Origin of the sequence: Microbulbifer elongatus (genome assembly GCF_021165935.1) — a bacterium.
Taxonomy (GTDB): domain Bacteria; phylum Pseudomonadota; class Gammaproteobacteria; order Pseudomonadales; family Cellvibrionaceae; genus Microbulbifer; species Microbulbifer elongatus.
In genome coordinates, this window is record NZ_CP088953.1 from 1091533 (window position 1) to 1149203 (window position 57671).

The following is a 57671-nucleotide window of genomic DNA, read 5'->3' on the forward strand; positions in this document are numbered from 1 at the left end:
GGACCCATTTCGTGACAGGAAAGCCCGCCGCGGAGGTAAATCGCGTTGTGGACCGGAACAAGGCGCGTGCAATTCTGGTGGGCCGCGGTGTGCGCCGGGGTGCCAAAGGTTTTGTACTGGGCAATACCGCCGAGCGTATACTGGGACGCACCAATACCGATGTAGTGGTAGTGCCCTGACCGTACACACAGAAATGTGTATTTTCGATATCGCGACAGAGAACAATAAGCGAGAGACCTATGATGAACCGGAAAGCAATCCACAGGGGGGCTGCGGTACTGGTGGCGGTATTGTGCTACGCCGGCGGCGCCTCGGCGGAGCAACAAGCTCCCACCTACGATGCGCAACTGGCGGCGGAGCTGGGCGCTGACAATTACGGTATGCACAAATATGTGCTGGCGCTGCTGAAAGCCGGCCCCAACAGGGGGCAGGACAAGCAGACCGCGGCGGAATTACAGCGCGCGCACCTGGCGAATATTCAACGCCTGGCGGAACAGGGAGTGCTTGTGCTGGCGGGTCCGTTTCTGGACGGCGGTGCGCTGCGCGGTATCTATGTCTTCGATGTGGACACTGTGGAGGAAGCGCGCAAACTGACGGAAACCGACCCGGCGATTCAGGCGGGCAGTCTGGTGATGGAACTGCATCCCTGGTACGGTTCTGCGGCACTGAAAACCATAAACGATGTGCACGGCAAGCTGGCCAAACAGTCGCCGTAAGTCTCGCCTCAATATTTCCTTCTCACCAGTCCCGAGTCCAAGCCGTGAACGAACAGCAGTACCTGTGTGACCATTACCGCTTCAACGCCGAGCAGCGACTTAAAGCGTTCAACTTTTTCGTGGTCCTCTCCATGTTTGCCGATGGCGGTGTATTCACCGCCGTAGAAAAAGGCTTCCACCCACTGATCCTGGTACTGCTGGGTGGTTTTGTGGTGATTGTATCCGCAGTGTTCTGGGTAATGGATCTGCGCAGCCGCCAGCTGCTGAATCTGGCGGTACCCGGTCTGCGTGCCATGGAGCAGCAGCTGTCGGAACCAGCGCGGGTGTTTACCCGGGATCTCAACGCCCAGGGTGGGTTTGTCCGATACACCTTTGCCATTCGTGCACTGATTCTCGGCCAGTTCCTGTGTGGGACAGCAATAGTGATATTTGGGCTGATGTCCTGCTTCAAGATTGTGTAAGTGGCCGCGAGGCTGGCTATCTATACTGATTTTCCGCAACGGAGAATGAGCGTCAGGAGCCTTCCATGCTGGACCACCTCGGCCTGATCGTGCACGACTACGATCGCAGCAAAGCGTTTTACCAGGCGTCACTGGCCCCCCTGGGTTATGAACTGGTGACGGAGATGGGGGACTGGGCCGGGTTTGGCTGGGGGGGTAAGCCGCAATTGCGGATTAAAGGTGGTTCCAGCACAACGCCCGCGTTGCATATCGCTTTCAGTGCCGAAGACCGGGACACGGTGCGGGCATTTTACGCCGCCGCCCAGGAAGCCGGCGCGAAAGACGTTGATGCGGGGGGCAGTGGCGCCCCCGGTGTGCGTCCGGAATACCACGATCACTACTTCAGCGCTCTTGTACTGGACCCCGATGGACACCGTGTCGAAGTGGTGTGCCATATCCCAGCGGATGCATTCTGACCGGCAGACCGCTGCTCCCCCCATGCCGGGCTCACGCCCTGAGCTGAGAGGCCGTGGGCGCCTCCGCGCTCATTGCTGCGCTTCGACCTCCTGGTCCAGGCGCGCCAGCAGCTGTTCTGCCCAACGAATCCAGGTTTTCTCCGTTTCGATTCCCAGCAGCAGGGGCTGATGGGATATCCACAGCTTTTGTTGCTGTTCCGCCGGGCGCCGGTAGAAGCGGGCATTCTGGGCCTGGTAGGTGGCGAGTTTGTCCCTGTGCTGACGCAGATGCGTGGCGAGTTCGGCGCGCATCTGTTCCGTGGAAAGATGGTGACCGGCAAATACCTGGATCAGGAAAGGGTCGCGAATCTTCTGCGCCGCGGCAGGCGTGGCGACCCAGGACGCCAGCGCGTCCCGACCGGCCCCGGTGAGGCTGTAGACTTTCTTGTCCGGGCGACCATCCTGCGGCTCCTCCACGCAGTTCAGCAAACCTTCCCCGTGCAACTTGTGCAGTTCCCGGTACATCTGCTGATGGCTGGCGCTCCAGAAGTGATTGACGCTGCGCTCGAAGCGGCGTTTCAGGTCATAGCCACTGCCGGGCTCGATATCCAGCAGGCTGAGCACGGCGAATCTCAGGGACATTGGGGCTCTCGATCGGTGGGTGGAGGGGTGAGTATGCACAAAGTTGCATAGGTGGCTAGTGTAAGGTGCCTGAATCCGCGGGGATAGCCGCGCGGAGGCGGGGGCATGGCTAGAATCATCAACCAGGATGCGCATTTCTTGATATTGATATATATAGGATGCACATATTGGTTAATAACCAAATTGTAATATGCAGGGACTGGAAATTGCGCTTTTTGTGGATATAATCGCACCCGCCACCAAAAGTGGCTGAATAATAGACAAAAGCAGTAACCCTGTGGCCAAAAGCCACTGAATGTCAGGTCCAGTTCCATTATGTCGCCCCAGTCTCTGTCTCAGGCTACCGAAGCCATTCCCGTCTCTCCGCCCGTGATGGCGCTGGAGGACGAGACGCCAGTCGAGACCGCCCAGTGCACCAATGCCCGGTTGAATCAGCGGAATAACCGCCGCACCCGCTGGAGTGAGTGGCTGCTGGATGTATTCGCCATGAACAGCTTTTCTTGGGCGGTCGCGATTCCCATCGAGCTGGTGCTTGCGGGGATGAGCTGGCGTGAACACCTGAAGGTGCGATTGCTGGCCGTGGTGTTCAACACACTGATCGCGCGTCCGTTCAGCCTCTACCGCAACTGGGTAGTGGCGCGCTTTGGACGCGGTGGCACCTTGCACAATTACGGGGTGGATACCTTCGTTTTCCTCAGCTTTCAGCTGCCCCTGTATACCGCCAATATGCTGCTTGGCGGTGCCTCAGTGGGGGAGATCGCTACCGCCTGTATTACCTTCGCGTTGATCGCCGGTGTTCTCGGCCGCCCTTACGGGATGTACCTGGACTGTCTGCGTCGCCTGTGGAGTCGCGGGCGTCACCACCGCGCTGGCGGCGAAAGCCACGGCGCGACGGCTGATCTAGAGCGCGCCTGAGTGGCTGTAATGCCGTGTAGTTGACTTGCCGTTGCTCCTGCCTTCAAATGCGCCCAGCAAAACTACGTCACAAATCGAAATATTGGCGTAGAATAGTCTTAAGCGGCATCTGAGTTGGTGTACAGCCATGACCGTACCGGGCAGGATGCCTAGGTTGCCGCCAAAAAGCGTCTGAACCGGTGTGAACACCACACTCAGACTGCAAGCGTGCCGCATTGCCCGATGCGGCGAGAACGCCGCCCCTGAACCGATCCGCGTGCTGAAAAAGCACGGGTGGATACCGCGGCAGGGGACTGGGCCGGGTTGCTGGATAGACCCGAATCTTTCAGTGGTTACAAGGATGATAATGACCATGACCTACTGCCATTCGGCGAGTAGCACCTGTGTGGGTGCCAGCTTGCGTGTAAGTCGTTGGCTACCTGCCCAGGGTGGGGCAAAGTGTAGCCATGCTGCTGTGGCCCTTGTCGCCGCGTTGACGCCTGCCACCGCCCTCGCTTTTCCCGGACAGGCGCTATTGCTTGAAACCCGCTTCCCTCTCCTCTGGATGTTGCTCACCGCAGTCGCACTGATTGCTGCGGTGCTGGTGAATCTGCGCCTGCGTGCCCGCCTGCAATCCGCCCGGGATGCCGCCGGTGCGCGGGTGTCTGATCTGCAGGCGGAGAACGCAAAGCTGTTCCGGCAGGTGCAAACCCGGGTGCACGAGCTGATGGAGCGCGACAAGCTGCTGGAAGAAGCCAAAGTGGCCGCGGCACAGGCGGATGAGGAGTACCGGGACTTTCTCTCCCTCACCGGGCACCGCATGCGCAAGCCGCTGGAAACACTGGTCAGCACCATGAGCCTGCTTTCTCGCGGTGGCGATGACGAGACCCGCCACCTGGCGGAGGCCGCTCTCGGGCAGTGCCGCACCCTGCGCAGCAATATCGAGGAAATCCAGCGCGCCGGTCAGGGGAGTGCTCAGGAGGGCGAATCCGTGCCCGCACCGCCGGCGGTGGAAGAGTCCCAGCGCGAGCTGCACATCCTGCTGGTGGAAAATGACAGTCATCCGAGCCTGCGCCCACGGCTGGAGGCCAGCGGCCACTCGGTGCGCCGGGAAACCAACGGTATCGATGGCGCCGAGGCGGCGCTCAAGGCGAAGTACGACCTGGTGCTGATTGACGTGCGCCTGCCTTTGATTGATGGCGTGGAAACAGCGCGCAAGATGCGGGGTGAATTTGCCAACGAGAGCCTGCTGATCTTCGGCATGCTCGACACTGTCAGCAAAGGGGATCGCGAACGCTTTGCCGGGCGCGGCCTGTCCGGTGTGCTGCCATCCAATCCGTCGGATACCCAGTTGAGCCAGCTGTTGAACTGGGTGGATCAGAAGACCCAGCCCCAATCGACGGCAAGCAAGCCGGCACGGTCCAGCAAGGTGCTGAATGGAAGTACTCTGGAGCGCCAGCGGGATACCTTGGGCCACCTCGCTTTTGCCGAACTGCTGGGAGATCGGCTCGCCAATCTGCCCAAAAAAATTACCGCCTTCACCAGTGCTCTCACCGGTCGCCACTGGCTTGATGCTCAGCACCAGGCCCAGGCGATTGCCGCGGAGGCCGAGAGTGTCGGCCTGGAAGTGGTCGCAGCCCGCTTGAAAGCACTGTCGGCGCGGTTGTCCATCGACAGCGAACGGGATTACTGTCGCCATCAGCGCACGGAGATTCTCGGCCTGATGCGCTCCTCCATCCAGCAGCTGAAAGCCTGGCGAGAGAAGAATGTGCACACCGAGTGGGCGCTGTACTGATGCGGAAGTTGGCGAATGTGCGATAAACAACGGGAAAGCCACGACAGCTCGCGCGACAGTGTGCTTATCGGCGCTGCGGTTAGCGCTTACACTTAAGCGCTGAATATTCGATTGGAAGCCGAACCATGTCCGAGCAGTACCCCGCCGAACAGCAGACTGAACGCGAGCGCGCTGGGCGCGATATCGCGACACTGGTGTACCTGATTCAGGCCATCAGTATTTTTACCGCGGTGCCATTTTTTGTTGGCGTGATTATCAATTACGTGAAAATGGGGGATGTGCGCGGAACCGTGGCCGAATCCCATTTTCGCTGGCAGATCCGCACCTTCTGGTACAGCCTGCTATGGTTTGTTATCGGTTGGGCAACCGTATGGATTCTGGTGGGCTTTCTGGTGTGGGGCATCAGTTGGGTGTGGGTGTGCTACCGCGTGATTCGTGGTTGGCTGGCCCTGTCGGAAAATCGCCCGGCCTACACGTGATGGAATACTGAAGTACGCTGTACCGATAAACGGTGAGAGAAACCGTTGAGCGGCCAATCGGCCGCTCTTTTTTTGCCTGTCGCGGGCCCAGCCGCCGGGGGTTCAGATGCCACCCATCAATGCCAGCACAAACAGATCCGCAGGCAGTAACTGGCCATTGACCTCCAGGTTGCCCCGCTCCAGCTGCAGTTGCATGGTCAGCTGGCCATCCTGTTCCAGCATGAATCCGTATTGCTTCAGGGCACTGGCCTGCATGATCAGCGGTGATTGCATCAGTGCCTGTTCTGCAGCAGAAATATTCGCGCTGCCATTCAGGTTGTCCAGCCAGAACAGTTTGTCGCTCACCGGCACCGTGCGTGTGCGCGGCATACCCTTCCAGTCCACATCCAGTTGCAGTTGCATCGGGCCGTTAGCGGTCTGAATGTCCAGTTGTTGCTGCGCCTGCAGCGGGCGCTGGAACACCACTGGCCAGCTGCGCTGGTGAGACGGTGTCAACATCAGGTTATACAAAAAGTGGTGCAGGTCGTCGTAACTGATGGAGGGCAGATTGAGCTGTTGGGTCAGGCTGCGCGCGGGGGTGGATGACTGGATCTCCGGCAGCTTCACCTCGGTCTGAACCTTGAGGGTGCGCGGCGCGATCAGCTCGCTGGTATATGCCAGTTCCACGTCCCGCAATTCCAGCGGGCCGTTGTCGTTATTGGTGCGCACCAGCGGCAGGGTGGCGTGCAGGGTTCCGGCGCCGGAGGGCGCGAGGGCAAAGTCACCCTGAGCGGACTGCAGGTACAGTGCTTCGCGGTGGCCGTCCATGCGCACAAACTCGCCCAGCGCAAAGCGGCTGTCCTGCTGCTTGCCCTGGTAGTCCGTCACAAAGCGCACCTGGCCGCCTTTGAACTGAATTTGCTGATCCGCAACGCTGCGGTCGATGGGCTCCAGATGCAGGGTATTGATCACCCGATTGTTGGCGGCAACCAGCGTTTCCAGTACCACGGGGCTGTCCTCCACGCTGGCACCAATGGCGCCGTAGTAGGCCTCCAGCTGGTGGCGCAGAACCGGCTCCAGCTGTTTCCCGGTAAGACGGGTTTCCGCGTACAGGGCGCCCACTCTAGGGCCGCTGCGGGTAAACAAAACCGGGCCGTGCTGGATTTCACTGAAGGTTTCAGTGGCGCCGTCTTTCCCTTTTAGCAGGGTCAGCGCCTCAGCGCCGAACCAGCCGCGCTGGTAACCGTTCAGGTCAATATTCGGCTGCTGGGTGAGTTGCTGTTGCAGAGCCTCCTCGACCTTGGGGCCAATCAGGCCCGGTGCGATGAGCGCAGCCAGCAACAGCACGGCGGTGGTGGTGATCAGGAGTAAACGTAAGGCTTTCATGTGGTCAAAAATCGGGCGTCGCAAACGAGGGGCCCGATAGTATCAGATCGCGATGAATCTGGTGACCTTGTGCGCAATACCGCTGCGGCTCAGTCGCCCTCGATGACGCCGGGCTCGCCGGCAATGGCGCGGGCGACTTTAGAGCCGCTGTCGCGGCCCAGTGCCCGGGAGATAAAGTTGCCAGCCTTGGCCAGACGGGCGAGGTCTACGCCGGTGTGAATGCCCAGTCCGTCCAGCATGTAGAGCACATCTTCGCTGGCCACATTGCCGGAGGCGCCGCGGGCGTAAGGGCAGCCGCCGAGCCCGGCCACCGCGGAATCCACCACGGTCACACCGGCCTGCAGGGCCGCGTAGATATTTGCCAGAGCCTGGCCGTAGGTATCGTGAAAGTGTACCGCCAGCTTCGCCATTGGTACCTGCCGCGCCACGGTTTCGATCATGTAACGTGCCTTCTCCGGCGTGCCGACACCAATGGTGTCACCGAGGCTGATTTCGTAGCAGCCCATATCCAGTAGCGCTCTACTCACCTCTGCTACCTTCTCGGCATTGATCTCTCCCTCACAGGGACAGCCGAGCACACAGGACACATACCCCCGCACCGGGATGCCGTCGATGCGTGCCTGCTCCGCCAGGGGGCGGAAGCGTTCGAGGCTTTCTTCGATGGAACAGTTGATGTTCTTGCGGGTGAAACTCTCCGACGCCGCACCAAACACCGCCACCTCGTCCGCTCTGGCGTCCCGCGCCCGCTCGTAGCCCACCATATTGGGGGTGAGGGCGCTGTAGGTGATACCGGGCGCGCGGCGGATACTGGCGAGCACCTCTTCGCTGGAGGCCATCTGCGGTACCCATTTGGGGCTGACGAAGCTGCCCGCTTCGATCACGCTGAGGCCGCTGTCGCTGAGCAGGTCGATCAGCTGTACCCGGGTCCCCACTGAGATGGGTTGCTTCTCATTCTGCAGGCCATCCCGAGGGCCAACTTCGACGATTTTTACACGGTCTGGAAGTGCCATTGATTTAACTCCCATCAGTCTTCGGTGGTTGCAGCGCTGAAGTCGATCAGCAGGCTGCCGCCGTCCACCAGTTCTCCAGCGGCGCAGAAGAATTGATTGACGGTGCCGTCCGCCGGCGCGCGCAGTGTGTGCTCCATCTTCATCGCTTCCATGACCAGCAGGGGCTGATCCTTGCTGACGCTTGCACCGGGCTCGGCCAGAAGGGTGACGATAGTGCCGTTCATGGGGGCTTCCAGCCCGTGGGCGGTATCGGCGCTTTCGCCGGTGTCCGGTGGCAGGATTTTGAAGTCCACCTGTTCGCCACTGACAAACACCGTGCCCTCGTCGTCGTGGGCCACGCTGGAATAATTCACCCGGCGCCCGTCGAGCACCGCGACATTCTGTCCGTGCAGGGCGGCAATCATTCCGCTCTGGTTGTCCACCGCTGCACTGCATTGCCAGTGCAGTGCATCTTCGCTTCCGGAGAAGCGGATTTCGATCTCGCGCCCGTGTACTTCGACTTTTTTGCTGCGCCACAGGGTGAGCCCGTTGCGCCAGTTGTTGCCGCTGTGCCAGGGCGAAAAGGGATCCGCTTTGGGGGCTGAGCGATGCAGTGCGCGGGCTTCACTGTGAAACAGAAAGGCGGCGATGGCGGCACACTGCTGGGAACGCAGTTGCTGTTCCTGCTGCAGGATTTCCTGCTCGTGATCTTCGATAAAGTGCGTATTCACCCGGCCATTGACGAAGGCGGTGTGATTGATGACCCGGCGCAGAAATTCGATATTGTGGCGCAGTCCGGCAATCTGATATTGCTGCAGGGCGCGGTCCATTTTCGCCAGGGCCTCGCGGCGGTTGCGACCGTGCACGATCAGTTTGGAAATCATCGGGTCGTAGTGCACGCTGATTTCGTCGCCGGTCTGCACGCCGGTGTCCACGCGCACGGATTTGTCTTCCGCGGGCGGTTGGTGCCGCAGTAACTTACCGGTAGCCGGCAGGAAGTCGTTGTCCGGATCTTCCGCGTAGATACGCACTTCAAAAGCGTGCCCGATAATACTGAGTTCTTCCTGGGCCAGTGGCAGGGAGTCACCAGCGGCCACCGACAGCTGCCAGGCGACCAGGTCCTGTCCGGTAATCATTTCCGTGACCGGGTGCTCTACCTGCAGGCGGGTGTTCATTTCCATAAAGTAAAAGGCGCCGCCGGCATCCAGCAGGAACTCGACGGTGCCGGCGCCCACGTAACCGATGGCATGGGCGGCGCGCAGGGCAGCCTCTCCCATCTGTTTGCGGGTTTCGGGGGAGAGGCCGGGCGCTGGGGCTTCTTCCACCACTTTCTGGTGGCGTCGCTGGACGGAGCAGTCGCGCTCGAACAGGTAGACACCTTTGCCCTGTTTGTCGCAGAACACCTGAATTTCCACGTGGCGTGGGTTCACCACGTAGCGTTCGATCAGCATGATGTCGTCATTGAAGGCGTTCTGGGCTTCGCGCTTGGCGGCATCCAGTGCTGCATGGAATTCGTCGGGGTTGTCGACCCGGCGCATGCCTTTACCGCCGCCGCCGGCGGCGGCCTTGAGCAGTACGGGGTAGCCGATGCGATTGGCGTGGCCTTCGAGAATGCCGGGGTCCTGGTTCTGGCCGTGGTAGCCTGGGACCAGGGGTACATTGGCTTCTTCCATGATCCGTTTGGCGGCGGATTTGGAGCCCATGGCGTCGATGGCGGCGGCGGGTGGGCCGACAAAGACGATGCCGGCTTCTTCGCAGGCGCGGCAGAAGTGGGCATTCTCGGAGAGGAAGCCGTAGCCCGGATGAATGGCGTCGGCGCCGGTGCGTTTGGCGGCGGCGAGGACTTTGTCGATGTCCAGGTAGGATTCTTTGGCCGGTGCGGGGCCGAGGTGTACGGCTTCGTCGGCCTGCTGGACGTGCAGGGCGTTGGCATCTGCGTCGGAATAAACCGCGACGGTGGCGACGCCGAGGCGACGCGCGGTGCGGATAATACGACAGGCAATTTCGCCGCGATTGGCGATCAGCAGTTTGCGAATCATGGCTGGCTCTGTTTTTCCCTGGTTTCTAGGGTGCTCTGATCTATTACGGTGGCGGCCGGTCACCGGGTGTGGGTTTTCAGGACCGGGCTAGGCGCCCCCCTGCGAATACATCCCTGTACGCTTCGTCGGCAACGTCCCTGTTGCCGACGATCCTGAAAACCCACACCCGGCGCCCGGCCTTCGATTTGGGCTTTTGTACTTCGTTAGTTCTGGATTCCGGATGCTTTTGTCATGCCGGACTCGATCCGGTACCGGAATGACGAAATTGCAGTGTCACTTTGAGCATCGTCATCCCGGACTTGATCCGGGATCCAGACTGCGAGGCTTAATCCTCGCTCGAATTCATCCAACTGGGCGCACGCTTCTCCAGAAACGCACTCAACCCTTCCTGTCCTTCCGGCGACACACGGACGGCAGCAATCAACGCACTGGTCTGCCCCTGCAGCTCGTCATTGACGACTCGGTTGGACATGGACATGGCCAGTTGTTTGGCCATGGTCACAGCGTTGGGGCCGTTGTCGGTAATGCTGTTCACCAGTTTCTGTACCGTCAGGTCCAGTTCGGCTTCCTGCACGACTTCGGAAACCAAGCCGATTTCTTTCGCGCGTTCTGCGGAGAAGCGCTCGGCAGTCACAAAGTAGCGACGCGCCTGGCGGGTGCCGATGGCGTTGATGACGTAGGGGCTGATGGTTGCCGGTAGCAGGCCGATTTTGACTTCGCTCAGGCAGAAGCTGGCGCGCTCGGCGGCGACGGCGATGTCGCAGCAGCTGACCAGACCAACGGCGCCGCCAAACGCAGCGCCCTGCACGCGGGCGATGGTGGGAGCGGGGAAGTTGTCGAGTTTGTGCAGCATGGCAGCGAGGGTGGCGGCGTCGGTGCGGTTTTGTTCTTCAGTGTAATCCGCCATACGCTTCATCCAGTTCAGGTCGGCGCCGGCGGAGAAGTTTTTGCCGTTGGAGGCGAGAATCAGTGCACGCACTCCGCCACTGCGGGCGAGGTTGTCGAAGGTTTCGCCCAGCTGGCGAATCAGGTCGTCGTCAACGGCGTTGTGGATTTCCGGGCGGTTGAGGGTAACCGTGGCAACGCCTTCGTTGTCGATTTCGCACAGCATTTTTTCGGTCATGGTGTTCTCGCTCAAAATAGTTCCTTGGTTCTGGGCTTCGGAGCAGGTCCTGTGGCGGTCCTGCTAGCGTGGCTACTTTGCGGGACACGCTGTGAATACATCCCTGTACGCTCTGCACCGGCATCCATGCCGGTGAAGGTCCCGCAAAGTAGCCACGCTACCAGAACCTTCGCTTGGAGTGATCTACTCCGTTGCGGCAATTACATTCTGAAGACCCCGAACTTCGTCTCCTCAGGCTCCTTGTACGTCGCTGCGGCGAGGCACAAGCCCAATACCTGGCGGGTATCTTTTGGATCAATGACACCGTCATCCCACAGTCGCGCGGAGGCGTAATAGGGGTGTCCCTGGTGCTCGTAGTCGTCAATAATCGGCTGCTTGAACTTGGCGATGTCTTCCTCGCTCCAGTTCTCGCCTTTCGCTGCCATCTGATCTTTCTTTACCTGCGCCAATACACCTGCCGCCTGTTCGCCGCCCATCACCGAAATGCGCGCGTTGGGCCACATAAACAGGAAGTTGGGATCGTAGGCGCGGCCGCACATGCCGTAGTTGCCGGCACCGAAAGAACCGCCAATCAGAATCGTGATCTTGGGTACCTTCGCGGTAGCCACCGCGGTCACCATCTTGGCGCCGTGCTTGGCAATGCCGCCGGCTTCGTACTGCTTGCCCACCATAAAACCGGTGATGTTCTGCAGGAATACCAGCGGAATATTGCGCTGGGCACACAACTCAATAAAGTGCGCACCTTTCTGGGCGCTCTCGGCAAACAGGATGCCGTTGTTGGCCACAATGCCCACCGGGTAACCGTGAATCCGCGCAAAGCCGGTCACCAGAGTAGTACCGTACATCGCCTTGAATTCATCAAACTCCGAACCGTCCACAACCCGCGCGATAATCTCGCGCACATCAAACGGCTGACGGGAATCTTTCGGCACAATGCCGTAGATTTCTTCCGGTGGATAAATCGGCTCGATCGGCTTCTGTACATCCAGCCCCGGATTTTTCACCCGGTTCAGACGCGCTACGGAATTGCGCGCAATTTCCAGCGCATGGGTATCGTTATTGGCAAAGTGGTCGGATACCCCGGAAGTCTTACAGTGCACCTCCGCACCACCCAGCTCCTCCGCAGAAACTTCTTCCCCGGTCGCTGCTTTTACCAGCGGTGGCCCGGCGAGGAAAATCGTCGCCTGCTCCTTCACCATAATGGACTCATCCGCCATCGCCGGCACATAAGCACCGCCCGCGGTACAGCTACCCATCACCACCGCAATCTGCGGAATATTCTTCGCAGACAGGTTCGCCTGATTAAAGAAGATACGCCCGAAATGCTCGCGATCCGGGAACACATCGTCCTGGCGCGGCAGGTTGGCACCACCGGAATCCACCAGGTAAATACAGGGAAGGTTATTCTGCTCTGCAATCGCCTGCGCACGCAGGTGCTTCTTCACGGTCAGCGGATAATAGGTGCCACCTTTCACCGTCGCATCGTTGGCGACGATCACACAGGGCTGACCGGCAACAGTACCGATACCGGTCAGAATTCCCGCCGCCGGCACGTCTTCACCATAAACGTCGTAAGCGGCCAGCTGCGAAAACTCCAGAAACGGGCTGCCCGGATCCAGCAGTGCGTCGATACGCTCGCGGGGCAGTAATTTACCGCGCGATACATGCTTCTCCCGCGCCCGCTCACTACCGCCTTTGGCAATGGTTTCCAGCTTTTCCCGCAGGTCATCCACGATGCTCTGCATCTGCTCACGGTTTTCTGCAAACGCCGGATCGCGGGAATTAATCTTGGTCTGAATCTGATTCATAAAAAATACGAGGCCAATTCGTAGTCAGAATCTCGATGCGAAGGTGCTACCGCTAGTAGGGGTTCGCTGGACCTTCTGCGACAGGGATGTCGCGGAAGAGCCCCCATGGATGGGTTCACGGCGTGTTCAGCGAACCCCTACGAGCGGTAGCACCGCCACTGAAATATAAAAAGAACTTAGCGAGTCTCGTTAAACAACTCGCGCCCAATCAGCATGCGGCGGATCTCGGAAGTTCCCGCGCCAATCTCATACAGCTTGGCATCACGCAGCAGACGGCCGGTCGCGTACTCATTGATGTAGCCATTGCCACCCAGGGTCTGAATGGCCTGCAGCGCCATCTGCGTCGCACGCTCCGCAGTAAACAGGATTACCGCCGCAGAATCCTTGCGCGAATCCTCACCGCGGTCACAAGCCTTGGCTACCGAATACAGATACGCACGGCTCGCATTCAGATCCGCATACATATCCGCAACCTTGCCCTGCATCAGCTGGAACTCACCGATCGCCTTGCCAAACTGCTTGCGCTCGTGAATGTACGGAACCACGATATCCATACATGCCTGCATAATCCCCACCGGGCCACCCGACAGAATCGTACGCTCGTAATCCAGACCGCTCATCAGCACACGCACACCGCCGTTCAGCTGACCCAGAATATTTTCCTCCGGCACCTCACAGTCCTCAAACACCAGCTCACAAGTGTTCGAACCGCGCATCCCCAGCTTGTCCAGCTTCTGCGCCTGCGAGAAACCTTTGAAACCGCGCTCCACAATAAACGCCGTAATACCCCCGGAACTGATACCCGGCTCCGTACGCGCATAGATCACATAAGTGTCCGCATCCGGACCATTGGTGATCCACATCTTGTTGCCGTTCAGAACAAAACGGTCACCCTTCTTCTCCGCCTTCAACTGCAGGCTCACCACATCGGAGCCCGAGTTTGGCTCACTCATCGCCAGCGCACCGATATGCTCACCGGAACACAGCTTTGGCAGATACTTCGCCTTCTGCTCCGGCGTACCGTTCTTGCGAATCTGGTTTACACACAGGTTGGAGTGGGCGCCGTAGGACAGGCCGACGGACGCGGACGCGCGGGAAATCTCCTCCATCGCCACCGCATGGGCCAGATAGCCCATATTGGAACCGCCGTATTCCTCTTCCACCGTCATACCCAGCAGGCCCAGTTCACCGAATTTCTTCCACATATCGGCGGGGAACAGATTGTCTTCATCGATCTGCGCCGCGCGCGGGGCCAGTTCTGCCTGACAGAACTTGTAGACCATATCCCGCAGCATATCGATGTCTTCACCGAGGTCGAAATTCAGGGTTGGGTAAGGGGTGTTCATGGGCTGCTCCGCAGTGAATCAGTCAGAGTATTGTTTGAGTAAGTGTCAGTTGTTGTGTTCTTTCAGCGCCGCCTGGGTGCGGGCTGCCGCCTCGTCCAGCTGCGCGAGCATCTTCTCGATATCCCGCTGCTGCTCGCGCAGCTGCTGGCGCTTGGCGTCGATGCGGTCGAGGAGGCGATTGAGCTGCTCCACATTGCCGTGGGTCGGGTCGTACATGTCGATGATTTCCCGGCTCTCATCCAGCGAGAAGCCCAGGCGCTTGCCGCGCAGAATCAGCTTCAGCCGCACCCGATCCTCTGGCGTGTACACCCGCGTCTGGCCGCGCCGCTCCGGGCTGATCAGCCCCTTGTCTTCATAGAAACGGATGGTGCGGGTGGTAATCCCGAACTCCTGGGCCAGCTCGGAGATGCTGTAGCTATTGGCGGTAGTAGTGCTCATATCGGGTGATTCCTCAGATCTGCCCGAAGTCTAGTTGACGTTTACGTTAACGTAAATGTCAATCTGGGCCAAATTGTGACTGAAGCTCTCTCATTGGTTTCATTCGTGCGGGGTCCCCGCCGGCGGAAGCGGCGGAAATTTTATGTAAGGTTTTGGCGCCTCTGGGTACAGTAACTGGCACTACCCGCCTCAGGCGGCCCCAAAGATATGGAAAGAAGAACCACAAATTGGACGCGCGCGAACAACTATTCCAGCAACTGATCGAGGATTGCGGCGGCGGCATTGCCCGCCTCGCGGGCAGTTACGTGCGCAATCAGGCCGAGCGAGAAGACCTGGTGCAGGAGATCTGGCTGGCCATCTGGCGGGCGCTACCCGGGTTCCGGGGGGATTCGAGTCTGCGCACCTTCGTCTATCGCATCGCCCACAACCGCAGCGTCACCCAATTGGCCCGTCGCCGCGACGGTGAGGATAGTGACGTGCTGGAAACGGTCGCCGATGAGCGCCCGGGGCCCGAGGCGCAATTGGAGCGGAGCCGCGATGCGGAGCGACTGATGCACGCGGTGTCTCAGCTGCCACTGGGGATGAGACAGGTGCTCACACTGCGCTTTGAAGGTTTGAGCTACAGCGACATCTCTGAGGTGCTGGGGATCAGTGAATCTAATGTGGCGGTGCGGCTCAACCGCGCTCGCGATCGCCTGAATACAAAATTGAGTGAAACGGTGTGAATCAATCCATGAGTGAGCAAGAGAGTGGTAAGCCGGCAATTGATCAAGGCGCCGACGATGGCTTACAGGAACTGGCCAATCTTTGGCAGCAGGCCCCGGTTGCGGTACCCGTGCCCGAGGCCATTCGCGTGCAGGTCCGCCGGCAGGAGCGGCGCATGCGTTTGTATGCCTGGCTCGAATGGATTGCGTCGATCGTGATTGGGGTTGGTGGGGTTTACCTGATGCTCAATAGTGAAGTCGGCGACGCTCCCTGGCGGGCGCTGCTGGTAGTGTTGCTTTTGGCGTGGGCAATGGCCTTCTCTGTTTCCAATCGCCGCGGTATATGGGAGCCACTGGAAGAATCGGTGCGCGGCTATCTGGATTTGGCGCGACTGCGCCTTGTACGCAAGCGCCGTATGTTGCGCTTTGCCTGGCTGTTTTTTATTGCCGAGCTGGGGATATTCGCGGTTTGGCAGTGGTTGTCGGGCTTTGGTTGGCTGGAGCCCATTTTTGTGGGTGATGGACACTTTGCCCTCAACTGGATTGCCGTGTTTGCGCTGGCCATGGGCGCCTGGAGTCTCTGGTACTCGCGTCGCATAAAAAGCAGTGAGCAGCAGATTGCGGAATGGCAGCAGGAAAATATCGCAGCGACTGAAAATAAATTGTAAGTAAACCGGTGCTAGCAGTACTACAAAAGGTATCGATCGATCAGCGAATAACGAACTTCAATCATTAAAGAGATATTAATCATGTTGTCGAACCTTGAACAAAAATTTTCCGGTTTTCTCGAGCTTCTTGCGCAGATGGATCCGCTCCAGACTGTTGGATTCGTCATCTTCTTTTTCGCAATCTGGTTTTTACCCAGCCTTCTCGCGATCTTTTTCAATCGTGGGCATCTGGGGAAGATCTTTCTCGCGAATATCCCGGCGGGACTGTCCTGGATTGCCTGGGTGGCACTGCTTGCATGGGCGGCAACCGGCAAGATGAACGGGAAGCTCGCGGCGAAGTATGGAAAAGGAGCTTCCAGGGAGGTCGCAACAGCCGAGGGGTAAATTAGAAGAGCTGCGCGCCACAGATCGCCGTCAGGTGGCGCGATTCGCATTTGTGTGCCATATCTTTTGATTACCCCGGTGCAAAAGGAGGTCAAAGGTGAAAAAGTCTGGCAGCCAGTCCCACAAGCACAATGCCAACTGCGGGCACACTGCGATCAAACACGGCGATCATGTCGATTATCTGCAGGACGGTCACCTGCACCACCCGGATGGGGGCAGCAACAGTGAGCATGTATTGGAGGTGAATGCCACCAACCCAGATGCGTGCAAGCCGATGAACCCCGCTTGCGATCCCGATCACACCCATGGCCCTAACTGCGGGCATGAAATGGTGCCCCATGGGGATCATTTCGATTACCTGGTAGATGGTCGTCTGCACCATGTGCACGGAGATCACTGTGACGACCACGGCCCTGTGGAAGTCGTGAAAGGGCATTGACTGAATTCTGGCGGAGGCATCTCCGCCAGAAGGTCGGCCTGGAGAAAAAACCCGATTACTGGTTGCTGGGCAGCATTTCAGTGGCCAGATAATCGCGATAGTAGGCACTCGCCAGCAACTGCTTGGCCTCCTCGATATCCGGTGCGAAGTAGCGGTCCTTGTCGTAGAAGGGCACGCGCTCGCGCAGGGCGGTCTTGGCGCTTTCCAGCTTTTCGGTAGTCTTCAGCGGCGCGCGGAAGTCGAGGCCCTGACAGGCCGCCAGCAGCTCCACTGCAAGGATACCGCAGGTGTTGTCCGCCATATCCCGCAGACGGCGGCCGGCGAAGGTGGCCATGGACACATGGTCTTCCTGGTTGGCGGAGGTCGGCAGTGAGTCCACGCTCGCCGGATGGGCGAAGGTCTTGTTCTCACTCGCCAGTGCCGCGGAAGTGACCTGTGCGATCATAAAGCCGGAGTTCACCCCGCCGTTGTCCACCAGAAACGGCGGCAGGCCGGACAGGTTCGAGTCGATCAGCAGCGCCATGCGGCGCTCGGACAGGGAGCCGATTTCCGCGATCGCCAACGCCAGATTGTCTGCCACCATCGCCACCGGTTCCGCGTGGAAATTACCACCGGAAATAATGTCGGAGTTTTCCGGGTTTTCACCATCAGTAAACACGAGCGGGTTATCGGAAACACCGTTGGCTTCCGCCAGTAAGACCTCAGACGCAAAGCGAATCTGCTGCAGGCAGGCGCCCATTACCTGGGGCTGACAGCGAAGGCTGTAAGGGTCCTGCACTTTCTCGCAATCCTCATGAGACGCGCCAATTTCACTGTTGTCCCCCAGCAGGTCGCGATAGCTCGCGGCCACATCGCGCTGTGCCTGCTGGCCGCGGGCCATATGGATGCGATCGTCGAAGGGCCGGCGTGAACCCTTGGCAGCTTCCAGGGTCAGCGCACCGGTGACCACAGCGCCGGCGAACAGGTCTTCCGCGGAAAAGAGTCCCTGCAGGGCAAAGGCGGTGGACGCCTGGGTGCCGTTCAGCAGTGCCAGGCCTTCTTTTGGTGCCAGCACCAGTGGGCGCATTTCTGCAAAACGCAGACCTTCCGATGCGGCCTTGCGCTCGCCGTTGATATAGCACTCGCCTTCACCCAGCAGCACCACGCTCATATGCGCCAGCGGTGCCAGATCGCCGGAGGCGCCCACGGAGCCTTTTTCCGGAATGGCCGGGTAGACGCCGGCGTTGACCAGCTTGATCAGCGCCTGGATGACTTCCAGGCGGATTCCGGAAAAGCCGCGGGCCAGAGAGTTGATCTTCAGCACCATCAACAGGCGCACGGTGTCTTCACTCATAAAGTCGCCGGTGCCGGCAGCGTGAGACAGCACGATGGCGCGCTGCAGGGTTTCCAGATCTTGCTTTTCGATACGGGTATTGGCCAAGAGGCCGAACCCGGTATTGATGCCGTAGACGGTGCGACCCTGATCCAGTACGTCGGCGACGGTTTTCGCGGAGGCTTCGATGGCCCCATGGGCGTCTTTGTTCAGGGTCAGTTTTACCGGCTCGCGGGCGACGCGGCGCAGTTGTTCCAGGCTCAGCTGCCCGGGGGTGATTTCCAGTTGGTACATATGATTTTCACCAATGAATAGGTTTATCCCGTCATACCGGCGAAGGCCGGTATCCAGCGAATTGGCAGCGGAGTTTTCTGGAGCTCCGATGCTGGATGCCGGATGCTTTTGTCATGCCGGACTAGATCCGGTACCGGCATGACGACTTAAAAATTTGATCAGTCCTTCAGCATCGGCAGGTCCAGACCCTGCTCTTTCGCGCAGTTTTTCGCAATGTCATAACCCGCATCCGCATGGCGCATAACGCCGGTGGCCGGGTCGTTCCACAGCACGCGCTCGATGCGTTTTTTCGCCGCATCGGTGCCGTCACACACGATGACTACACCACTGTGCTGGCTGAAGCCCATACCCACGCCGCCGCCGTGGTGCAGGCTTACCCAGGTGGCGCCTGAGGCAGTATTCAGCAGCGCGTTCAGCAGCGGCCAGTCGGAGACGGCATCACTGCCGTCCATCATGGATTCGGTTTCGCGGTTGGGGCTCGCGACGGAGCCGGAGTCGAGGTGGTCGCGACCGATGACTACCGGGGCCTCCAGCTCGCCGTTGGCGACCATTTCGTTAAATGCCAGCGCCAGGCGCGCGCGGTCTTTCAGGCCGACCCAGCAGATACGTGCGGGCAGTCCCTGGAACTGGATACGCTCGCGGGCCATATCCAGCCAGTTGTGCAGTTGCGGATTGTCCGGGATCAGCTCTTTTACCTTGGCGTCGGTTTTGTAAATGTCTTCCGGATTCCCGGACAGCGCCGCCCAGCGGAAGGGGCCGACGCCTTCGCAGAAAAGCGGGCGGATGTAGGCAGGCACGAAGCCGGGGAAATCGAAGGCGTTTTCCACCCCTTCTTCAAATGCCATCTGGCGGATGTTGTTGCCGTAATCCAGGGTGGCGGCGCCGCGCTCTTGCAGGGTAAGCATGGCCTGTACCTGCACGGCCATGGATTTTTTCGCTTCCTTGACCACCAGCGCTTCGTCGCGTTTACGCATCTCTGCTGCCTGGTCCATTGTCCAGCTCCGGGGCAGATAGCCGTTCAGCGGGTCGTGGGCGGAAGTCTGGTCGGTAACGCAGTCCGGCAGGATATTGCGCTCGACAATTTCCGGGAAAATATCCGCAGCGTTGCCCAGTAGGCCGACGGAAATCGCTTCGTCTTTTTCCATGGCGTCGTTGATCATTGCCAGGGCTTCGTCGAGGCTGGTGGCTTTTTTGTCCAGGTAGCCGGTGCGCAGGCGGAAGTCGATGCGGGTTTCATCGCACTCGACGGCGATCATGCAGAAGCCGGCCATGGTGGCGGCCAGGGGCTGAGCACCGCCCATGCCACCGAGGCCGCCGGTGAGTACCCATTTGCCTTTCGCTTGACCGTCGAAATGTTTGCGGGCGACTGCGGCAAAGGTTTCATAGGTTCCCTGGACGATGCCCTGGGAGCCGATGTAGATCCAGGAGCCGGCGGTCATCTGGCCGTACATTGCCAGGCCTTTTTTATCCAGCTCGTTAAAGTGTTCCCAGTTGGCCCAGTGGGGGACGAGGTTGGAGTTGGCGATAAGTACACGGGGGGCGTCGGCGTGGGTTTTGAAAACGCCGACGGGTTTGCCGGATTGCACCAGCAGGGTTTCGTCGTCTTCCAGGCGTTTGAGTACTTCAACGATTTTGTCGTAGCACTCCCAGTCCCGCGCGGCGCGGCCGATGCCGCCGTACACGACCAGGTCTTCCGGCCGTTCGGCCACGTCCGGATGCAGGTTGTTCATCAGCATGCGCAGGGGGGCTTCGGTGAGCCAGCTTTTTGCATTCAGCTTGGTGCCGGTGGGTGCGGCAATTTTGCGGCTGGGATCGTGACGTTTGTCGGTCATGGTTGCCTCGTCTATTTCCAAATTCTGTGGGTAGTTTTGAATCGGAATTCGGTGGACTTTTGGTCCGGAGTTTTAAATTTAATTCTGTGGCGGCGGGGCACCGGGCAAGGGTTTTCAGGACCGCTGCGAGTACATCCATGTACGCTGCGTCGCAAACGTCCCTGTTTGCGACGCTCCTGAAAACCCTTGCCCGGCACCCCGCCTTCAATTCGTGCTTCTTTCCTTCGAGTCTCGTCATCCCGGACTTGATCCGGGATCCAGTGCCTCCGAGCTGGCAGCGAATCTGGATGCCGGATACTTTTGTCATGCCGGACTCGCTCCGGTACCGGCATGACGAGCTACTAAAATCTGAGTTGTGCTCCCAATCGGTATCGATTTCCCGGATGCACCAGCCGCGCAAAACTCACCGTGCCCGCACTACTTTTCGTACGCCGCCAGATCTGCAGACACGCCGTTCCCGGTTCGATTTCCAACGCTCTGCCAATCGCCTCATCGGCACCAATTGCTTCTACCGTGGTATCCACCTCTGTCAGCGGCGCCACGCGGGTCAGGTATTCATTGGGTGTAGCCGCGTGGAAGTCCTGCTGCAGGTATTCCGGCACCAGTGTGGGGTTGGTATAGCGTTCTTCGAACTGGATCGGTAGGTCGTTGTCCAGGTGGACGATGATGGAGTGGTAGACAGCACTGCCCTCGGTGAGGCCGAGAGCGACCGCGACTTCGGTGTTGGCTTCGGTCTGCTCCAGCTTGAGGATGCGGTTGCTATAACTGTGACCGCGGGCGGCCACTTCGTCGGCGATATTGCGCACTTCCAGCAGGGAGCCGGCGGGCACCGGTTCGGCGACGAAGGTGCCGAGGCCCTGGGAGCGGATCAGCACCCCTTCGTCGGTGAGCTCGCTGAGCGCGCGGCGGGCGGTCATACGGCTGACGTTGAAGTCCTGGGCCAGCTGGTTTTCCGAGGGCACACGGAAGTGCGCGGGCCATTCACCGGATTCGATCTGGGCGCGGATATGCGCCTTGATGGCGGCGTAGCGGGGCTGGCTTCCGGTGTCTGTGGATAACTGACTGCTCATACTTGTGTGGTCTTTGCCTGCTCGGGTAGAGTGTCCGCCTGGTTGTACATTCTTGTATATACAAGTTTGTTGGTGGGGCAACTATGGATTTGATGTGGGAGGCTGTCAATAGGTGGGTGGTTGTTCGCCTGAAACCCCGCCCCCAGTGCCTGACCGCCACCGCAGGAGGCCAAGGTGCCCGGCCGCCACGAAACGAAATTCGAGCCCAGGTGAGAATCCGCGCCAAACTCCCCCAACAGGGCTATCGTTACAAATAACGCCAATTCAGTGAGCGACTATGACCGAACGCTGTGATCTGCTGATTACCAATGTCCACGCGGCCACCATGGATCCGTCCCTGCCCGGCGCCTATGGCGCGGTGGAGGATGCCGCGGTGGCGGTGACGGGCAACAAGATTGTCTGGATCGGGCCGCGCCGGGAGCTGCCCGACTGCACCGCCGATCAGGTGATCGATGGGGAAGGGCAGTGGCTGACCCCCGGGCTGATCGACTGCCACACCCACCTGGTATATGGCGGCCACCGCGCCGGCGAATTTGCCCGTCGCCTGGGTGGGGAAAGCTATGAAGAAGTGGCCCGCGCCGGCGGCGGTATCCTCTCCACCGTGCGCGCTACCCGCGCCGCCAGCGCCGACGATCTTTACCGCAAGGCCGAACCGCGCCTGAAAGCCTTGATGAATGAGGGCGTCACAACCATCGAAATCAAATCCGGCTACGGTCTCGATCTCGACACCGAGCTCAAGCAGTTGCGGGTCGCCCGCCGCCTCGCCCAGCACTACCCGGTGAACATCCTCACCACCTGCCTCGCCGCCCACGCCCTGCCGCCGGAATACGACGGCCGCGCCGATGACTATATCGACCTGGTGTGCAACGAAATCCTGCCCGCCGTGGCCAAAGAGCAATTGGCGGATGCCGTGGATATGTTCTGCGAAACCATCGCCTTCTCCGTCGAACAGTGCGAGAAGGTCATCAAGGCAGCACAGGCACTCGATCTACCGGTAAAAGTCCACGCAGAGCAGCTCGCCGCCACCGGCGCCACCAGAATGGCCGCGCGCGCCGGCGCTCTCTCGGTAGAGCATATCGAATACATCACCGCCGAAGATGTCGCCGCCATGGCCGAAAGCGGCACCGCCGCGGTGTTGTTGCCCGGTGCCTTCTACACACTGAAAGAAACCCGTGTGCCGCCCATCGAATCCCTGCGTGCTGCCGGTGTGCCCATGGCAATTTCTACCGATCTCAACCCCGGCAGCTGTCCCATCGCCTCTCTGAGACTGATGATGAATATGAGTTGTAACCTGTTTGGTCTCACCCCGGCGGAAGCGCTCGCTGGGGTGACCCGGTCCGCCGCACGGGCACTGGGTATCTGTTGTTCCCGCGGCGTGCTGCGCGCGGGTCTGCGCGCGGATATGGCCCTGTGGCCTATGGAAACCCCGGACCAGCTTGCCTACGAAGTGGGCGCGCTGAAACCGGCAGAGATTTTTGTTGGGGGGCATCATGTTACAGCTGGCTGATATGCGCCTGTGGAGCGGGCGGGTCGACAGTGAAGATGGCAAGGCCGGCAAGCGCTGGCACCAGGATATAGTGCCGCTGCACCTGGACAGCCCACCGGGGTTCGCGATTCTCGGTTTCGCTTCCGACGAAGGCGTGCGCCGCAACAAAGGTCGTATTGGTGCCGCCAAGGGGCCGCGCATTCTGCGCCTGGCGCTGGCGAACCTGCCAAAAACGTTTGGCGCTCCACTGTACGACGCGGGCAATGTGCGGGTGGAAAAAGACGACCTGGAATCCGGCCAGGCCATGCTCGGCGCCCGGATCACCGAGCTGATGAGTGCCGGACATTTCCCCATGGTACTCGGCGGTGGTCATGAGATCGCCTACGGCAGTTATCAGGGCGTCGCCCGCTGGATGCGCGAACAGCACCGGGACAAAACCCTCGGCATCATCAACTTTGATGCCCACCTGGATATCCGTCTGCCCGCCCCTCAGGGCTCCTCCGGAACGCCGTTTTACCAGATTGCCGAGCAGTGCGACCTGAATGGGCGACCCTTCAATTACCTGTGTGTGGGGGCCGCGGCCACAGCCAATACCCCCGCCCTGTACCACCGCGCAGAAGAGTTGGGAGCACAGGTGATTTCCGACCGGGAAATCGTGCCCTGGCGCATCGAGCTGGTACAGAAACAGATTGCCGACTTTATCGACCGGGTGGATTTTGTCTATCTCACCATCGACCTGGATGTACTCCCGGCGGCGGTAATGCCAGCGGTATCGGCCCCTGCGGGACGCGGCGTGGCGTTCGAACTGTTCGAGCCGCTGCTCGATACCGTGCTGGAATCAAAAAAGGTGTGCCTGGCGGATATGGCCGAGTTCAATCCCTATTTCGATATTGAGGATCACGCGGCGCGTACGGCGGCACGATTGGTGTTTCAGATTGCCAATGGCATCAAGGGCTAGTAGCCGGAGGTTCTGAAAGTACTGAGCCGATGGGCGGGGCTGCATCTCATGGTTGTTCGTAGGCTGTGATTGATAGTTTGTCGCATTTTTCAACTCGCGAGTGGGTGATAAATCTAATTTTTGCGGCAAAAAAAGTTTTTGCTTCTGTTTGAAATGGTGACGCGCTAGTCATTGTGGTAGTTTCCCGAGAGACAGTCGGATAGAAACGCTGCCCTGCAATTGGTACGGGGGTGCCAATTTTGGGGCGGTGAATATCCGTTTGTCCTGCAACCAAGTAACAATAAATTTGGGGAACCTTATGACTAAGCACCAGTTTACAGGGCGGCGACCCGTTGCCCTGGCCATCGCCATTGCCGCTGGCTCGGTTGTGCCCGCGTTAAGCCACGGCGTGGAAATTGAAGAGATCATCGTGACCGCACAGAAGCGCGAGCAGAATGCGCTGGAAGTGCCGGTTACCGTGGACACTTTTTCTGCCTCCGATATGGACAACACCAATGCGCTGAAACTCAGCGACATGGCGGATTTCGTTCCCGGGTTTGAGGTGGGCTCCGGGATCACCCAGTCCGCTCTCAGTATCCGGGGAGTGCGCAGCTCCAATATCAGTGCCGGTGGCGATCCCTCTGTGGCCGTGTTTTACGACGGGGCCTATGTGCCATCGCCAGCGACTTCCATGTCCTTTGCTGACATGCAGCGCGTGGAGGTTTTGAAGGGCCCCCAGGGAACTCTGTTTGGCCGTAACGCTGCCGCCGGTTCCGTTAATCTGGTGCCCAACCAGCCGCAGGCGGATTTTGAAGCGTTCGTTTCCGCTCGCACCGGCAATTACGGCCTCGCGCACCTTGAAGGCATGGTAAATGCACCGGTAACCGACGCGCTGTTCGTGCGCGCCAATCTGATGAGCTTTCAGCGCGATGGCTTTGTCGAGAATGTGTACCCCGGTGCTGAAGATGCCGGTTCTGAGGATATCGTCACCGGCCGCGTTGCCGCCCTGTGGCAGATCAGTGACAGCACCTCGGCGCAACTGTCCTACGACTGGGATGAAGTGGACAATGCCGCGCGTCAGGCGATTGGTGTGAGCGAATTTGCCTACAGCCAGAACCCTTTTGACTACAAGGTTGAAAACGATCTGGTGGACGGTGGCGAGACCCGTTCCATGTCTGCGGTCAACGCCAAGTTGAACCACACCTTCGACGACAACTGGAGTCTGAAATGGGTGTCCAGCTATCGCCAGTGGGAAACCACAAACCGCGAGGAAGAAGATGGCACCGCGGATATCACCCGCTACCTGGACACCAATAATATTTTCGATTCCGATATCGCCTACCACGAGCTGCAGGTGAACTTTGTCGGTGACCGTCTGAATGCGGTGATGGGCGCCAACTATTCCAAAGAGGATATTTATCAGCGCACCAATGTGACCGCTTCTGCGGCGTCCGTTACCCGTCTGGTGACCGGTGACATCGTGAACACCCAGCAGCTGCGCGACCAGATCGCTTACGGTGCTGCTCTGCAAGCGGGTGGTATGCCCGGCGACGGGGCAGCCGGTGACGCTGCCGCGGCCTATGCGCTGGCCGCTCTGGATTCCGTGGAACACCTGTGGGATGAGACAGACTGGGCGACCTTTACCAGCCTGATTGGCATGGGTGGCGCGCCGCAGGCGGATGTCTATTACGATGCCATCGCTGCCGACCTGGGCACCGGTATGCTGTTTGGCCCGGAGCAGTTTGGCGGTCTCTACTGGACCGAGGCGGTGGAAAATACCGGTGACTTCACCAACTACGGCGTATACGTGGATCTGGACTACGCACTCACCGATCAATTCAGTGTGCTCGCCGGCCTGCGGTACAGCACCGACGAAAAAACCTTCACCTGGGAAACACCGGGAACCAGTTTCCGCGCGCTACGCGACGGGGTGAGCGAAGTCATTTTCTCGACCGACGATGCCAACAACGTGGGTGCGGGGGTACGCCGAGCCTCTGACGACCGGAGTGCCACCACCGGACGTCTCGTTGGCCAGTACCAGTTCAGTGACGACGCCATGGCATTTCTGTCGTATTCCACCGGCTACAAATCCGGCGGCTTCGACTCGCTCAACCTTCTTACCGCGGAGAATCCCATCGCGCCGGAGGAGGTGGAAAATATCGAACTGGGGGTAAAAGGCAATCTGCTGGACGGCCTGCAGGTGCAGCTCAGCTACTTCGATATGACCGTCGACAACCGCCAGCGCAGTGTCGAGAGCAAGCCGCCGCAGTCCGCCAATGCTCTGCCTCAGGTGATCAATGGGGACCAGCAGTTTAACGGGGTGGAAGTGACCGTGGATTGGCTGGCAACCGAAGCGCTGCGCTTTGGCCTGGTGACCACGGTCCGTGATGAGGACTCCCAGTGGGAGGATTATTACGACGCCGTTGGTGAGCTGCAGTCCGAGCGTATCAAAGCTTCCGTGGATACCGCCTACACGGCGACCATGGACTGGGCACCGGTGATTCCTGTAGGCGAACTGAACCTGCACCTCAACTATATCTACGCTGAGAACAGCGATGCCCTTGAGCCTGGCTTCCTGGATAGTTTCACTGCCATCGAGGGCGTGGGTGAGGACGACAAACGCCTGAACGGTCGACTGGTGTGGATGAATGGCGGCGGCCAGTACGAACTGGCCCTGTGGGGACGCAACCTGCTGGACAACCAGCGTACTGATGTCCCCAGCGGTCGTTCCATGGCGGCGTTTGGTACCCCCTACACCTCCGTCTCCGAGCCGCGCACCTACGGTGCGGAAGTGCGTTACAACTTCTGACCCCCGCTGGTTCGAACGAAAAATGCCGCCCATCGCTGGGCGGCGTTTTTTTAGAAGATCAGAGGTTTCCCCTAGCGCTCCGGCACTGTCGGATCGCGTTTGGTGGGTTCCGGCGGCACTTCTCGCGGCGGTCGTCGGGCCTCCAGATAGCGTTCGATATAGGGCTTGTGGGTGTAGATCACATCATCCGGCAGGCGGTGAAGATCGAAGAACCGGTATCCGTAGATTTCCCCGTCGCGGATGGTCACCTGCTTGTCTTTGAGGCGTCCGCGAATGGCAATATTAATGATCCCCGAGCGCGGTACCTTGTTGACTTCCAGCACCTCAAAGTCATCGATCCGGATGTCGAGCTCCTCGCGCAGCTCCCGTCGCGCCGACTCCTCGAAAGATTCATTGCGCTCCACCCAGCCTCCCGGCAGCGCCCATTTGTCCTGATAGGTGTGGCGTACCAGCAGCAGCTGATTATTGCGCTCCACAAAATACACCATGCCCACGACAAATTTGTCCGTGAGCGCATAGGAGATATTCCAGCGGATCTTGGGGGGCAGTTTCCGGTAGAGCTCGTACTTCAGACCGGGAAAAGCCACAAAAGCTCCCACTACCAGTGCGCCCAGTAACAGGAGTATCAGGAAGGCTTTCAGTAACAATGCTCGCATGTCCGGTACGGCTTACTCGCGGTCGACTTCTCGGGTGAATGGGTAAAGTGTATCCGACCAGAGCCGGGGCTTTCGAGCAGTTGTTGCCCGGCGGGGAAAATTTCCGGGCTATAGTGCTGTCTCAATTGCACTTTCTGGCGGCCTCACAGTCAGACACTGACAAGCCCAGACGGTTTCAACCGCTCATACAATAAGGAACACTCATGCCGCAGCCCTTTTCGTTATTCCGTGCCGCCAGGGGGTTACTCGCGCTGGCTGGCCTGCTTTCCGGCACCTTGGTGCAGGCAGATTCGGGCGCCGATACGGGCTCCGACCGGCTGGAAGCGGTGGTGGTCGAGGCGGTTCAGCCGCTGGTGGAAAAGTACCGGATTCCCGGAATGGCGCTGGCGCTTACCATTGATGGCGAACCCCATTTTTTTACCCTTGGGGAAACCGCTCTGGAGGATGGTGTGCCAGTGACCGAGCACACGCTGTTCGAGGTGGGGTCCATCAGCAAGACGTTTACCGCGACACTTGCCGCCTACGCAGAGGTCAAGGGTGCGCTGGACTTCCATAAACCGGTCAGCGCCTATTTGCCGCCACTGCGCGGCAGCGCCATGGATCGCGTATCGGTACTCAATCTCGCCACCCATACCGCCGGGTACTTTCCCCTGCAGGTGCCTGAGGAGATCGCGGACGACACGCAGTTGCTGGCGTATTTCCGCAACTGGCAGCCGCAGTATACTCCGGGAACCAAGCGTACCTACTCAAACCCCGGTAGTGGTCTTCTCGGGCTGGTGGCTGCGCGCAGTCTGAACCAGCCGTTCGCCAAGGTAATGGAAGAGCAGATTTTTCGAGGCCTGGGACTTTCCGACACTTACGTACGGGTGCCGGAGAAGAAAATGCACGACTATGCCGAGGGCCACAACAGTCAGCACAAGCCGGTGCGTGTCAATATCGGACTGTTGGGAAACGAGGCCTACGGGGTGCGTTCCACGGCGGCGGATCTGACCCGCTTCCTGGCCGCGCAAATGGAGCTGGTGAAGGTCAGTGACGATTTGCAGAAAGCGCTGGCAAAAACCCGCACCGGATATTTTGAAACGGACTATTACGTGCAGGACATGGTGTGGGAGCAGTACGCACTGCCGCTGTCACAGGCGCGGTTGTTGGCAGGAAATTCTCGCGACATGATCACCCGGGATCAGCCGGTGGGAGCGGTGGGACCACTGTCTCCACAACGGGATGTATTGATCAACAAGACCGGATCGACCGGCGGCTTCTCTGCCTATGTGGCATTTATTCCACAACAGCGTTTCGGGTTTGTGCTGCTGGCCAACAAATATTTCCCAAATAAAGAACGGGTCGAATTGCTGTACAAGATACTCCAGGCACTGCTGCCAGACGCTACCGCGAATTCCAATACCTCTGATACTTCCGAGAGTTGAGCTATGAAAACCGTAATTACCCTATCATGCCTGATTTTCTCCCCGCTGCTGGTGAGCGCCTGCAGCAACCAGCAGATCTACGAGGGTATTCAGCAGAACCGGCTGCAAAACTGTGAAAAATATCCCGACGCACAGTATGCGGAATGTCTCGCTCGCTATCAGAAAGACTACAGGGAGTACGAACGGGAGCGGCAGGCAGTGCTGAAAGGTGCCGAATAGGCGGCAAGTGATCAGGAGTGTCCTTTCATCGCGGTCACTCAGCCCCACCCCTTTCCTGCCAGCTTCAGGTCGTGTCTTCTTCGCCAGGGCCTGACCTTCACGCGACCTTTTCATTTTCGGGAGTTCTCTCACCCCTCCGCAAGCGGGAGCTCCGGAAGTGAAGGTGCGCAGCCTGTTGTGTCACAGTATTCACCCCTCTCCCTCCCTCTACCGTCTGCCATCGCCCCCTTGGCGGAACTTTCAACCCGACTGTCATACCCTGAGCAATTTCTAGTTGTTAAGCTAAATGATAACAACTATCATTCGCGACAAATAAAGTTCTCTCCAGGGAGAACGCAAGGAAACAAAGTTTCAACCCAGGAGAGGTTTCTGACAGATGTTGACGAAAAGTACACTTTCGGCGCTGATCGCGCTCAATCTTGTCGCTGTTCCGGCGATCGCCCAACAATCCAGTGCCCAGGCTGCCGGTGATACTGAAGAGGTGGTGGTGACCGCAACCCTGAATGCTCGAGACAGCGCTACTTCCCCCGCCTTCACCAGTGTGATTACCGCCGAAGAAATTACCCGCACCTCGGTGAACAGTCTTGCGGATCTACTGCGCGATACCGTGGGTGTGAACAACCGTTCCGACTCTCTCGGCCGCGATGAAATTCAGATCCGCGGTATGGGTGGGCGCTACACCCTGGTGCTGGTGGATGGCAAGCGGGTCTCATCCGCCGGGGCGTTGTGGCGTGGCGGCGACTTTGACTACAACTCTGTACCGCTGGGTAGTATCCAGCGAGTGGAAATCGTGCGTGGCCCAATGGCGGCTCTCTACGGCTCCGATGCCATCGGCGGCGTGGTGAATATTATTACCAAGGCGCCGTCTCAGGATTGGCACGGCACCCTCAATGCCGAATACCGCGGCATTGAGGGAGGGGAAGAGGGTGCCCAGCAGCGTTTGAATGCATCCGTGTCTGGCGCGCTGGGTGATCGCGTCACTCAATCGCTGAGTGGGGAAATTTATCAGCGCGATGCCTGGTATCGGGATGCGGAAACCGACGTGCCCGGGCTGGAAGAAAAAGAGTCTGCGAGCCTGGTGAGTACCACGCGTATCAAGCTCGACGATCGCCAGAGCCTGGATGTGGATCTTAGCTACAACAGTGACGACCGCCCTTATGGAATCTACAGCGGCGGCCCGTCTTACCGCGAACAGAATATCGACCGCTTTACCTACGGCCTGACCCACAGCGGCAGCTGGGACTGGGGTAAAACCGTGGTGTTCCTGAAGCAGGAAGACAGCGAGATTGAGGACTTCAACAGCCGCTACGATGCGCCGCAGGACCGTACCCTGAAAGAGGAAAACACCTACGTCAAGGTGTACGGCAGCACCGAGCTGGGCAGCAATGCGCTCACCGCCGGTATCGAGTACCGCGATCAGTCTTTGAAGGATGCCATCTCCTACACCGAAACCGGCTCCGAATCGGTTGCCACCACCTCCCTGTTTGCCCAGGACGAAATTGCCATCACCGAGCGTTTGAGTCTGACCCTGGGCGGTCGCGTCGACGATCATGATCTGTTCGGCAATCACTTCTCGCCGAAAGTGTTCGTGACCTACGCCCTGAATGAGTCTGTAGTGTTGAAGGGCGGCGTGAGTGAGGCCTTCAAGGCGCCGGATGCCTATCAGTCCAGTGAGCAGTATCAGATCATCAGCTGCGGCGGCTCCTGCTATATACCGGGCAATCCGGACCTGGACCCGGAAACCAGTACCAATATCGAGGCCGGTATCGAGGTGCGTGAACAAGCCTGGCGCCTGAGCGCAGTTATCTTTGATAACGATGTGGAAGACCAGATCCAGGCCAGCTTCAGTGAAGCGACCAACTCCCGCGTGTGGATAAACCTGTCCGACTCCCATACCCGCGGAATCGAAATCGATGGTCGCGTAGCCCTGAGCGATGCGGTTGCGCTTTCTGGCAACCTCACGCATATGTTTACCGCAGAGTACAGCAGTGGTGGCGATCCCATTGATGTAGAGCATCAGCCGGAAACCATGGCCAACCTGTCACTCAACTGGCAGCTCACCGATGCCCTCAACGGCAACCTTTCCGCCAACTATCTGGGCGATCAGGTGGACTGGTCCGGCAATCCGCTTCCGGCCTATACCCGCACCGACATCACCGGTGCCTATGACCTTACAGATGCGGTGGACCTGCGCTTCGGTATCAAGAATGTCACCGATGTCGATCTGGAGGAAGAAAATAGCGGATTTTACTCTCGCGAGTTGGGTCGCAACTACTTCCTGAGCGCCAATTATTCCTTCTAGAGAAAGCGAACCCAAGCCCAGGCCCGTTCGCGGGCCACCCTCTTCACAGGGAGGTGCGCCGGGGCCATTGCGCAGGGAAGCGCAGTAGAATGGCTCTGGCAATTTTTCTTTGCAGTCCGATCGAGCGTTTGCCTCGGGTTTTTGCCTCCCGAGTCGACGAGTGGATGCGTTCGCCCAAAATTTGGGTTGACCGCCGGTTTTTACTACTGGGACCCACCATGCATCGCACACCTGAATTTCTGTTTATGTCCTCTCACTGCGGCATACGCGCACATGGGATCTACGAGCGTCTTTGCCTGCCGGTACGCGCGGCGTCGGAAACCGGCAAGCCAGGCGGTGCTCGGCTGCGTGCGGAAAGTGAGTCTTGTACCCGCTCCACTGCCAATGAACAAGCCTTCCATACACGCTTGCGGGAAGCGTTCCAGCGCGCGCGGAGTGCGGGCATTGCCAACCCAATCGCCATTGGCGCTATTCCATTTGACCAGACCCGTCCGGCGCAACTGTCGATCCCGCGCAGTTACGAAATGTTCTCTCGTGCACTGGAGGTCGAGCAGAGTTGCGGCCTCGAAAGTATCCAGTCAGGCGCTAAAAAAACGGGTGCTGAAAAAAGCGCTCGTCATGTGCTCCACAGCAATAGTGTACCGGACGAGGCTCGCTTCAAGCAGGCAGTGTGCCAGGCCATTGCCAACTTCAAGCTGAGTGACATTCGCAAGGCTGTTCTGTCGCGTGTGCTGGATCTGGAGCTGGACGGCCCCCTGGATCGGGATGCATTTTTTCAGCACTTGCTGATGCAAAATCCAACGGGCTATCACTTCCGCCTACCTCTTGACGATGGCTCGCAATTGATTGGTGCTAGCCCCGAGCTGTTGCTGCGCCGACAGGGGAGCGAAGTGTTCTCCAATCCACTGGCAGGCTCTGCCCGCCGTCAGGTGGATCCGGAACAGGATAGGAAGGTTAGCGAAAAGCTCAGTCGGTCCAGCAAGGATGCCTACGAACACAGCCTGGTGATCGAGGATATTCGCGCACAGCTGCAACCGCTGTGTGCGGAGCTCGCTGTGCCGGGCGCGCCGCAGCTGATGCACACACGCGCCATGTGGCACCTCTCCACGCCAATCCGCGGCATCCTCCGCGACCCAGGCCTTACCGCACTGCAGGTGGCCTGTCGACTGCATCCGACACCGGCCCTGTGCGGATTCCCGAGCCGCGAAGCACATAAGCTGATTCAGCTGGTGGAACCGTTTGAGCGCGGTCTGTTCGGCGGTATCGTTGGTTGGTGTGATGCCGAGGGCAATGGCGAGTGGGCGGTGGCCATCCGCTGTGGCATTTTTACCGACTCCCACGCGCAACTGTTTGCCGGTGCCGGAATTGTCGAAGACTCGGACCCGGATAGTGAGTGGCGGGAAACCCAGGCAAAACTGCAGACCATGTTGAGTGCACTGGGTGTCGATCCGGAACAGCCCTGCAAAGCGAAAATTGATGCCCAGTCGGTCGGACAATCGGCCCGCGCAAAAAGCGAAGACGGCGCCCAGCAGACTGGCCACAAAGTCAGCCATGCGGCACGCAAGCATTCCGTAGATAAAGCAGGTGTGCGGGCATGAGCGATGGCGGCAACTCAACTGCGATTGATTTCGTTCCCTGGCCAGCCGTATTGGCTGACAACTACCGAGCGCGCGGTTTCTGGATCGATCGGCCGCTGACGGACCTCCTCGTGTGTGCAGGTGCTCCCGATGCAACAGCAATAATCTGTGGTGTGCGGAGATTCTCGTATGCAGAGCTCGATACACTTTCCTCGCGGTTAGCCTGTGTACTCGCCAGGCGCGGTCTGCGACGTGGACACACCGCGCTCGTGCAGTTACCCAATGTGGCCGAATTTTATGTGGTGTTTTTTGCGCTGCTGAAACTCGGCGTTGCACCGGTTAACGCTCTTTACAGTCATCAGCGACTCGAGATGACCGCTTATGCTGAACAGCTCCGTCCCGCTCTGTTAATCGGTTGTAGTCGTCACAAACTCTTTTCCAGCAGCGAGTTTTTCCGTCAGTTAAAGGCCCAGTGCCCCGATGTTCAGTTGCTGGTGCTCGGTGAAACCGAATTCGCCGAAGATCTGGCAAAACTGCTGGCACATCCGGCCCAGGCCTCCCATGAGTATCAAAGCGACTCTTTATCCCTCGCGGCATCTTCGCCTGCTTCGATAGCCCAGCAGGTCGCTTTCTTTCAGTTGTCCGGTGGCAGCACCGGCACACCGAAGCTGATCCCGCGCACCCATAATGATTACTACTATAGTGTGCGACGTAGCGCTGAGGTTTGTCGGCTATCGCAGCAAACGCGCTACCTTTGCGCGCTGCCGGCCGCGCACAATTTTCCACTCAGCTCCCCGGGCGCTCTCGGTGTCTTTCACGCGGGTGGCACCGTTGTACTGGCGGATTCTCCGGAGCCCCGACACTGCTTCGACCTGATCGCCCGCCACAAGGTCACCATGGCCGCATTGGTTCCCTCTGCTGTTGCGCTCTGGTTGGAAGCTCATCACCGGCTCAGTGATGAGCGGCCCCTGAAAAGCCTCAAGCTGCTGCAGGTTGGCGGTGCCAATTTTGCCGAATCCCTTGCCCGCCGCGTTCCCGCCGAACTTGGCTGTCAATTGCAACAGGTATTCGGCATGGCGGAAGGCCTGGTGAACTACACCCGTCTCGACGACAGCGCAGAAAAAATCTTCACCACCCAGGGATGCCCCATGAGCGATGCGGACGAGGTGCGCGTACTGGATGAGCAGGGGCGCCCGGTACCGGAAGGTGAGACCGGCCTGCTGTATACCCGGGGCCCATACACCTTCCGCGGCTACTACCGCGCGCCCGAGCAGAATGCCCGCGTGTTCGATCATGATGGATTTTACTGTTCCGGGGATCTGGTACAGCGGGATGCCGCTGGCTACCTCAAGGTGGTGGGACGGGTGAAAGACCAGATCAATCGCGGCGGTGAAAAGATTGCCGCAGAAGAAGTGGAAAACCTGCTGCTCACCCACAGCGATGTCCAGCAGGTGGCGCTGGTCGCCATCCCCGATGCGGGTCTGGGAGAAAAGAGCTGCGCCTGTGTTGTTACCGGAAATGCCAAGCTCAAACCGCCGCAGTTGCGTCGCTATCTGCGGGAGTTGGGGCTCGCCGAATTTAAGTTACCGGACCGCTTTCAGTTTCTTCGTTCCCTGCCGCTCACCGCTGTGGGCAAGACCGACAAGGTCGCGCTGCGGGCCATGATGACATCCAAAACGTTACAGAAAACTCGACAGGAAAGCGCATGACTATCCCGACGATCCAAACTTACGAAATGCCCACGGAATTGCCGCAGAACCGCGTGGCGTGGCAGCCGGATCCTGCACGTGCGGTATTGCTGATTCACGACATGCAGGATTACTTCCTGCGCTACTACGGCAAGGAAAACACACTGCTGGATACTCTGCTCGCCAATTTGATCGCCCTGAGAAACTGGGCGCGGCAGAACGGTGTCCCCGTGGTGTACACCGCCCAGCCTACCGAGCAGTCAGATGCGGAGCGCGCCCTGCTGAATGATATGTGGGGTCCGGGCCTGACCACGGCCGACCCGGCCCAGGCCGCCATCGTTGCCCCCCTGGCGCCGGAAAAACATGACACGGTGCTGGTCAAGTGGCGCTACAGCGCGTTTCAGCGTTCGCACCTGCAAACCCTGATGCAGGAGTGGGGACGGGATCAGCTGATCATCGGCGGTGTTTACGCCCATATCGGCTGTATGACCACGGCACTGGACGCGTTTATGCGGGATATCCAGCCATTTATGGTGGCCGATGCCCTGGCAGATTTTTCCCGCGGGGAACATCAGCAGGCGCTGGATTTTGTTGCCGGTCGCTGTGGTGCAGTGATTTCTACACGGGAACTGATACAGGAGAAAAATAGCGTGCAGAAGATTAGCTTTAACTGGTTGTCCGCACAAATCCTTCCGCTACTTGAGGAGGACGCCGGTGAACCGGAACGCGATGAAAACCTGATCGATTATGGGCTCGACTCGGTTCAGGTGATGCAGTTGATTGGCCAGTGGCAGCAGCTGGGGATCGAACTCACCTTCGAAGATCTCGCCCGCGAGCCAACACTGCAGGGGTGGTGGAAGCTGATTGAGCAGAAGCAGGCAGCCTGAAGAATTACACGGGAACTGACGATGGATTGGGACTTTCACGAAAAAGCCGTGTGGGTGACGGGGGCAGGTAGTGGCATCGGTTGTGCGGTGGCCCATCGTTGCCAGCAGCTGGGTGCGCGGGTCATCGGCCTTGATGTTGAAGTGAAAAACGTCGACGGCGAATTCCCGTTGCGCCAGTTGAACATTGCCGATCCATACCAGGTTGGGGCAACGGTGCGCGAACTGTTGCGCGAAAATCTCGGCCCGGACATCCTGGTCAATGCCGCCGGCGCGCTGCGCCTAGGCAGCGTGGATGCCAGTGATTTTCATCCTCTGTCTATCGACGACTGGCACAAGTGCCTCGATGTCAATGTCAGTGGTGTCTTCTATCTGTTGCGCCATCTTACCGCGCACTTCAAGCAACGTCGGCGCGGCGCGATCGTAAATGTCGCATCCAATGCCGCCCGTGTACCGCGCAAAAATATGGCGGCCTACTGTGCCTCGAAAGCGGCCTTGCAAAGCCTGAGCCACTGCACCGCTCTGGAACTTGCCGAGTATGGCGTGCGTTGCAATCTGGTAAGTCCCGGTTCCACCGATACACCCATGTTGCGGGGGATGCTTGCGGATCATACGGGGGATGCCAGTGCGGGCTATCAGCGCACCATTGAAGGCCTGCCCGGTGACTACAAGCTTGGCATTCCCCTGAAAAAAATTGCCAGCGTCGATGAAATTGCCAACACCGTGCTGTTCCTCGCCTCCGATGCGGCCAGTCATATCACCATGCAAAACATCGTGGTGGACGGCGGTGCAACACTGGCGGCCTGAAACAGAAACGAACATAGAAAGCTGAACAGAATGGAATCCACCGCAATGCGTAAAAAATTCGTTTGCCTGATTCTGAGCGGTGCGGCCCTGGTCGCCTGCGGGAAATCGCAACAGGAGCCGGCAGCCGGGGAGCGGTCAGCGCCGCCCGCGCCAGAGGTGGCGGTTGTCAGCATCACCGAACAGCCACTGGTGCTGGAGCAAACACTGCCCGCGCGCGTAGCACCGCTGCGTATCGCTGAAGTGCGCCCGCAGGTGAGTGGCATTATCGAAAAGCGGCATTTCAATGAGGGCAGTCAGGTCAGTGCCGGCGACCTGCTGTACACGATAAATTCTGATGACTATGAGGTGCAGGTGGTGCGCACCCAGGCGGATTTGGCCGGTGCCCGGGCGCGTCTGAAAAACCTGCAGAGTGAAGCGGAGCGCTACGGTGACCTGGTCAAAACCCGCGGTGTCAGTCGCCAGCAGAACGAACGGGCGCAGGCGGAGTACCAGCAGGGCCGGGCGGATGTGCAGGCCGCCGAAGCCGCGTTGCAGCAGGCGCGGCTCAACCTGTCCCGCACTCAGATTCGCGCGCCCATTGCCGGGCATATCAGCCGTACCTGGCTCACCGAGGGCGCGCTGGTTTCTGCGGACCAGAGTCAGCCTCTCGCCAGTATTCAGCAGCTGGATCCCATTTATATCGACATAGTGCAGCCGGCACAGCAGTGGCTGGAAACCCGGCAGAAACGGGTAAGCGGTGCGCTGCAATCGGCTGGCGACGAAGTCACGGTTGCGATTGCGGGGGCAGAATATACTCACCGCGGGAATTTGCGCGCGGAAGACGCGAGCGTGTCATCGGAAACCGGAGTCGTCACCCTGCGCGCCGAATTCCCCAATCCCGACGGCCTGCTGCTTCCCGGTATGTTTGTGCAGGCAAAGATTCAAGCGGGTATTGCACCGGGCGTCGCACTGGTACCGCAACAGGCGGTGCACTTCAATGGCCGTGGCGAAGCGCAGGTTTGGATTGTGGGCGATGACCAGAGTGTGGCGTTGCGCCCGGTGCAACTGCTGGCCAGTCGCGGCGATCACTGGGCGCTGGAGTCCGGCGTCAGCGCCGGAGAGCAGTTGCTGGTGGAGGGAAGCTTCAAGGTCTATCCGGGGCTTGCGGTAAATCCGGTACCCTGGAACCCGGAATCCACCGGGGAAGAGCTCGCCAGTGCGGCTAGCCCGGTGGAGTCGCGCAAGTGAATCCTATCCGGGAAAAACAATCCGCATCGACCGGTGTAGAAGCTCCGCGTTCCCCCGCACATTTTTTCCTCGTGCGCCCGGTGCTTGCTTGGGTACTGATGGTCATCGTCATGCTGGGCGGGTTGCTCGCGCTAAAAAAGCTGCCTGTGGCCCAGTATCCCGATGTGTCACCGCCGACGGTGAGCGTTTCCGCGATCTATCCGGGGGCATCCGCCGAGGTGGTGGAAGGCAGTGTGACTCAGGTGCTGGAACAGGCCCTGAAAGGCATCGACGACCTGTTGTATTTTGAGGCCAGTAGTAGTTCCAACGGCGAAGCCCGTATGCGCCTGACCTTTGCCCAGGGCACGGACCCGGATGTGGCGCAGATGCAGGTGCAAAACCGCGTGAATCAGGTCAGTTTCCGACTGCCGCGGCCGGTGCAGCAGGCGGGATTGAATGTGTCCACCCAGCAGGGCAGCTTCCTGATGGTGGCGGTTTTTTTTGATGAAACCGGTGTGCGCGACGATGCCGATCTGTCCGACTGGATCGCCACCCACGTGCTTGATGCGGTGAGTCGTGTACCCGGTGTTGGCGGTATCGAGGCGTTCGGCGCGCCCTACGCCATGCGCATCTGGCTGAAGCCGGAGCAACTGGCCGCATACGGACTGATGCCCGCGGATATTTCCCGCGCGATTGAAGCGCAAAATGCGGAGGTGCCGGTGGGGGAACTGGGAGCGCGACCTGCTAATAGTGGCCAGCAGCTCAATGTATCGGTTACCGCACTTTCCCGTTTGCGCACGGTGCAGGAATTTAACGACATCGTATTGAAGACCTCCCGCGAGGGCGCGCTGGTGCGGCTCGCGGATGTGGCGCGAGTGGAAATCGGCAGTGAGGACTACACCACCACATCACGCTTCAACGGTAAGCCCGCGTCCGGTCTTGCGGTCAATCTTGCCCCCGGTGCCAATGCGGTGGTTACCGCGGATGCGGTGCGCGCACGCATTGCACAATTGCAGACGGGTTTCCCACCCGGAGTGCAGGTGTTTTACCCGGAGGATGCATCGCGCTTCGTCAAGCGTTCCATCGGCGAGGTGGTGAAAACTCTGGGGGAAGCGGTGCTGCTGGTAGTGCTGGTGATGTTTGCCTTTCTGCGCAACTGGCGCGCCACCCTGATTCCCGCCATTACCATTCCGGTGGTGGTGCTGGGCACCTTCGGCATCCTCGCCCTGTGTGGTTTTTCCATTAACACGCTGACCCTGTTCGGACTGGTGCTGGCGATTGGGCTGCTGGTGGATGATGCCATTGTGGTGGTGGAAAACGTCGCGCGCATCATGGCCGAGCGCAACCTGGATGCCGCCACCGCCACGCGGGAATCCATGGATGAAATTACCCCGGCGCTGGTCGGCATCACCCTGGTGCTGGGCGCCGTGTTTTTACCCATGGCCTTTTTCCCCGGCTCCGTGGGCGTTATTTACCGGCAGTTTTCCGTCACCCTGGTAAGCGCCATGGCGCTGTCCGCGCTGGTGGCCATCGCCCTTACCCCGGTGCTGTGTGCGCGTCTACTGAAACACAATCCGCAAAAAGTGCACGCCGCGAAAAAGCCTTCGAAACACGGGTTTTCTGCGCTGTTGAATAAAGTGCTGGCACGCCCCGGTCGCTTCGCGGTGATTTATGCACTGTTACTGGGTGCGGTTTTCTGGGGTTACCAGCGGTTGCCCGGCTCCTTCGTGCCCGAGGACGATCAGGGAACGGTAATGGTGCGTTATGGCCTGCCTCCTGGTGCCACCTATACCCGCACCGCGGCCCTGGTGGAAAGCATCGAGAATTATTTTCTTACCGAAGAAAAAGCGAATGTCGCCGGCATCTATACCGTGTCCGGATTCAGCTTTGGCGGTGCCGGACAGAATGCCGGTATTGCTTTTATACCACTGGTGGACTGGGACCAGCGCGAAGGGGCGGAGAATACTGCCCAAGCCATCGCCGCCCGTGCAACCGGCGCCTTGCGACAGCTGCGCGACGCGCGGGTATTCGCCACGGTGCTCCCCCCCATTGATGGCCTCGGTGACAGCAGCGGCTTCGAGTTCTGGTTGCAGGACGCCGATGCCGAGGGACACGAAGCCCTGGCCAGTCGCGCCCGGGCCCTGGTGCAACAGCTGGAAGGCAGCGCACCGCTGTTGTTTGCCGACAGCGGCGGTGCCGAGACCAGCCCGGTGCTGCGCATCGACATCGACCGTCACCGCGCGGCGGTACTTGGGCTGGATCTGGATGATGTGAATTCCACACTCGGCACCGCCTGGGGCAGTGCCTACGTCAATGATTTCGTGCACCGCGGGCGCGTGAAAAAAGTCATTCTGCAGGCGGATGCCAATGCCCGCGCTGCGCCGGAAGATCTGCACCAGTGGTATGTGCGCAACCGCAGTGGCGAGATGACCCCGTTCAGCGCCTTTGCCAGCAGCCGCTGGGATGCAGGGCCTGCGGAAATCACCCGCTTTAACGGTATGCCGGCGATGATGATCACTGGCGCCGCCGCACCCGGTGCCAGCTCCGGTGAAGTACTGGCGGAGGTGGAACAGGAAGCACTGGGGCTCGGCGAGACGCATTACGCCTGGAGTGGCCTGTCGTATCAGGAGAAGATTTCCAGCGGCCAGGCACCGCTGCTGTACGGTGTATCGATCCTGTTTATTTTTCTGTGCCTGGCGGCGCTGTACGAGCGCTGGTCGATCCCGCTCTCGGTATTGCTGGTTATTCCCGTGGGGCTTTCCGGCGCGGTGCTTGCCGCAAACCTGTTGGGGTTGCCTCACGATATTTATTTCCAGGTGGGGGTTCTGACCACCATTGGTCTCACCGCGAAAAATGCCATTCTGGTTGTGGAATTCGCCGAGCAGGCGCGGGCTCAGGGCGACTCGCTGTTAAACGCGGTTCGCCGCGCGGCACAGCAGCGTCTGCGGCCGATCCTGATGACCTCTCTCGCATTTGGTGTCGGTGTATTGCCGCTGGCACTGGCCACCGGCCCCGGGGCCGCGGGCCAGCGCGCCATTGGCACCAGTGTGCTTGGTGGCGTGGTGTCCGCGACACTGCTGATTCTCTTTCTGGTGCCCCTCTGCCATCTGCTGGTGGCGCGCGTCAATCAACGGCTGGCGCAATTTCTTGAGAGCCGGTTGCGTAAAAGTGTGCAACCGGATGAAGCAGTGCCCCCTCACAGCGCCGAGGTAAATTCCCAATGCTGATACTACTGACCGCCAGTCTTATCGCTGGCGCCACGTTGCTGTATCTGTGCCACCGCCATCAGGGCTGGCTGATGCAGCCGCTGTCTGGAAGCTGGCGGTGGCTCGGCTGGTTCCTGGTCGCTGGCACTCTGGCACTCGCCTGCTGGGTGTACCCGATTAACACCGCGATTCTTGCCTGGATGGTGGGCCTGATGTTGTTGTGGGGCACGCTGCCGTTTGTGCCGCTGGTTCGACAGCGGGAGGAAGGAGGTGCGCGTGAGCGCTGAAGAAACTGTCCTCGCTGGCACGGAAAAACCTGAGCGAAACGCAAAGGCCAAATCCATACCCACACGAAAAGCCAAACCCGCAGCCAGGCCCGGCAAGCTGCAGCCGGACTGGTGGAGTAAAAGTTTCGCCGGTGCTGTTCTCGGTCTGACCCTGGCACTGGCCCTGTCCGGCCTGTTTGCCTGGTATGGCCCCGGCGGCATCGACGCACCGGACAAGCGCCAGTTTGTGATGTGGAGTATCGCTCCCCTGTGGGTGATTGCGTTCAGTCTTGTATTTCTGATCCCCACCGGGCGGCGCGCACTGCTGATGATGGGGGCGCTGAATCTGGTGGCATTCGGGTTGTTGTTTGCAACCACATACATACATAGTGGAGGTCTGCAGTGAAAGTGCGCAGCGATATTTTAAAGGTCTACCGCAGCCTGCATACCTGGGTGGGGATCACCACTGGACTGCTGCTGTTTATCGGATTTTTCGCCGGTGCCATCACGATGTTCAAGCAGCCACTGGACCGCTGGATCAGCCCGCCGGACCAGCGCCTGCCCTGGGTGGAGGTTGCGCAGCTCGGCAGCCTGGTGGCGCAGACCCTGCAGCAACACGAATCCGCACGGCGGGAGTTCAAACTCTATCCCGTCCAACGGGAAGATCTGACGGCGCCGATGCAGTGGAGTGCTTCCGGCGGCGGGCGCGGACTCAAGCTATCCGACACCCAAACGCTGGCCAGCCTGGATGAGCAGGGGCAGCTGATTACCGACACCCAGACGCCTTCCAAGTTTGGCCGGCTGGTGGATATGCTGCACCGCACCGGCGGAATCCCCGGAGATTTCGATGGTGAATATATTGGTATCTGGATTCTCGGGATTGCCGGTGTGCTGTATTTCCTCGCTCTGGTATCCGGCCTGATCCTGTTGCTGCCGACCCTGGTGAAAGATTTTTTTGCGGTGCGCCGGGGTAAAAACAAAAAACGCTTCTGGCTGGATGCTCACAATGTGGTGGGCATCACCAGCCTGCCATTTCATGTCGTGATCAGCCTGACGGTTATCGTATTTGCGTTTCACGATCAGTTCTACGATGCGTTACGGGACGTGGTATACCCGCAATCCAACACCGTGCGCGCAGCGTCAACCACAGCCTATACGACGGACAGTTTGCTGCCGCCGTCGGCACTGATTGCCCGGGCCAAAGCGGAAGCGCCGGATTTTGAAGTTACCGAAATGCTGTACCTGGGGCTCGAATCCCCGCGGCCTTTTGTGCGCCTCTCCATCTATAACGCCGAGGCTCTGGTGCATGGTCCTATCACCGGTTATGTGGGTTTCCATCCCTACACCGGAGAATTGGTGATGACCTCGATGCTGCCGGGCAAGGCAGAAGGCTGGGGTGCAATCGTGAACTATTTCTTCGCCCTGCATTTCGGCAGCTTTGGCGGCAATCTGGTGCGTTGGATTTACTTTCTCCTCGGACTCAGCGGTGCCTTCCTGTTCTATTCCGGCAATCTATTGTGGATTGAAACCCGCAGGAAAAAGCAGCGCAAAAATGACACGCGCCTGCCAACACAGCCACTGAATCTCCGTCTGATGGCGGCGGGTACCGTGGGCGTCTGTTTCGGTTCTATCATCGGTGGCTGCCTCGCCATGGTTGCCGGCAAATGGGCACACGGCATTGCTGAAAATATCAATCATATTTACCTGTGGGCGTACTACGCGAGCTTCCTGCTGGCGGTGGGTTACGCCTTGTGGCGGGGCGCGGCAAGAGCCAGCTGGCGATTGCTTGCCGCCTGTGCCTTGAGCTGCCTGCTGGTTCCCGTCACTTCCTTTATCGCACTGGCCTTTCCGCAAACCGGCTTGTGGATAAACACCAGCAGCGCCGCGCTGGCTGTGGATGCTACCGGGTTTGGATTTGCGCTGGCTTTCGCGTTTGCCGCGGTACACAGCCGTAAACGCGCTTTGAATGGAAGCCGTGACAGCATCTGGACCGAACAGGATACGCCCGCTGTTCCCGCACAGAAAAATAGTGCACTCGAAGAGTTTGAAGACCCGAAGGAGGTGGCTGCATGACCGCAATGCCCGCACAGCAGTTTCGATTTGATGGCGAGACCATTGGCAGTGAAGACTGGTGGCGCGCCCTGGCCCATCGCGGCCTGCCACTGAAAAGCGATGTCACCTCGAGTGAGCAGACTCTGACCTTCTTCTGGCGGCAGCGCGCGGATACGGAAATTGCCAAGGTATTTATCGAAGTAAACTCCCACACGCCGCACCCGGTAAGAGACACTCCCACGGAGATGCAGCGCTGGGGGAATACCAATGTCTGGTACTGGCAGACCCGCCTGCAAAAAGACTGGTGTGGAAGTTATTTCTTTTTACCGGCGCGGCCATCGGATCTGCCACTGCCGGAGAAGCTTGAAGGCAGTAAACGACGCAACTGGTGGCTGGACCTGATCGACCGCCGCGCCAGCGCCGACCCGTTCAATCCAATTCGACCTCACAACGGCGCCTGGGGGCGCCCCCTGTCCGGTATCTACCCGGATGGTATCCAGTGGCTGGATCTGCAGCCGCAAAGCCAGTTGCAAACGATTGCCTGGCACAGCGAACGCCTGAACAACCAGCGCAACGTTTGGCTATACCGTACGGACAGTAAAAAGCCGCAAAAGGAATTGCCCTTGGTGCTGCTGCTGGACGGCAACTACTGGCACACCCAGGACAATTTTCTGGGCGAGCTGGACCAGCGCACCGAGCGCGGGGAAATACCACCTGCGGCCTACCTGATGATCGACGCCGTGGATAACGAACACCGCGGCAACGAACTCCCGTGTAACAACGAATTCTGGTTGGCTCTCCAACAAGAGCTATTGCCGCAAGTCGCACAGATCACACCGATCACCAACAAGCCGCAACAGACACTGGTAGCCGGCCAATCTTTTGGCGGCCTCGCGTCGGTATGGGCAGCGTTGAACTGGCCCGAACGTTTTGGCAAGGCTTTCAGCCAGTCCGGTTCTTTCTGGTGGCCTCTTGCCAATACCGCGCACTTTCAGCCCGCATTGCTCGATAGTCTCGAAGGCTGGGTAAACACGGCGATAGCTAAATCAGCGGATATGCAGCGTCCACGGATTTTGTTGGAAGTGGGCTTGTACGAACCGCATATGCTCAAAGACAACCGTGCGCTGCGGGATGTATTGAAAGCCCGGCAGTTCCCAATCCGTTACCGCGAGGTGCCAGGCGGTCACGACTGGCTGTGTTGGCGGCGGACCCCTGGTGGATGGAATTGTGGAAATACTCGGCACCTGAGGTATCCCTGCTTGAGCGAGCGCATTGGCGGTGGATCACTGGGTGCTGGTTTTTGGAACCGCTGTGAACCCGTCCCTGGGCGCTGCGGCGCAAACATCCTGTTTGCGACGCTTCCAAAAACCAGCACCCAGCACTCCACCTTCTATTTTGACGCTTCTACATCGAGTCAGGTTTTTAATCCGATCTCGATTTCTTAGCGCGACTTTTTGAATGTTTCAGAGGTAAGTACATGAACAGCGAAAACTATACCAACCCCTTCGACAGTGACGCCCATTCGTTTCTGGTACTGAAAAATGCCAATGGCGAGTACAGCCTGTGGCCCGAGTTTAGGGCTGTGCCCGCCGGCTGGGAAAGGATGCATGGCCCGGATACGCGGGAAGCCTGTAGTGACTACGTGGATGCACACTGGCACTCCATCAATCCATTTGCAGAAACAGTCAATGCAGAGGTGCCCGCATGAGCGAGCAGTGGATACCGCTCACCAGCACCCAGGAAGGTATCTGGTATGCGGACAAGGTTTCCAGTGATCACACCACCTATGTGATTGCCCATTGCCTGGAACTGCCCGGTGATATTGATGTTGCGATATTACGGGATGCTATCGGCCTCGGCCTGAGCGAAGCCGATACGGTGACGGCCATCTTTGACAGCGAAAAGCCGCGTCAGCGCCTGCAGGGTCAGTCTGAAAACCCGATTCCGGAGGCGGAATTTTCTGATCTCACCAGTGAAGATCACGGTGCGCAAAAAGCCTGGGATGAAATCAGAAACGACACGCGCCAGCCGCTGGATGCTACCGGGAACCAAGCGCTCACCTGCCAGCGTATTTATCGTGTGCTCGACAATAAAGGCACAACAAAAACCCTCTGGTACCAGCGCTATCACCATATCAATCTCGACGGCTACAGCTTTGCCACGCTTACCCGCCGTATCGCAGAAATTTACACTGCGATGGTGCGCTGCCAGCCTATCGGAGAGTGCCCTTTTATCGGTGCTGACGCCGTGGTGCAGGATCAGACCGAATACAAGGCCTCCGCGAAATGGGCAAAAAACCGCGATTTCTGGAGTGCCTATCTGGACGATGCGCCGCAGCCTGCTAGTCTCAGGGCGCGCCCGATCACCAGCGATAACCAGGCGCTTTCGAATTTACCGGTCAGCAATGGTGAGCATCACACTGTTGATCTGCCGGAAAATACGATGGCGCGACTGCACCAGTGTGCACAGGAGCAGGGTGTGCGGCTGGCGGCGCCGGATCTGTTGATGGGCTTGCTGGTTGCCTATCTCGCGCGGATCAGTGGGCAATTCCACCAGATCGTTGGGGTGCCATTTATGGGGCGCATGGGTTCGGTGGCGATCCGTTCGCTGGCCCCGGTGGTCAATGTATTGCCGGTGAAGGTGCACCTGGACGCCGGCATGGATCTGATCGCCTGCGCCACCGCCTTCAAGAAAGCGCTGGCACAGGTGCGCCCACACCAGCGTTATCCGGCGGAGCAGATTCAGCGAGAGCGTTCACAAGGCAGCGCAGGCCAGTCGCTTTACGGCCCGGTCATTAATTACAAGCCGTTTGATCTGGCTGCAGATTTTGCCGGTTGCGTGGCGCACACCCATGCCCTGGCCACCGGCCCCGTGGACGATCTGGAAATTGGTGTGCTGGTCCACGGCAGAGGTGAAGGAGGAGGTAAGGGAGGAAGTAAGGGCGAACACAATCGGTTGCAGCTGGATCTGCGCGCGGATAGTCGCCGTTACAGCGCCGAGGATCTGCAGCGCCACGGTGCGCGCCTGCGTGCGGCTGTGGATAACTGGCTGTCGCAGCCTGCGCAGACACTTTCCCAATTGGATTTTCATGCGCCCGGTGAGCAGGCGGAGATCGCCCGTTGGTCACGGGGGCGACGTTTTGGCCTGGACGCCGCGCGTCACACCATTGCCGACTGGTTGACCTTTCAGGCCGAGGAGCGGCCGCGTGGGCGCGCACTGGTTTTTTCCAGCGCGAATTCCGCCACGGCCCGCAGTCTCAACTTTCTCGAGTTGCAACAAGCGGTGGCCCGATTAACCCGGTTGCTGATTTCGCGCGCTATGGGCCCGGGCAAAGTCGTTGCGCTGGCTGCGCCGCGCTCCGTGGAATCGGTGGTGGCCATTTTTGCGGTACTGAACAGCGGTGCGACCCTGTTGCCCATTGATTTGGAATACCCCGCCGAGCGCATTGAAGCCATGTGCGAGGACGCCTGCCCGTCCCTGTTATTGGCCAGCGCGGATTCGCAGATCGAAGCGGGCCCGGATAGTCCACTGTGCAAGGTTACGCGGCTGAATCTGGACCAACTTCAGGCTGAGCTGGAACCCATATCCGGCGCACCGCTTACCCAGGAGGAGCGGCTTGCACCTATTACCCAGGACACCATCGCTTATGTGATTTTTACCTCCGGCAGCACCGGTCGCCCCAAAGGGGTGATGAATACCCAGGGCGCGCTGCTGAACCTGTTCCAGTCCCACCGCGAGAGTTATTTGTTACCGGCGGTCGCGCGGCTGGCGGAGCGGGAACCCGGGCGCAGCCTGCGTGCGGCGCACACCCACACCTTTTCATTCGACTCTTCCTGGGTGCAGTTTTTCTGGTTGCTGCTGGGGCAGGAACTGCATATGTTTGATGAAGAGTTGCGCCGGGACGCAGAGGGGCTGGTGCAGAAAATCCAGCAGCAGCGTATCGACGCGCTGGATCTGCCGCCGTCGCTACTCGCCCAGATGCTCAACTGTGGCCTGTTTGCCGCGGGTAAACACCGACCGCTGCTGCTTGCCATTGGTGGCGAAGCGGCGCCTGCGGCGCTGTGGCAACAGTTGCGCACTCAACAGCGCGCACAGCCGTGGCTTGATGCGCAAAACCTGTATGGCCCGACGGAGTACACCGTGGATGCACTGCGCGCACCGATTGCAGAAAGTGCACAGCCGGTTGTTGGGCGGCCCGTAGGCAATACCGCGGTGTACGTGCTGGATGCCCATCTACAGCCGTTACCAGTGGGTGCTGTTGGCGAGCTGTACCTGAGCGGTGCCGGTCTTGCCCGCGGCTATCTGGCTCGAGGTGGCCTCACTGCCGGACGCTTTATTGCCGATCCGTTTGCCAGTAGCAGCGACAACGGTGTGCGCATGTATCGAACCGGTGACCTGGTGCGCTGGAACAGCAGCGGGCAACTGGAATTTCTCGGTCGCAGTGACGACCAGATCAAAGTGCGCGGCCACCGGGTGGAGCTCGGGGAGGTGGAAAATGCCCTGTCGCTTTTGCCACAGGTAGAAAGTGCCGTAGTGATTGCCGAGCCGGTCAATCACTCCCATCGCCTGATTGGCTGCTGTGCGATTCCCGGTGTTGGCGCCAGTGAACGTCACGGGCGCGCGCAGGATCTGCAGGCGCAGCTGCGCAAGCAGTTACCGGAATACGCGGTACCGGCATTGCTGCTGGTACTGGATAACCTGCCGCGCAATATGAGCGGCAAGGTCGATCGCCGCGCGCTGTTGCAGCTGGCGCGGGAGAACATTCGGATCGGCAGTGGCGCAGGTGAGCCGCCGCGTACCGCCGGTGAAAAACTGTTGTGCGAGGCCATTGCCGAGGTTCTCCAGTTATCCCCGTTGCTGGGATCACTTCAAGGTGTCGGCGCTGAAGACGATTTCTTCTCGCTCGGTGGCGACTCGATTACCGCAATTGTGCTGTGTACCCGCCTGCGGGATGCGGGCCAGCTGCTGAAGCCCAGCCAGATTTTCTCCCTCCGCACAGCGCGGCAGCTGGCGTTGCAATTGCAGCCGCTGCAAGCAGAAAAAATTGCTGCGGGTTGGTCGCTGCCGGCGCAGGAGGAGGAATCCCTGCGCGCCCGCCACGGTGACTTTGAAGATGCGGCACCGGTGCTGCCACTGCAGCAGGGGATGTTGTTCCATGTGCAGGCAACCTCGAACACCACTCCCGGTGCCGAGCACAATAGTGCCTATAACGCATTCACTCGCCTGACGTTAAAAGGTGCCCTCGACCCATCGCGCCTGCAGCGCGCATTAAATGCGGTCCTCACCCGCCACCCGCAACTGGCTGGCCTGTTCGACAGCGAAACCTGCGATGAGCCGCGCTTTCTGTTGCCGCCTTCATCGGCGTTGCAATGGCCCTGGCGCAGTGAGGATCTCAGTAATCAGACACCGGTTATTCGCGCGCAACGGCTACAGGAAATCGAGCGGGAAATGCTGGAGCAGCAGTATCCCGCCGACCGCTTCGCTGGCATGCTCGGCGCGGCGCTGGTACGCACCGGCAATACCGATTACCGGTTGCTACTGGTGACCCATCATCTGGTGATCGACGGCTGGTCCACACCGCTGCTACTGCAGGATCTGATTTCCGCATACCGCGAAGATCGCGCGCAACTGCCGCCACTGCCGGTGGGTTATGCACAGGTGGTGGGTGCGCTGGCCGCGCGGGATAACACCGGGGCCCGCGCACTCTGGCAGCGGCTGCTCGACGGTGTGCAGCCCTGCGTGCTATTCGAACAGGCGGATACAGCTGCGCCGGTTGCCGAATTTGCACTGCAGCTTCCCGCGGAACAAACCGCACAATTGAATCGTGAAATCCGTGCCCGCGGACTCACTCTGAATGCGGTCATGCAGGGCGTGTGGGCGCAACTGCTCTCCGGTCTCAGCGGCCGTGAGGATATTGTAATTGGTACACCGGTATCCGGGCGCACTGCGCCCATTGCCGGTATCGAAGATCAGGTGGGCCTGTTCCTGAATACCCTGCCGGTGCGGGTGGCGCTGGACCCCAGTGCCAGCCTGTGGGCGCAGACCGGCCTGATCCAGCAGCGTCACAGCGAAGTGCTGGAAAACGACGGGCTCGGGTTGGTTGAAATCCAGCAGCTTGCCGGCAGCGGCCAACTGTTCGATACATTACTGGTGGTAGAAAATTATCCCCTTTCCACTGGGCCGGACAGCCGTTATCTGGATCAGCAGCTTACCGGCACCGACGGCGAACCGCTGGTGGTGGGAGATATTCACAACCGCGGCTACAGCCACTACCCCCTGGCACTATTGGTGATTCCCGGTGAGGAACTGACTCTGCTGGTGGAAAACCGCGGGGCGGTAGCTGATGCCGCCTGGATTGCCGAGCGCGCCCGCGACCTGTTGATCGGATTAATTGAGCAGCCCGAGCGGCCGTTGCAGCAAACCCCGCTGTTATCCGCATCGGAGCAACTGCTGATTGATGGGGTCAATGACACCGAGTTACCTCTGCCCGCCCGCACCCTGCGGGATTTACTGCACGCTCAGGCCAGACACTCCCCCGATGCGCCGGCCCTTGTGGATGCACGGGATGCGCTGAGTTACAGCGAAGTGCGTACCCAGGTGCAGACCCTGGCCAGAGAATTGGTCGACGCCGGTGTGCGCCCCGGCGGTATTGTCGCCGTGGCACTGCCGCGCTCGGTGCGATTGAGCCTGGCGTTGCTGGCAGTGATCGAGGTGGGCGCTGCATACCTGCCGCTGGATCTCGGTTATCCCGACGAGCGTCTGGAGTTTATGTTGCAGGATGCCGATGCGAAGTTGCTGATTACCGATGGCGAACAGCGCGCGCGGTTTGCTGCGCTTTCATCGACACCGCTGCTGGTATTCGATCATTTGCGCGAACCGCCGGCGCATAGCGAATTCCCATTGCCGACACTGACCGCAGCGCATCCCGCCTATCTCATATATACGTCGGGCACCACTGGCCGCCCCAAGGGGGTGCTGGTCACACACAGCGCGATCGTCAATCGTATTCTGTGGATGCAACAGCAATATGTGCTGACCAGTGAGGATGTGGTGCTGCAGAAAACGCCCTGCAGTTTCGATGTGTCCGTGTGGGAGTTCTTCTGGCCACTGATGGTGGGTGCGCGCCTGGTGATGGCGGAGCCGGACGCTCACCGGGACCCGCAACAGCTGGCGCAAACCATCGATCATTTCGGTGTGAGCTGCCTGCACTTTGTGCCTTCGATGCTCGCGCTGTTTACGGAACATTTTTCTTCAAGTGCCGAAAAAAGTTGCCCCAGCCTGCGCCTGGTGTTTGCCAGCGGCGAAGCACTGACCCGCGCCCATGCGGACGCCTTTGCTGCGCGTTTTGGTGCCCAATTGCACAACCTATACGGCCCCACCGAGGCGGCGGTGGATGTGAGTTACTTTTCTGCGCTCACTGGGGATTTCAGCGGTGCCGGTGCGGGCGTGCCCATAGGTCGGCCGGTGTGGAATACCCAGCTGCGGGTACTGGATCACCGTCTGCGCCCGGTACCGGTGGGAGCGACCGGCGAGTTGTATCTGTGTGGTGTGCAACTGGCGTTGGGCTATCTCGGTCGCGCCGGGCTCAGTGCCGGACGTTTCGTCGCTGACCCCTATAGCAGCACACCGGGCGCGCGCATGTATCGCACCGGTGATCTGGTGCGCTGGTTGCCCGGCGGCGATATTGAATATCTGGGTCGCGCCGATGACCAGATAAAAATTCGCGGGCTGCGGGTGGAGCTGGGAGAGATAGAAACGCAATTGTTGGCGATGCCGGAAATTGCCAATGCGGTGGTCAGCGCGATCAGTTTGGGGACGGAAGAAAACCCGGTCATGGACAGCCGCCAACTGGTGGCCTACCTGATCGCCTCCCAGGATTCCAAACCGCCGGAAATTGCGGTGATCACTGCGCATCTTGCCGCCAGTCTGCCAGCGCATATGGTACCGGTGGCTTACGTATTTATGGATGCGTTTCCCCTCAGCGCCAACGGCAAGCTGGATCGCCGTGCGCTACCCCTGCCGGAAGCTGTGGCAGATCAACAGCGAGACGGGCGAATGCCCGCCCGGGGTGTGGAGTCCCGTATCGCGGAAATTTTTGCCCGACTACTGCAGCGGGAACAGGTATTCGCCGATGACGATTTCTTTGCGCTTGGCGGGCACTCGCTGCTGGCCATGCGCCTCGCGGCAGAAATTCGTCGCGAGCTGCAGCGTCCGGTCAGTGTGGGTCAGATCATCACTGCGCCTACGGTGGAACAGTTGGCGGCGAACCTGAAACTGTCGGAAATGTTGAGTGACTTTGGGTCTGAGGGTTTCGATGCGGTGTTGCCGTTACGCGCGGGCTCAGGGAAACCGCTGATCTGTTTTTACCCCGGCTCCGGCTTTGCCTGGCAGTACTCGGTACTGACCCGCTATATCGACAGCGAGCGCCCGGTGATGGGTTTGCAGTCGCCGCGCCCCGGAGGGCTGATCGCCACCAGCGCGGATATGGAGGCGCTGATTGCGCGGCAGCTGGAGATTGTACGGCGGGTGCAGCCGACGGGGCCTTATTACCTGCTGGGCTATTCGCTGGGCGGTTCTGTGGCATACGGGGTGGCGGCGGCGTTGCGGGCGCTGGGTGAGGAGGTGGCGTTTCTCGGCCTTCTCGATACTTACCCGGCGGAGGTGCACGACTGGTCTGATCCTGAAGGTGCCGAGGCGGCCGTGGGCGCGGAGCGGGAGCAGACGCAGTTGTTGCAGGAGGCGTTTGCCGGTGGCGATGGGTCGGAAGACGAGTCGTTGCGGGCAGAGCGGGAGGCAATTCTGCAGCAGATTTTTGCCAATTATCAGGATGCGGTGCGGTTGTTGTCACAAGCGCGTACGCCGGTTTATGACGGGCGGGTGACATTATTCGTAGCGGAGCAGTCGCTGCCCGAGTACATCAATCCTGAGGAAGATTGGCGACCTTTGGTTGGCGCGCTGGATGTGCACCGCCTTGCTGAGCGGGCGCACGATGACATTCTCTCGCCAGAGTCGCTGGAGACTTTGGGGCCTTTGCTGGATCGGTTGATAAAGGAGTCTGAGGTTGCCAGTCCTGAGAGCCTGGATCTGTCTGAGACCGCGTAAGTTCTTTTGCTGGTCGGGTGGCAGCAAAGTCCCGGGTGTAGGTTTTCGGGACCGCTGTAAACCCATCCCTGGGCGCTGCGGCGCAAACATCCTGTTTGCGACGCTCCCAAAAACCTACACCCGGGATTTTGCTTTCACAACAGGCCTCGTAACTTCGTAGGGTGGATACGCAAAGCGCATCCACCAAAATTTAGAAAATATTCTCAATTGCTATGTCTAAGAAAAGTATCTTCGTCGATTTTTCCATCCTGAAAACCAACCGGCATTTCAGAAATGTTTTTATCGCCCGCACCATTTCCCTGTTGGGCCTGGGCATGTTGTCGGTGGCAATTCCGCTGCAGACCTACGAGTTGACCAAAGACAGTTTTCATGTAGGCCTGGTGATGGCCATTGAGGGTATCGGACTGTTTGTGGGCTTGTTGTGGGGAGGCGTATTGGCAGATCAGTACGATCGGAAAAAACTGATTCTGTTTGCGCGCTCGACCTGTGGCATCGGTTTTCTCGGGCTTGCGCTCAATGCGTGGTTGCCAGAACCTCAGCTGTGGGTGCTGTATGCACTGGCGGCATGGGATGGTTTCTTTGGCGCGCTGGGGGTGACGGCGCTGTTGGCAGCGATGCCGTTTATCGTGGGGCGCGAGCATCTGGTGCAGGCGCGGGCGGTGAGTATGGTGTCGATGCGTCTGGCCACGGTGATTTCGCCGGCGCTTGGCGGGGCGATCATTGCGGCGAGTCATGTGGGCTGGAACTATCTACTGGCGGCGCTGGGAACCGGGTTGACGCTGATTCCGCTGCTCGGTCTGCCGCGTATGCAGCCGCCGCCGATGGCGTCGCACAATCCACTGCGGGCGCTGGCGGATGGGTTTGTGTTTATCTGGCGCAGTCCGGTGGTGCTGGCAGTAGTATTGCTGGGTACGCTGGTGACCCTGATCACCGGGGTGCGGGTGTTGTTTCCGGCCTGGGTGGAGACGATATTTGCCGGTGGCGCGTTTGAGCTGGGGCTGTTTTATGCGGCGGTGCCAGTGGGGGCGACGCTGGGGGCGTTGGTGAGTGGCTGGGCGAACCATGTGCGGCGGCCCGGCGTGGTCATGGCGCTCACGGCGCTTGGCGCCTTTGCGGTACTGGCGGTGTTGGGGCTGAATGCCAACTTGCCCGTGGCTCTGGTGCTGCTGGCGGCATTTGGCTATCTGGTGTCGATTACCGGGCTGCTGCAGTACGGTCTGGTGCAGGAGGCGACGCCGGACCAGTATCTGGGGCGGGTGAATGCCATCTGGATGGCGCAGGATGCCAGTGGAGACTCGCTGGGCAGCGTGGGCGCGGGGGCCCTGGGGAAATTTTTGTCGACGTCCCTGAGTATTTTTGCCTTGGGCGCGGTGAGCTTCGGCCTGGCACTGCTGCTCTGTGCGATGTTTGGCACGCTGCGGTCGTTCGGTAAAGAAGCGCAGGAGGTAAGCAGTTCTGGAGAAGACTCTGATGCGGCAGGCAACCGGAAAGAATTTGCCTCGGGATGACCGGGGTTTTATTGGCCAGGTTGAATCTCAGGTGGATCCGCGTACCGGCGTGCGCATGGTCAGCTGTACTTTTGAGGTAGACAGGTATCATCCATGCTGCTACGACGTATTGGGTATCGCGATGCCTCCGTCGATCAGACGCTCGGTGCCTAAACGGCAGGCTGAGTTTCTCGCCGGCCGCTATGCGGGAGCGCTGGCGTTGCAATATCTGCCATCGGTGCACAATCAGTGTGTCCAGATCGGTATTGGCGCACAGCGCAACCCACTCTGGCCCAGTGGTGTGGTCGGTTCTATCTCCCATGTGGCCGGCATGGCAGTGTGCGCGGTAGCCCCCAGTGCAGAAATGGATTTTCTTGGTATCGACGTGGAATTGTGGATGTCCGCCAAAACTTGTCGTGAGGTGGCGAGTACTATCTCTACCGGTCGGGAACGGGATCTGTTCCAGGCTGAGGGTATGTCCGAGCACGTGGCTCTCACCCTGATCTTTTCCGCGAAAGAGAGCCTGTTCAAGGCGCTTTACCCCGCAGTGCAGGATTTCTTTGGCTTTGAGGTGGCGGAAGCATCCGAGCTGTGTCTTGAGAGTAAGATATTGACACTGCGATTGAGCGAGTGCTTTGCCCAAACACATAGCTTACAGAGGGAGTATGTGTGCCATTTTACCCTCGCGGAGCAATGCGTGCAGTCGGTTGTCTGTGGGGGGGTACCGGGGCGCGCGAGCACTCGCTTTATCAAGTGATATCGCCTCGTAATACCCGCAAGGCCCAGCGGCAGAATACACCTGTCATTGCTGTCGATATCCGGTGTGGCGACACGCGCTGCTGGTCTCGGGGCTTAGCGCCTGCAACTTATATGATCGGTTTACGGTCATGCGATGGTCGCGGTCACCTGGGGTAGTGTGATGAAAGGTTGTCGTAGTACATGCCTGACTCTGACCCGGTGCATGGGTCACTCTGGCTCAAGTGTGTGGTAGCAATAGCGGTGGTGAATGTCTCTACCAGTTGCGGAATCTGTTTCTGAGCGATGAAGACCTGGATCGCGACCTTGAGGCGCCTATACGTGCGCAGCCGGCTCTGGGGCAGTTGGAGCGGAATTTATGATCTGATGTTTGGGAAATATTGCGGAATAATGATTAATATGGCGCGAAAATGGTGCAATAGTACGGGTAGTTGTTGTGCTGAATGACAAATTGCTCGAACTTTGTGCGTTCCTTGTACGATTGACCGATAATTGACCATTGTATAGGGTGCGTGTTTCGTACATCGGGTGCACCCGAAATTAGTCCCTTTCGAGGATTCGATATGGTTTCCAGTAGCGGAGCTGGCGAGAATTTTTCCGCTGCTTCCCCCCGCAAGCCAGCGGCAACCAACAAGAAGGCGGAAAAGCGTGAGATCGCCAAGGCGAAGATCCTGAATGCCACTCTGGACCTGATTGCCCGCAAGGGGCTTGCTGCTCTGTCGCACCGTTCCATTGCCAGTGAAGCCGGTGTGCAGTTGGCGATGACGACCTATTACTTCGGTACCATCGACAATATTCTGGTTGCGGCGTTCGACGAGTACTGCAAGTCGATGCAGCCGGTGAACGAGGATCTGCGGCGGGCGCAGCATGAGCTGTTGTCCCGCTCTGTTGATAGCAACGGAGCCTTAAAGGATCGAACGCAATATATCGAAGGGGTCGCCGAGGTCTTCGCACAGCTGATTGATACCGGGCCCACCGCCCGTCTGCGGCAACTGCGCATCGAATGCCAATATCTGTACGAGCAGCATCCGTCCGCTGCCCTGGCGGAAAAAATTCACGGATACAATGACTGGCTCTCGGGTATCGCCCGCGAATTTATCGAGCCGCTGGGAACCGACGCGCCGGAGCTGGATGCACAGATGTTTATGTGGATGGTGCAATGCCTGGAGTTTTCCGCGGTCACCAGTGTCGGTATCGACGGCGCCAGCAGTCGCCAGGTGTTGTTGCGCATGTTGCGCGGCATGCTGGTCTGAGCGGGCAGCTTCCCATAGTTCCGAGAACTGCATGTTTCGGCACGTCGATCGCGCGCGTGCATCAGTAGCTCTCCGGTTGCTCAAGCTCCTGAATCACGTATCCCACTTCCTCGGCTTTCTCATTAAAGATCTGCTGGGCATCAAAAATACCGCGGTTGTAGAAATAGGGCCCCAGCTCTCGGGCAAAAAAGTCGATTAAAAACTCTGCTTCAAAGCCTCCGATATCCTGATCCAGTTCATCGTGGAAATAGGATTTGATCTTGCTGACCATACGTTCTTTCTGGTCTTTTGAGAAACGGATTTCTTTCACAGTCTACTCTCGGGTTTTCTGTGTAAGTCGGCCTCTTCGACACGCAGTGTCAGGACTTCATAGCCATCCGCGGTCACCAACACCGTATGCTCCCACTGAGCGGACAACTTTTTGTCCCGCGTCACTACCGTCCACCCGTCTTTTAGCGTTTTGGTTTTGTGGGTGCCCTGGTTGATCATCGGTTCGATGGTAAAGGTCATGCCCTCCTGCAGCACCTCTCCGGTATGCGGGCGGCCAAAGTGCAGTACCTGCGGGGCCTCGTGCATTTCCCGGCCTATGCCGTGGCCGCAGTATTCCCGTACAACGCTGTATCCACAGTGCTCGGCGTACTTCTGGATTGCGTGACCAATATCGCCCAGTCTGGCTCCGGGGCGCACTTGGGCAATCCCTTTCCACATGGCCGCATAAGTGGCCTTCACCAGCTTGTGTGCGGCTGGGGCAACCTCTCCGATCAGGTACATTTTACTGGAGTCGGCGACAAAACCATTTTTCTCCAGGGTGATATCCAGATTGACGATGTCGCCGTTTTTCAGCTTGCGCGATGCGCTGGGCACGCCGTGGCACACCACTTCATTGATCGAACAGTTGAGTGTATAGGGGTAGTCGTACTGACCTTTGCTGGCGGGGCGGGCATTGAGTGTCTTGACGATATAGTCGTCCACCTGACGGTCGATCTCCATGGTAGTGACCCCGGCTGCGACAAATTCATCCAGCATGGCGAAGACCTGGCTGAGCAGCCGCCCCGACGCACGCATCAGTGCCTGTTGCTGGGGCGATTTCACCTGCACCCTATTCATGAGTACCGGACTCCTCGCGCACCAGAGTTTCCAGGTTGGGTGCTGGATTGCGCAACAGTATCTTGCACAGCTGGGTGTAATTCAGGTCCGGGTTGAGCTCTGCAAGCATGCCGATGCGCACCCAGAACTCGGCCTGTGCGTTGATTGACCGCGACATGACGGTACTTGCGTGACGGATCTCATCGTGCAGTGCGTCGGAAATTTTGACGATTCCCACCGAGTGTTCCTCCCTATAGTGGTGGACAGGGATAGTGGTATTTATATATGAAATATATATAAATCGTATATCCCATGGGGAGTGATGACAAGGTGTAGTGTGTGCTGGGAGGGAAGAATTGCGTAAGCTTGCGGCTATTTGCTGTTGTGCCGAGGTCAACCCTTGCGTCCCTATACCCCCCCTGCCGACCCTTTTCTTGATGTCGTCTACAGTGACGCCCAGCTGCTGGTACTGGACAAACCCAGTGGCCTGCTCACTGTGCCCGGGCGTGACCCCACCCACAAAGACAGCCTGGCCAGCCGCGCACAGCAGGAGTACCCGGGTGCGCTGATCGTGCACCGACTGGATATGGATACCTCCGGGCTGGTGGTGATGGCGCGGGGGGCGGAGGTGCACCGACAGCTGAGCGGTCTGTTCCAGAATCGGCAGGTAGAAAAAAGTTACCTGGCGCGGGTATGGGGTGAGCCCGAGCAGGATGAGGGCGAGGTGGATCTGCCGTTGATCTGTGACTGGCCGAACCGGCCGCGGCAGAAGGTGTGCTTCGGGTCCGGCAAAGCGTCCCGAACCCGCTGGCAGAAACTCGAAAGCGATGGAGGCGCCACCCTGCTGCGCCTGCTGCCGATAACCGGGCGCTCGCACCAGTTGCGGGTGCATATGCAGGCGATCGGGCACCCCATACTGGGTGATCCATTCTACGCCCACCCCGATGCCGAAAATGCGGCACCGAGGCTGTTACTGCACGCACAGGAACTCGGTTTTGAGCACCCCACGCTGGCGCGGCCGATGCATTTTTTCTGCGATGCAGGTTCGGAATTTCAGTCGTCCACCAATTAACCGCAGCAGGGGTTGATACGTAGCGGAATACCGCCGGGAAACAAAAAATTCCGTTTCTACAGGGCAAAGGTCCCAATCCCGGATAAATTTTATGCTCTGAAATAGTGTGACCGGGTATTATTCGACGACTTGCACAGGGATTTTCAGCGGACTGCACGTCACAG

48 protein-coding genes (1 of these 48 running past the window's edge) are annotated in these 57671 nt (G+C 59.2%); 33 read left to right on the forward strand and 15 right to left on the reverse strand.

Features of this window, described 5'->3' with window-relative positions:
• The 4 genes from LRR79_RS04530 to LRR79_RS04545 form a co-directional block, all read left to right on the forward strand.
• A protein-coding gene (locus LRR79_RS04530; protein ID WP_231759220.1) for a universal stress protein crosses the window boundary here: on the forward strand, window positions 1-179 show its end. 673 nt of this gene lie to the left of the window's left edge; only the last 179 of its 852 coding nucleotides appear in the window; its start codon lies beyond the left edge, outside the window; it ends in the stop codon at window positions 177-179.
• Window positions 180-239: 60 nt separating this feature from the next.
• Entirely contained in the window at window positions 240-716 is a 477-nt protein-coding gene (locus tag LRR79_RS04535) for a YciI family protein (RefSeq protein ID WP_231759221.1), read from the forward strand.
• Between the two features lie 44 nt (window positions 717-760).
• The gene (locus LRR79_RS04540; RefSeq protein WP_231759222.1) at window positions 761-1177 is read left to right on the forward strand and encodes a RipA family octameric membrane protein; all 417 of its coding nucleotides are present in this window, start codon (window positions 761-763) and stop codon (window positions 1175-1177) included.
• A 65-nt stretch (window positions 1178-1242) separates the two neighbouring features.
• The gene (locus tag LRR79_RS04545; protein ID WP_231759223.1) at window positions 1243-1632 is read left to right on the forward strand and encodes a VOC family protein; all 390 of its coding nucleotides are present in this window, start codon (window positions 1243-1245) and stop codon (window positions 1630-1632) included.
• A 69-nt stretch (window positions 1633-1701) separates the two neighbouring features.
• Here the strand turns inward: LRR79_RS04545 and LRR79_RS04550 are convergent, their stop codons facing one another.
• Window positions 1702-2253 carry a PadR family transcriptional regulator gene (locus LRR79_RS04550; RefSeq protein ID WP_231759224.1) on the reverse strand — a complete coding sequence of 184 codons (552 nt, stop codon included), beginning with the start codon at window positions 2251-2253 and terminating at the stop codon, window positions 1702-1704.
• A gap of 315 nt (window positions 2254-2568) precedes the next feature.
• Here LRR79_RS04550 and alaE point away from each other — a divergent pair, with 315 nt between their 5' ends.
• From alaE to LRR79_RS04565, 3 genes are all read left to right on the forward strand, one after another.
• Window positions 2569-3168: an L-alanine exporter AlaE gene (alaE, locus tag LRR79_RS04555; RefSeq protein ID WP_231759225.1), complete on the forward strand. Its 600-nt coding sequence runs from the start codon at window positions 2569-2571 to the stop codon at window positions 3166-3168.
• 346 nt (window positions 3169-3514) lie between these two features.
• Entirely contained in the window at window positions 3515-4942 is a 1428-nt protein-coding gene (locus tag LRR79_RS04560; RefSeq protein WP_231759226.1) for a response regulator, read from the forward strand.
• A 125-nt stretch (window positions 4943-5067) separates the two neighbouring features.
• Entirely contained in the window at window positions 5068-5421 is a 354-nt protein-coding gene (locus LRR79_RS04565) for a DUF4870 family protein (RefSeq protein WP_231759227.1), read from the forward strand.
• Between the two features lie 102 nt (window positions 5422-5523).
• On the opposite strand, the gene LRR79_RS04570 is transcribed toward LRR79_RS04565, so the two are convergent.
• The 7 genes from LRR79_RS04570 to LRR79_RS04600 all read right to left on the reverse strand — a co-directional run bounded on the left by LRR79_RS04570 (window position 5524) and on the right by LRR79_RS04600 (window position 14529).
• Window positions 5524-6786 carry a DUF945 family protein gene (locus LRR79_RS04570; RefSeq protein ID WP_231759228.1) on the reverse strand — a complete coding sequence of 421 codons (1263 nt, stop codon included), beginning with the start codon at window positions 6784-6786 and terminating at the stop codon, window positions 5524-5526.
• Between the two features lie 89 nt (window positions 6787-6875).
• Complete coding sequence (locus LRR79_RS04575; protein ID WP_231759229.1) at window positions 6876-7796, reverse strand: hydroxymethylglutaryl-CoA lyase; 921 nt, start codon at window positions 7794-7796, stop codon at window positions 6876-6878.
• Between the two features lie 14 nt (window positions 7797-7810).
• Window positions 7811-9814 carry an acetyl-CoA carboxylase biotin carboxylase subunit gene (locus LRR79_RS04580; RefSeq protein WP_231759230.1) on the reverse strand — a complete coding sequence of 668 codons (2004 nt, stop codon included), beginning with the start codon at window positions 9812-9814 and terminating at the stop codon, window positions 7811-7813.
• Between the two features lie 325 nt (window positions 9815-10139).
• A complete protein-coding gene (locus LRR79_RS04585) occupies window positions 10140-10937 on the reverse strand; it encodes an enoyl-CoA hydratase/isomerase family protein (RefSeq protein ID WP_231759975.1) in 798 nt (265 codons plus the stop codon).
• 200 nt (window positions 10938-11137) lie between these two features.
• The gene (locus tag LRR79_RS04590; protein ID WP_231759231.1) at window positions 11138-12745 is read right to left on the reverse strand and encodes a carboxyl transferase domain-containing protein; all 1608 of its coding nucleotides are present in this window, start codon (window positions 12743-12745) and stop codon (window positions 11138-11140) included.
• Between the two features lie 176 nt (window positions 12746-12921).
• Window positions 12922-14091, reverse strand: coding sequence for an isovaleryl-CoA dehydrogenase (locus tag LRR79_RS04595; RefSeq protein WP_231759232.1), 1170 nt, complete (start codon window positions 14089-14091; stop codon window positions 12922-12924).
• 45 nt (window positions 14092-14136) lie between these two features.
• Entirely contained in the window at window positions 14137-14529 is a 393-nt protein-coding gene (locus tag LRR79_RS04600; RefSeq protein ID WP_231759233.1) for a MerR family transcriptional regulator, read from the reverse strand.
• Window positions 14530-14756: 227 nt separating this feature from the next.
• Between LRR79_RS04600 and LRR79_RS04605 the strand changes: the two genes are divergently transcribed.
• From LRR79_RS04605 to LRR79_RS04620, 4 genes are all read left to right on the forward strand, one after another.
• A complete protein-coding gene (locus tag LRR79_RS04605; RefSeq protein WP_231759234.1) occupies window positions 14757-15254 on the forward strand; it encodes an RNA polymerase sigma factor in 498 nt (165 codons plus the stop codon).
• An 8-nt stretch (window positions 15255-15262) separates the two neighbouring features.
• On the forward strand, window positions 15263-15901 hold the full coding sequence (locus LRR79_RS04610; protein WP_231759235.1) for a DUF2116 family Zn-ribbon domain-containing protein: 639 nt from the start codon (window positions 15263-15265) through the stop codon (window positions 15899-15901).
• 81 nt (window positions 15902-15982) lie between these two features.
• Window positions 15983-16285, forward strand: coding sequence for a superinfection immunity protein (locus LRR79_RS04615; protein ID WP_231759236.1), 303 nt, complete (start codon window positions 15983-15985; stop codon window positions 16283-16285).
• A 97-nt stretch (window positions 16286-16382) separates the two neighbouring features.
• Window positions 16383-16724, forward strand: a complete 342-nt coding sequence (locus LRR79_RS04620; RefSeq protein ID WP_231759237.1) for a hypothetical protein — start codon at window positions 16383-16385, stop codon at window positions 16722-16724.
• 55 nt (window positions 16725-16779) lie between these two features.
• On the opposite strand, the gene hutH is transcribed toward LRR79_RS04620, so the two are convergent.
• The 3 genes from hutH to hutC all read right to left on the reverse strand — a co-directional run bounded on the left by hutH (window position 16780) and on the right by hutC (window position 21232).
• On the reverse strand, window positions 16780-18330 hold the full coding sequence (hutH, locus tag LRR79_RS04625; RefSeq protein ID WP_231759238.1) for a histidine ammonia-lyase: 1551 nt from the start codon (window positions 18328-18330) through the stop codon (window positions 16780-16782).
• A gap of 158 nt (window positions 18331-18488) precedes the next feature.
• Window positions 18489-20162 carry a urocanate hydratase gene (hutU, locus tag LRR79_RS04630; RefSeq protein WP_231759239.1) on the reverse strand — a complete coding sequence of 558 codons (1674 nt, stop codon included), beginning with the start codon at window positions 20160-20162 and terminating at the stop codon, window positions 18489-18491.
• Between the two features lie 341 nt (window positions 20163-20503).
• On the reverse strand, window positions 20504-21232 hold the full coding sequence (gene hutC / locus LRR79_RS04635; RefSeq protein ID WP_231759240.1) for a histidine utilization repressor: 729 nt from the start codon (window positions 21230-21232) through the stop codon (window positions 20504-20506).
• Window positions 21233-21509: 277 nt separating this feature from the next.
• Between hutC and hutI the strand changes: the two genes are divergently transcribed.
• From hutI to LRR79_RS04650, 3 genes are all read left to right on the forward strand, one after another.
• Window positions 21510-22739: an imidazolonepropionase gene (hutI, locus tag LRR79_RS04640; RefSeq protein WP_231759241.1), complete on the forward strand. Its 1230-nt coding sequence runs from the start codon at window positions 21510-21512 to the stop codon at window positions 22737-22739.
• Complete coding sequence (hutG, locus tag LRR79_RS04645) at window positions 22723-23676, forward strand: formimidoylglutamase (RefSeq protein ID WP_231759242.1); 954 nt, start codon at window positions 22723-22725, stop codon at window positions 23674-23676. The genes hutI and hutG overlap by 17 nt, the downstream gene beginning before the upstream one ends.
• A 298-nt stretch (window positions 23677-23974) precedes the next feature.
• Window positions 23975-26464 carry a TonB-dependent receptor gene (locus tag LRR79_RS04650; RefSeq protein ID WP_231759243.1) on the forward strand — a complete coding sequence of 830 codons (2490 nt, stop codon included), beginning with the start codon at window positions 23975-23977 and terminating at the stop codon, window positions 26462-26464.
• Window positions 26465-26535: 71 nt separating this feature from the next.
• Here LRR79_RS04650 and LRR79_RS04655 read toward each other — a convergent pair whose 3' ends face one another.
• Window positions 26536-27120: an NUDIX hydrolase gene (locus tag LRR79_RS04655; protein ID WP_231759244.1), complete on the reverse strand. Its 585-nt coding sequence runs from the start codon at window positions 27118-27120 to the stop codon at window positions 26536-26538.
• A gap of 203 nt (window positions 27121-27323) precedes the next feature.
• Here LRR79_RS04655 and ampC point away from each other — a divergent pair, with 203 nt between their 5' ends.
• From ampC to LRR79_RS04745, 18 genes are all read left to right on the forward strand, one after another.
• Window positions 27324-28544 (forward strand): class C beta-lactamase, encoded by a 1221-nt coding sequence (gene ampC, locus LRR79_RS04660; RefSeq protein WP_231759245.1) that lies wholly within the window; start codon window positions 27324-27326, stop codon window positions 28542-28544.
• A gap of 3 nt (window positions 28545-28547) precedes the next feature.
• Window positions 28548-28763 carry a hypothetical protein gene (locus LRR79_RS04665; RefSeq protein ID WP_231759246.1) on the forward strand — a complete coding sequence of 72 codons (216 nt, stop codon included), beginning with the start codon at window positions 28548-28550 and terminating at the stop codon, window positions 28761-28763.
• Window positions 28764-29139: 376 nt separating this feature from the next.
• The gene (locus LRR79_RS04670; protein WP_231759247.1) at window positions 29140-31065 is read left to right on the forward strand and encodes a TonB-dependent receptor plug domain-containing protein; all 1926 of its coding nucleotides are present in this window, start codon (window positions 29140-29142) and stop codon (window positions 31063-31065) included.
• A gap of 218 nt (window positions 31066-31283) precedes the next feature.
• A complete protein-coding gene (locus tag LRR79_RS04675) occupies window positions 31284-32663 on the forward strand; it encodes an isochorismate synthase (RefSeq protein WP_231759248.1) in 1380 nt (459 codons plus the stop codon).
• Entirely contained in the window at window positions 32660-34351 is a 1692-nt protein-coding gene (locus tag LRR79_RS04680; RefSeq protein WP_231759249.1) for a (2,3-dihydroxybenzoyl)adenylate synthase, read from the forward strand. Before LRR79_RS04675 ends, LRR79_RS04680 begins: the two co-directional genes overlap by 4 nt.
• Window positions 34348-35217, forward strand: a complete 870-nt coding sequence (locus LRR79_RS04685) for an isochorismatase family protein (RefSeq protein WP_231759250.1) — start codon at window positions 34348-34350, stop codon at window positions 35215-35217. Before LRR79_RS04680 ends, LRR79_RS04685 begins: the two co-directional genes overlap by 4 nt.
• Before the next feature lie 21 nt (window positions 35218-35238).
• Window positions 35239-36021, forward strand: a complete 783-nt coding sequence (gene dhbA, locus LRR79_RS04690) for a 2,3-dihydro-2,3-dihydroxybenzoate dehydrogenase (RefSeq protein ID WP_231759251.1) — start codon at window positions 35239-35241, stop codon at window positions 36019-36021.
• Between the two features lie 45 nt (window positions 36022-36066).
• Entirely contained in the window at window positions 36067-37248 is a 1182-nt protein-coding gene (locus tag LRR79_RS04695; protein WP_231759252.1) for an efflux RND transporter periplasmic adaptor subunit, read from the forward strand.
• On the forward strand, window positions 37245-40454 hold the full coding sequence (locus LRR79_RS04700; RefSeq protein ID WP_338146939.1) for an efflux RND transporter permease subunit: 3210 nt from the start codon (window positions 37245-37247) through the stop codon (window positions 40452-40454). The genes LRR79_RS04695 and LRR79_RS04700 overlap by 4 nt, the downstream gene beginning before the upstream one ends.
• Window positions 40448-40720 (forward strand): hypothetical protein, encoded by a 273-nt coding sequence (locus tag LRR79_RS04705; RefSeq protein WP_231759253.1) that lies wholly within the window; start codon window positions 40448-40450, stop codon window positions 40718-40720. The genes LRR79_RS04700 and LRR79_RS04705 overlap by 7 nt, the downstream gene beginning before the upstream one ends.
• Window positions 40710-41105, forward strand: coding sequence for a hypothetical protein (locus LRR79_RS04710; RefSeq protein ID WP_231759254.1), 396 nt, complete (start codon window positions 40710-40712; stop codon window positions 41103-41105). The genes LRR79_RS04705 and LRR79_RS04710 overlap by 11 nt, the downstream gene beginning before the upstream one ends.
• The gene (locus LRR79_RS04715) at window positions 41102-42772 is read left to right on the forward strand and encodes a PepSY-associated TM helix domain-containing protein (RefSeq protein WP_231759255.1); all 1671 of its coding nucleotides are present in this window, start codon (window positions 41102-41104) and stop codon (window positions 42770-42772) included. The genes LRR79_RS04710 and LRR79_RS04715 overlap by 4 nt, the downstream gene beginning before the upstream one ends.
• Window positions 42769-44196: an enterochelin esterase gene (gene fes / locus LRR79_RS04720; protein WP_231759256.1), complete on the forward strand. Its 1428-nt coding sequence runs from the start codon at window positions 42769-42771 to the stop codon at window positions 44194-44196. Before LRR79_RS04715 ends, fes begins: the two co-directional genes overlap by 4 nt.
• 32 nt (window positions 44197-44228) lie before the next feature.
• Window positions 44229-44459: an MbtH family protein gene (locus tag LRR79_RS04725; protein WP_231759257.1), complete on the forward strand. Its 231-nt coding sequence runs from the start codon at window positions 44229-44231 to the stop codon at window positions 44457-44459.
• Window positions 44456-51853 (forward strand): non-ribosomal peptide synthetase, encoded by a 7398-nt coding sequence (locus tag LRR79_RS04730; protein ID WP_231759258.1) that lies wholly within the window; start codon window positions 44456-44458, stop codon window positions 51851-51853. The genes LRR79_RS04725 and LRR79_RS04730 overlap by 4 nt, the downstream gene beginning before the upstream one ends.
• 212 nt (window positions 51854-52065) lie before the next feature.
• A complete protein-coding gene (gene entS, locus LRR79_RS04735) occupies window positions 52066-53361 on the forward strand; it encodes an enterobactin transporter EntS (protein ID WP_231759259.1) in 1296 nt (431 codons plus the stop codon).
• A complete protein-coding gene (locus tag LRR79_RS04740) occupies window positions 53324-54097 on the forward strand; it encodes a 4'-phosphopantetheinyl transferase family protein (RefSeq protein ID WP_231759260.1) in 774 nt (257 codons plus the stop codon). The genes entS and LRR79_RS04740 overlap by 38 nt, the downstream gene beginning before the upstream one ends.
• A gap of 562 nt (window positions 54098-54659) precedes the next feature.
• Window positions 54660-55349 (forward strand): TetR/AcrR family transcriptional regulator, encoded by a 690-nt coding sequence (locus LRR79_RS04745; protein ID WP_231759261.1) that lies wholly within the window; start codon window positions 54660-54662, stop codon window positions 55347-55349.
• Between the two features lie 61 nt (window positions 55350-55410).
• On the opposite strand, the gene LRR79_RS04750 is transcribed toward LRR79_RS04745, so the two are convergent.
• Genes LRR79_RS04750 through LRR79_RS04760 form a run of 3 tightly spaced genes read right to left on the reverse strand, consistent with a single transcriptional unit; the run spans window position 55411 to window position 56673 of the window.
• The gene (locus tag LRR79_RS04750) at window positions 55411-55659 is read right to left on the reverse strand and encodes a DUF2164 domain-containing protein (RefSeq protein WP_231759262.1); all 249 of its coding nucleotides are present in this window, start codon (window positions 55657-55659) and stop codon (window positions 55411-55413) included.
• Window positions 55656-56456, reverse strand: a complete 801-nt coding sequence (gene map / locus LRR79_RS04755) for a type I methionyl aminopeptidase (protein WP_231759263.1) — start codon at window positions 56454-56456, stop codon at window positions 55656-55658. Before map ends, LRR79_RS04750 begins: the two co-directional genes overlap by 4 nt.
• Window positions 56449-56673: a ParD-like family protein gene (locus LRR79_RS04760; RefSeq protein WP_231759264.1), complete on the reverse strand. Its 225-nt coding sequence runs from the start codon at window positions 56671-56673 to the stop codon at window positions 56449-56451. Before LRR79_RS04760 ends, map begins: the two co-directional genes overlap by 8 nt.
• Window positions 56674-56835: 162 nt before the next feature.
• On the opposite strand from LRR79_RS04760, the gene LRR79_RS04765 reads away from it, so the two are divergent.
• On the forward strand, window positions 56836-57507 hold the full coding sequence (locus LRR79_RS04765; protein WP_231759265.1) for a pseudouridine synthase: 672 nt from the start codon (window positions 56836-56838) through the stop codon (window positions 57505-57507).
• Window positions 57508-57671: the final 164 nt, after the last annotated feature.

Excerpts from the sequence above, each read along its gene's own strand:
- LRR79_RS04650 (WP_231759243.1), top strand. The coding sequence starts at position 23,975 with ATGACTAAGCACCAGTTTACAGGGCGGCGACCCGTTGCCCTGGCCATC.
- LRR79_RS04600 (WP_231759233.1), bottom strand. The coding sequence starts at position 14,529 with ATGAGCACTACTACCGCCAATAGCTACAGCATCTCCGAGCTGGCCCAG.
- LRR79_RS04580 (WP_231759230.1), bottom strand. The coding sequence starts at position 9,814 with ATGATTCGCAAACTGCTGATCGCCAATCGCGGCGAAATTGCCTGTCGT.
- hutH (WP_231759238.1), bottom strand. The coding sequence starts at position 18,330 with ATGTACCAACTGGAAATCACCCCCGGGCAGCTGAGCCTGGAACAACTG.
- entS (WP_231759259.1), top strand. The coding sequence starts at position 52,066 with ATGTCTAAGAAAAGTATCTTCGTCGATTTTTCCATCCTGAAAACCAAC.
- ampC (WP_231759245.1), top strand. The coding sequence starts at position 27,324 with ATGCCGCAGCCCTTTTCGTTATTCCGTGCCGCCAGGGGGTTACTCGCG.
- LRR79_RS04610 (WP_231759235.1), top strand. The coding sequence starts at position 15,263 with ATGAGTGAGCAAGAGAGTGGTAAGCCGGCAATTGATCAAGGCGCCGAC.
- LRR79_RS04615 (WP_231759236.1), top strand. The coding sequence starts at position 15,983 with ATGTTGTCGAACCTTGAACAAAAATTTTCCGGTTTTCTCGAGCTTCTT.
- LRR79_RS04675 (WP_231759248.1), top strand. The coding sequence starts at position 31,284 with ATGCATCGCACACCTGAATTTCTGTTTATGTCCTCTCACTGCGGCATA.
- fes (WP_231759256.1), top strand. The coding sequence starts at position 42,769 with ATGACCGCAATGCCCGCACAGCAGTTTCGATTTGATGGCGAGACCATT.
- LRR79_RS04665 (WP_231759246.1), top strand. The coding sequence starts at position 28,548 with ATGAAAACCGTAATTACCCTATCATGCCTGATTTTCTCCCCGCTGCTG.
- LRR79_RS04570 (WP_231759228.1), bottom strand. The coding sequence starts at position 6,786 with ATGAAAGCCTTACGTTTACTCCTGATCACCACCACCGCCGTGCTGTTG.
- LRR79_RS04745 (WP_231759261.1), top strand. The coding sequence starts at position 54,660 with ATGGTTTCCAGTAGCGGAGCTGGCGAGAATTTTTCCGCTGCTTCCCCC.
- LRR79_RS04680 (WP_231759249.1), top strand. The coding sequence starts at position 32,660 with ATGAGCGATGGCGGCAACTCAACTGCGATTGATTTCGTTCCCTGGCCA.
- LRR79_RS04655 (WP_231759244.1), bottom strand. The coding sequence starts at position 27,120 with ATGCGAGCATTGTTACTGAAAGCCTTCCTGATACTCCTGTTACTGGGC.
- LRR79_RS04565 (WP_231759227.1), top strand. The coding sequence starts at position 5,068 with ATGTCCGAGCAGTACCCCGCCGAACAGCAGACTGAACGCGAGCGCGCT.
- LRR79_RS04725 (WP_231759257.1), top strand. The coding sequence starts at position 44,229 with ATGAACAGCGAAAACTATACCAACCCCTTCGACAGTGACGCCCATTCG.
- LRR79_RS04535 (WP_231759221.1), top strand. The coding sequence starts at position 240 with ATGATGAACCGGAAAGCAATCCACAGGGGGGCTGCGGTACTGGTGGCG.
- LRR79_RS04550 (WP_231759224.1), bottom strand. The coding sequence starts at position 2,253 with ATGTCCCTGAGATTCGCCGTGCTCAGCCTGCTGGATATCGAGCCCGGC.
- LRR79_RS04695 (WP_231759252.1), top strand. The coding sequence starts at position 36,067 with ATGCGTAAAAAATTCGTTTGCCTGATTCTGAGCGGTGCGGCCCTGGTC.
- LRR79_RS04585 (WP_231759975.1), bottom strand. The coding sequence starts at position 10,937 with ATGACCGAAAAAATGCTGTGCGAAATCGACAACGAAGGCGTTGCCACG.
- hutC (WP_231759240.1), bottom strand. The coding sequence starts at position 21,232 with ATGAGCAGTCAGTTATCCACAGACACCGGAAGCCAGCCCCGCTACGCC.
- hutI (WP_231759241.1), top strand. The coding sequence starts at position 21,510 with ATGACCGAACGCTGTGATCTGCTGATTACCAATGTCCACGCGGCCACC.
- hutG (WP_231759242.1), top strand. The coding sequence starts at position 22,723 with ATGTTACAGCTGGCTGATATGCGCCTGTGGAGCGGGCGGGTCGACAGT.
- LRR79_RS04545 (WP_231759223.1), top strand. The coding sequence starts at position 1,243 with ATGCTGGACCACCTCGGCCTGATCGTGCACGACTACGATCGCAGCAAA.
- hutU (WP_231759239.1), bottom strand. The coding sequence starts at position 20,162 with ATGACCGACAAACGTCACGATCCCAGCCGCAAAATTGCCGCACCCACC.
- LRR79_RS04685 (WP_231759250.1), top strand. The coding sequence starts at position 34,348 with ATGACTATCCCGACGATCCAAACTTACGAAATGCCCACGGAATTGCCG.
- LRR79_RS04670 (WP_231759247.1), top strand. The coding sequence starts at position 29,140 with ATGTTGACGAAAAGTACACTTTCGGCGCTGATCGCGCTCAATCTTGTC.
- LRR79_RS04575 (WP_231759229.1), bottom strand. The coding sequence starts at position 7,796 with ATGGCACTTCCAGACCGTGTAAAAATCGTCGAAGTTGGCCCTCGGGAT.
- LRR79_RS04740 (WP_231759260.1), top strand. The coding sequence starts at position 53,324 with ATGCGGCAGGCAACCGGAAAGAATTTGCCTCGGGATGACCGGGGTTTT.
- LRR79_RS04595 (WP_231759232.1), bottom strand. The coding sequence starts at position 14,091 with ATGAACACCCCTTACCCAACCCTGAATTTCGACCTCGGTGAAGACATC.
- LRR79_RS04730 (WP_231759258.1), top strand. The coding sequence starts at position 44,456 with ATGAGCGAGCAGTGGATACCGCTCACCAGCACCCAGGAAGGTATCTGG.
- alaE (WP_231759225.1), top strand. The coding sequence starts at position 2,569 with ATGTCGCCCCAGTCTCTGTCTCAGGCTACCGAAGCCATTCCCGTCTCT.
- LRR79_RS04705 (WP_231759253.1), top strand. The coding sequence starts at position 40,448 with ATGCTGATACTACTGACCGCCAGTCTTATCGCTGGCGCCACGTTGCTG.
- dhbA (WP_231759251.1), top strand. The coding sequence starts at position 35,239 with ATGGATTGGGACTTTCACGAAAAAGCCGTGTGGGTGACGGGGGCAGGT.
- map (WP_231759263.1), bottom strand. The coding sequence starts at position 56,456 with ATGAATAGGGTGCAGGTGAAATCGCCCCAGCAACAGGCACTGATGCGT.
- LRR79_RS04590 (WP_231759231.1), bottom strand. The coding sequence starts at position 12,745 with ATGAATCAGATTCAGACCAAGATTAATTCCCGCGATCCGGCGTTTGCA.
- LRR79_RS04560 (WP_231759226.1), top strand. The coding sequence starts at position 3,515 with ATGACCATGACCTACTGCCATTCGGCGAGTAGCACCTGTGTGGGTGCC.